This is a genomic window from Paenibacillus agricola (assembly GCF_011440305.1).
GTDB classification, from domain to species: domain Bacteria; phylum Bacillota; class Bacilli; order Paenibacillales; family NBRC-103111; genus Paenibacillus_S; species Paenibacillus_S agricola.
In genome coordinates, this window is record NZ_JAAOIW010000005.1 from 400,400 (window position 1) to 458,070 (window position 57,671).

51 protein-coding genes and 4 pseudogenes (2 of these 55 running past the window's edge) are annotated in these 57,671 nt (G+C 43.5%); 11 read left to right on the forward strand and 44 right to left on the reverse strand.

What is annotated here, in order from left to right:
* From G9U52_RS16815 to G9U52_RS16825, 4 genes and pseudogenes are all read right to left on the reverse strand, one after another.
* On the reverse strand, positions 1–351 hold the 5' end (the start) of the coding sequence (locus tag G9U52_RS16815; RefSeq protein ID WP_166151555.1) for an SDR family oxidoreductase. It extends 351 nt beyond the left edge of the window; only the first 351 of its 702 coding nucleotides appear in the window; its start codon is at positions 349–351; its stop codon lies beyond the left edge, outside the window.
* A 232-nt stretch (positions 352–583) separates the two neighbouring features.
* On the reverse strand, positions 584–1,645 hold the full coding sequence (locus tag G9U52_RS16820) for a LacI family DNA-binding transcriptional regulator (protein ID WP_166151557.1): 1,062 nt from the start codon (positions 1,643–1,645) through the stop codon (positions 584–586).
* Between the two features lie 287 nt (positions 1,646–1,932).
* Positions 1,933–2,173, reverse strand: a pseudogene (locus G9U52_RS42095) (transposase zinc-binding domain-containing protein); the annotation flags it as partial.
* A 179-nt stretch (positions 2,174–2,352) separates the two neighbouring features.
* Positions 2,353–3,333, reverse strand: coding sequence for a glycoside hydrolase family 43 protein (locus G9U52_RS16825; protein ID WP_166151559.1), 981 nt, complete (start codon positions 3,331–3,333; stop codon positions 2,353–2,355).
* A 244-nt stretch (positions 3,334–3,577) separates the two neighbouring features.
* Between G9U52_RS16825 and G9U52_RS16830 the strand changes: the two genes are divergently transcribed.
* Positions 3,578–4,459: an AraC family transcriptional regulator gene (locus G9U52_RS16830; protein ID WP_166151561.1), complete on the forward strand. Its 882-nt coding sequence runs from the start codon at positions 3,578–3,580 to the stop codon at positions 4,457–4,459.
* A gap of 94 nt (positions 4,460–4,553) precedes the next feature.
* Here G9U52_RS16830 and G9U52_RS16835 read toward each other — a convergent pair whose 3' ends face one another.
* From G9U52_RS16835 to G9U52_RS16860, 6 genes are all read right to left on the reverse strand, one after another.
* Positions 4,554–5,714: a Ger(x)C family spore germination protein gene (locus G9U52_RS16835; protein WP_166151563.1), complete on the reverse strand. Its 1,161-nt coding sequence runs from the start codon at positions 5,712–5,714 to the stop codon at positions 4,554–4,556.
* Entirely contained in the window at positions 5,698–7,191 is a 1,494-nt protein-coding gene (locus G9U52_RS16840) for a spore germination protein (protein ID WP_166151565.1), read from the reverse strand. Before G9U52_RS16840 ends, G9U52_RS16835 begins: the two co-directional genes overlap by 17 nt.
* Positions 7,188–8,282 carry an endospore germination permease gene (locus tag G9U52_RS16845; protein WP_166151567.1) on the reverse strand — a complete coding sequence of 365 codons (1,095 nt, stop codon included), beginning with the start codon at positions 8,280–8,282 and terminating at the stop codon, positions 7,188–7,190. Before G9U52_RS16845 ends, G9U52_RS16840 begins: the two co-directional genes overlap by 4 nt.
* A gap of 204 nt (positions 8,283–8,486) precedes the next feature.
* Positions 8,487–9,350 (reverse strand): sugar phosphate isomerase/epimerase family protein, encoded by an 864-nt coding sequence (locus G9U52_RS16850; RefSeq protein ID WP_166151569.1) that lies wholly within the window; start codon positions 9,348–9,350, stop codon positions 8,487–8,489.
* Between the two features lies 1 nt (position 9,351).
* The gene (locus G9U52_RS16855) at positions 9,352–10,506 is read right to left on the reverse strand and encodes a Gfo/Idh/MocA family protein (protein ID WP_207953022.1); all 1,155 of its coding nucleotides are present in this window, start codon (positions 10,504–10,506) and stop codon (positions 9,352–9,354) included.
* A gap of 27 nt (positions 10,507–10,533) precedes the next feature.
* Entirely contained in the window at positions 10,534–11,946 is a 1,413-nt protein-coding gene (locus tag G9U52_RS16860) for an MFS transporter (protein ID WP_166151571.1), read from the reverse strand.
* A 155-nt stretch (positions 11,947–12,101) separates the two neighbouring features.
* On the opposite strand from G9U52_RS16860, the gene G9U52_RS16865 reads away from it, so the two are divergent.
* A complete protein-coding gene (locus G9U52_RS16865) occupies positions 12,102–13,319 on the forward strand; it encodes a helix-turn-helix domain-containing protein (RefSeq protein ID WP_166151573.1) in 1,218 nt (405 codons plus the stop codon).
* A gap of 114 nt (positions 13,320–13,433) precedes the next feature.
* Here the strand turns inward: G9U52_RS16865 and G9U52_RS42100 are convergent.
* A pseudogene (locus G9U52_RS42100) lies at positions 13,434–13,663 on the reverse strand (IS21 family transposase); the annotation flags it as partial.
* 361 nt (positions 13,664–14,024) lie between these two features.
* Positions 14,025–14,987 (reverse strand): quinone oxidoreductase family protein, encoded by a 963-nt coding sequence (locus G9U52_RS16875; RefSeq protein WP_166151575.1) that lies wholly within the window; start codon positions 14,985–14,987, stop codon positions 14,025–14,027.
* Positions 14,988–15,282: 295 nt separating this feature from the next.
* On the opposite strand from G9U52_RS16875, the gene G9U52_RS16880 reads away from it, so the two are divergent.
* Positions 15,283–16,209 (forward strand): AraC family transcriptional regulator, encoded by a 927-nt coding sequence (locus G9U52_RS16880; protein ID WP_166151577.1) that lies wholly within the window; start codon positions 15,283–15,285, stop codon positions 16,207–16,209.
* A 26-nt stretch (positions 16,210–16,235) separates the two neighbouring features.
* On the opposite strand, the gene G9U52_RS16885 is transcribed toward G9U52_RS16880, so the two are convergent.
* Both G9U52_RS16885 and G9U52_RS16895 read right to left on the reverse strand, forming a co-directional pair.
* A complete protein-coding gene (locus tag G9U52_RS16885; RefSeq protein ID WP_207953023.1) occupies positions 16,236–16,589 on the reverse strand; it encodes an SDR family NAD(P)-dependent oxidoreductase in 354 nt (117 codons plus the stop codon).
* 414 nt (positions 16,590–17,003) lie between these two features.
* Positions 17,004–18,515, reverse strand: coding sequence for a methyl-accepting chemotaxis protein (locus tag G9U52_RS16895; protein ID WP_166151581.1), 1,512 nt, complete (start codon positions 18,513–18,515; stop codon positions 17,004–17,006).
* A gap of 232 nt (positions 18,516–18,747) precedes the next feature.
* Here G9U52_RS16895 and G9U52_RS40055 point away from each other — a divergent pair.
* Positions 18,748–18,918, forward strand: a pseudogene (locus G9U52_RS40055) (DUF6262 family protein); the annotation flags it as partial.
* A gap of 107 nt (positions 18,919–19,025) precedes the next feature.
* Here G9U52_RS40055 and G9U52_RS16900 read toward each other — a convergent pair.
* Positions 19,026–19,934, reverse strand: a complete 909-nt coding sequence (locus G9U52_RS16900) for a LysR family transcriptional regulator (protein WP_166151583.1) — start codon at positions 19,932–19,934, stop codon at positions 19,026–19,028.
* 107 nt (positions 19,935–20,041) lie between these two features.
* Between G9U52_RS16900 and G9U52_RS16905 the strand changes: the two genes are divergently transcribed.
* On the forward strand, positions 20,042–20,482 hold the full coding sequence (locus tag G9U52_RS16905; protein ID WP_166151585.1) for a tautomerase family protein: 441 nt from the start codon (positions 20,042–20,044) through the stop codon (positions 20,480–20,482).
* A gap of 352 nt (positions 20,483–20,834) precedes the next feature.
* On the opposite strand, the gene G9U52_RS16910 is transcribed toward G9U52_RS16905, so the two are convergent.
* From G9U52_RS16910 to G9U52_RS16925, 4 genes are all read right to left on the reverse strand, one after another.
* Positions 20,835–21,875, reverse strand: coding sequence for a dienelactone hydrolase family protein (locus G9U52_RS16910; RefSeq protein WP_166151587.1), 1,041 nt, complete (start codon positions 21,873–21,875; stop codon positions 20,835–20,837).
* 705 nt (positions 21,876–22,580) lie between these two features.
* The gene (locus tag G9U52_RS16915; protein ID WP_166151589.1) at positions 22,581–24,077 is read right to left on the reverse strand and encodes an oligosaccharide flippase family protein; all 1,497 of its coding nucleotides are present in this window, start codon (positions 24,075–24,077) and stop codon (positions 22,581–22,583) included.
* Between the two features lie 96 nt (positions 24,078–24,173).
* A complete protein-coding gene (locus tag G9U52_RS16920) occupies positions 24,174–25,328 on the reverse strand; it encodes an amidase domain-containing protein (RefSeq protein WP_311764879.1) in 1,155 nt (384 codons plus the stop codon).
* 349 nt (positions 25,329–25,677) lie between these two features.
* Positions 25,678–26,388: a DUF421 domain-containing protein gene (locus tag G9U52_RS16925; protein ID WP_166151595.1), complete on the reverse strand. Its 711-nt coding sequence runs from the start codon at positions 26,386–26,388 to the stop codon at positions 25,678–25,680.
* Positions 26,389–26,592: 204 nt separating this feature from the next.
* Between G9U52_RS16925 and G9U52_RS16930 the strand changes: the two genes are divergently transcribed.
* Positions 26,593–27,120: a DUF3189 family protein gene (locus G9U52_RS16930; RefSeq protein ID WP_166151600.1), complete on the forward strand. Its 528-nt coding sequence runs from the start codon at positions 26,593–26,595 to the stop codon at positions 27,118–27,120.
* A 2-nt stretch (positions 27,121–27,122) separates the two neighbouring features.
* On the opposite strand, the gene G9U52_RS16935 is transcribed toward G9U52_RS16930, so the two are convergent.
* Both G9U52_RS16935 and G9U52_RS16940 read right to left on the reverse strand, forming a co-directional pair.
* A complete protein-coding gene (locus tag G9U52_RS16935) occupies positions 27,123–27,326 on the reverse strand; it encodes a hypothetical protein (RefSeq protein WP_166151604.1) in 204 nt (67 codons plus the stop codon).
* A complete protein-coding gene (locus tag G9U52_RS16940) occupies positions 27,310–28,020 on the reverse strand; it encodes an SDR family NAD(P)-dependent oxidoreductase (RefSeq protein ID WP_166151616.1) in 711 nt (236 codons plus the stop codon). The genes G9U52_RS16935 and G9U52_RS16940 overlap by 17 nt, the downstream gene beginning before the upstream one ends.
* A gap of 104 nt (positions 28,021–28,124) precedes the next feature.
* Between G9U52_RS16940 and G9U52_RS16945 the strand changes: the two genes are divergently transcribed.
* Entirely contained in the window at positions 28,125–28,484 is a 360-nt protein-coding gene (locus G9U52_RS16945) for a MerR family transcriptional regulator (RefSeq protein WP_166151618.1), read from the forward strand.
* A 710-nt stretch (positions 28,485–29,194) separates the two neighbouring features.
* Here the strand turns inward: G9U52_RS16945 and G9U52_RS16950 are convergent.
* The 13 genes and pseudogenes from G9U52_RS16950 to G9U52_RS17015 all read right to left on the reverse strand — a co-directional run bounded on the left by G9U52_RS16950 (position 29,195) and on the right by G9U52_RS17015 (position 40,773).
* Positions 29,195–29,635, reverse strand: coding sequence for an EVE domain-containing protein (locus G9U52_RS16950; protein WP_375790256.1), 441 nt, complete (start codon positions 29,633–29,635; stop codon positions 29,195–29,197).
* A gap of 428 nt (positions 29,636–30,063) precedes the next feature.
* Positions 30,064–30,186 (reverse strand): annotated as a pseudogene (locus G9U52_RS41700) (hypothetical protein); the annotation flags it as partial.
* A gap of 24 nt (positions 30,187–30,210) precedes the next feature.
* The gene (locus tag G9U52_RS16965; RefSeq protein ID WP_166151624.1) at positions 30,211–30,747 is read right to left on the reverse strand and encodes a YceI family protein; all 537 of its coding nucleotides are present in this window, start codon (positions 30,745–30,747) and stop codon (positions 30,211–30,213) included.
* Between the two features lie 36 nt (positions 30,748–30,783).
* On the reverse strand, positions 30,784–30,999 hold the full coding sequence (locus G9U52_RS16970; RefSeq protein WP_166151861.1) for an SDR family oxidoreductase: 216 nt from the start codon (positions 30,997–30,999) through the stop codon (positions 30,784–30,786).
* 110 nt (positions 31,000–31,109) lie between these two features.
* Complete coding sequence (locus G9U52_RS16975) at positions 31,110–32,057, reverse strand: helix-turn-helix transcriptional regulator (RefSeq protein WP_166151626.1); 948 nt, start codon at positions 32,055–32,057, stop codon at positions 31,110–31,112.
* Between the two features lie 474 nt (positions 32,058–32,531).
* Positions 32,532–33,239 (reverse strand): glycerophosphodiester phosphodiesterase, encoded by a 708-nt coding sequence (locus G9U52_RS16980; RefSeq protein WP_166151628.1) that lies wholly within the window; start codon positions 33,237–33,239, stop codon positions 32,532–32,534.
* A 21-nt stretch (positions 33,240–33,260) separates the two neighbouring features.
* Positions 33,261–34,106 carry an ABC transporter permease gene (locus G9U52_RS16985; RefSeq protein ID WP_166151630.1) on the reverse strand — a complete coding sequence of 282 codons (846 nt, stop codon included), beginning with the start codon at positions 34,104–34,106 and terminating at the stop codon, positions 33,261–33,263.
* A 17-nt stretch (positions 34,107–34,123) separates the two neighbouring features.
* On the reverse strand, positions 34,124–35,044 hold the full coding sequence (locus tag G9U52_RS16990) for an ABC transporter permease (RefSeq protein ID WP_166151632.1): 921 nt from the start codon (positions 35,042–35,044) through the stop codon (positions 34,124–34,126).
* The gene (locus G9U52_RS16995; protein WP_311764880.1) at positions 35,041–36,030 is read right to left on the reverse strand and encodes an ABC transporter ATP-binding protein; all 990 of its coding nucleotides are present in this window, start codon (positions 36,028–36,030) and stop codon (positions 35,041–35,043) included. The genes G9U52_RS16990 and G9U52_RS16995 overlap by 4 nt, the downstream gene beginning before the upstream one ends.
* Positions 36,020–37,012, reverse strand: a complete 993-nt coding sequence (locus G9U52_RS17000) for an ABC transporter ATP-binding protein (protein ID WP_166151634.1) — start codon at positions 37,010–37,012, stop codon at positions 36,020–36,022. The genes G9U52_RS16995 and G9U52_RS17000 overlap by 11 nt, the downstream gene beginning before the upstream one ends.
* Positions 37,013–37,041: 29 nt before the next feature.
* On the reverse strand, positions 37,042–38,577 hold the full coding sequence (locus tag G9U52_RS17005) for an ABC transporter substrate-binding protein (RefSeq protein ID WP_166151636.1): 1,536 nt from the start codon (positions 38,575–38,577) through the stop codon (positions 37,042–37,044).
* A 17-nt stretch (positions 38,578–38,594) separates the two neighbouring features.
* Complete coding sequence (locus G9U52_RS17010) at positions 38,595–40,061, reverse strand: alkaline phosphatase family protein (protein WP_166151638.1); 1,467 nt, start codon at positions 40,059–40,061, stop codon at positions 38,595–38,597.
* Complete coding sequence (locus G9U52_RS17015) at positions 40,039–40,773, reverse strand: 2-phosphosulfolactate phosphatase (protein WP_166151640.1); 735 nt, start codon at positions 40,771–40,773, stop codon at positions 40,039–40,041. Before G9U52_RS17015 ends, G9U52_RS17010 begins: the two co-directional genes overlap by 23 nt.
* A 333-nt stretch (positions 40,774–41,106) precedes the next feature.
* Here G9U52_RS17015 and G9U52_RS17020 point away from each other — a divergent pair, with 333 nt between their 5' ends.
* Positions 41,107–41,997, forward strand: a complete 891-nt coding sequence (locus G9U52_RS17020; protein ID WP_166151642.1) for a LysR substrate-binding domain-containing protein — start codon at positions 41,107–41,109, stop codon at positions 41,995–41,997.
* Positions 41,998–42,246: 249 nt separating this feature from the next.
* Here G9U52_RS17020 and G9U52_RS17025 read toward each other — a convergent pair whose 3' ends face one another.
* The 5 genes from G9U52_RS17025 to G9U52_RS17045 all read right to left on the reverse strand — a co-directional run bounded on the left by G9U52_RS17025 (position 42,247) and on the right by G9U52_RS17045 (position 47,559).
* Complete coding sequence (locus tag G9U52_RS17025) at positions 42,247–42,846, reverse strand: DUF4256 domain-containing protein (protein WP_166151865.1); 600 nt, start codon at positions 42,844–42,846, stop codon at positions 42,247–42,249.
* A 244-nt stretch (positions 42,847–43,090) separates the two neighbouring features.
* Positions 43,091–44,953 carry an FtsX-like permease family protein gene (locus G9U52_RS17030; protein WP_166151644.1) on the reverse strand — a complete coding sequence of 621 codons (1,863 nt, stop codon included), beginning with the start codon at positions 44,951–44,953 and terminating at the stop codon, positions 43,091–43,093.
* A complete protein-coding gene (locus tag G9U52_RS17035; protein WP_166151646.1) occupies positions 44,943–45,698 on the reverse strand; it encodes an ABC transporter ATP-binding protein in 756 nt (251 codons plus the stop codon). Before G9U52_RS17035 ends, G9U52_RS17030 begins: the two co-directional genes overlap by 11 nt.
* A 156-nt stretch (positions 45,699–45,854) precedes the next feature.
* Entirely contained in the window at positions 45,855–46,799 is a 945-nt protein-coding gene (locus G9U52_RS17040) for a sensor histidine kinase (protein WP_207953025.1), read from the reverse strand.
* Between the two features lie 67 nt (positions 46,800–46,866).
* Positions 46,867–47,559 (reverse strand): response regulator transcription factor, encoded by a 693-nt coding sequence (locus G9U52_RS17045; protein WP_166151650.1) that lies wholly within the window; start codon positions 47,557–47,559, stop codon positions 46,867–46,869.
* A 284-nt stretch (positions 47,560–47,843) separates the two neighbouring features.
* Here G9U52_RS17045 and G9U52_RS17050 point away from each other — a divergent pair, with 284 nt between their 5' ends.
* Positions 47,844–49,196, forward strand: a complete 1,353-nt coding sequence (locus G9U52_RS17050; RefSeq protein ID WP_166151652.1) for a cytochrome ubiquinol oxidase subunit I — start codon at positions 47,844–47,846, stop codon at positions 49,194–49,196.
* Positions 49,193–50,212: a cytochrome d ubiquinol oxidase subunit II gene (locus G9U52_RS17055; protein WP_166151654.1), complete on the forward strand. Its 1,020-nt coding sequence runs from the start codon at positions 49,193–49,195 to the stop codon at positions 50,210–50,212. The genes G9U52_RS17050 and G9U52_RS17055 overlap by 4 nt, the downstream gene beginning before the upstream one ends.
* A gap of 151 nt (positions 50,213–50,363) precedes the next feature.
* Here the strand turns inward: G9U52_RS17055 and G9U52_RS17060 are convergent, their stop codons facing one another.
* The 4 genes from G9U52_RS17060 to G9U52_RS17075 form a co-directional block, all read right to left on the reverse strand.
* Positions 50,364–51,446 carry a Gfo/Idh/MocA family protein gene (locus G9U52_RS17060; protein WP_166151656.1) on the reverse strand — a complete coding sequence of 361 codons (1,083 nt, stop codon included), beginning with the start codon at positions 51,444–51,446 and terminating at the stop codon, positions 50,364–50,366.
* Between the two features lie 289 nt (positions 51,447–51,735).
* Positions 51,736–52,455, reverse strand: a complete 720-nt coding sequence (locus G9U52_RS17065) for a response regulator transcription factor (RefSeq protein WP_166151658.1) — start codon at positions 52,453–52,455, stop codon at positions 51,736–51,738.
* Positions 52,456–52,500: 45 nt separating this feature from the next.
* A complete protein-coding gene (gene pnpS, locus G9U52_RS17070; protein ID WP_166151660.1) occupies positions 52,501–54,303 on the reverse strand; it encodes a two-component system histidine kinase PnpS in 1,803 nt (600 codons plus the stop codon).
* Positions 54,304–54,541: 238 nt separating this feature from the next.
* Positions 54,542–56,089, reverse strand: a complete 1,548-nt coding sequence (locus G9U52_RS17075; RefSeq protein WP_166151661.1) for a fumarate hydratase — start codon at positions 56,087–56,089, stop codon at positions 54,542–54,544.
* A gap of 156 nt (positions 56,090–56,245) precedes the next feature.
* On the opposite strand from G9U52_RS17075, the gene yfbR reads away from it, so the two are divergent.
* Entirely contained in the window at positions 56,246–56,836 is a 591-nt protein-coding gene (gene yfbR, locus G9U52_RS17080; protein WP_166151663.1) for a 5'-deoxynucleotidase, read from the forward strand.
* An 8-nt stretch (positions 56,837–56,844) separates the two neighbouring features.
* On the opposite strand, the gene G9U52_RS17085 is transcribed toward yfbR, so the two are convergent.
* On the reverse strand, positions 56,845–57,671 hold the 3' portion of the coding sequence (locus tag G9U52_RS17085; RefSeq protein ID WP_166151665.1) for a DUF4253 domain-containing protein. 115 nt of this gene lie beyond the right edge of the window; the window shows 827 of its 942 coding nt (coding positions 116–942); the start codon falls outside the window, past its right edge — the gene reads right to left on this strand; the stop codon is at positions 56,845–56,847.

Below are 57,671 nucleotides of genomic sequence, written 5' to 3' on the forward strand. Positions count from 1 at the left end.
CCTCATCGGTCCGAATGTGTTGATTTCGAAACTTCGGCGAACGAGTTCGAACTCCAGTTCCTCAATGGTCTTTTCCCTCTCCAGCATAATCGCGGCATTGTTTATTATTCCATTCAGAGATTCAGTCGTTTTTTGGACTTCCCTGAATGCGCTCTTGACCGATTCTTCATCGGATACATCAATTTCAATAAGATGGACTCGATTAGGATATTGATTTTTTAGAGGGTCCAGCATTGGAAAAGAATCTGACGACTTTACGCCTGCGTAAATGTTAAAACCCCTGATCAATCCCTCATTTGCTAAACTATACCCTAATCCTCGATTTGCTCCTGTAATAAAGATGCTTTTCATTGTCCACTTCCCACCATTCTTATATACAATATATTCAATATTGGACACGCGTTTATTTTATCGTCCAATAAATTATCCGTTCAGCTTAATACATGATGCATTTTCCATATTAAAGCGCTATCAAAAAGCGTATATCTGTTTTCACTGGCAATTCACCTTGAAAATCCTTATTTTCCCCAATTTCATTATGAAAGCGCGTTTATTGTTTGTAAAAAAAAAGAATATGAACACGTCAACTTTCAACTCTTCTGCAAGATTCTCTTTCGACCAATTCCATATCTAAGGTTACTTTTATCGATTCGTTTTTTACCCCATCTTCTATAGCCTCAATCACACTTTTAGTGATCCCAGATATAAATTCCTTGAAATTGGAGCGGAATGTAGTTAACGCGGGTTTATAATAGGCACTTAACTTCTGATCGTTGATTCCGATGACGGAAATATCGTCAGGAACTTTTAAATGATAATCATTAATTGCGCGTATCGTACCAAAGGCGATACTGTCATTTGCCGCAAATATGGCCGTTGGTAATTCCGATGAACTTTTGAGCAAGGTGGTCATAGCCTCATACCCGCCAGATTCGTATTGACCGTGCATGATCCAATGGTTTTTAACCTCCAGACCGTGATGCTGCATACGGTTTATAAAGCCTTTGAACTTAAAGTTAGCCGAGGCCTTTTTCATCATGCTATTGATAATGCCAATTTTTTTGTGGTTTAAACTGACCAGATAGTCCACAGCTTGCATAGCGGCTGCTTCATTATCGAGGTTATAAACAATTCTATTAGGCTCATTGCGTCCTGGTAAAACCTGATCCAAGATCCCTACGATGAATCCTCCGGCGATCAATTCCTCAACGATAGGCTCATGATTTTCCGCCCCCATAAAAATCCCGCCTGCAATCCGCTCCTGATAAAATACTTCTTTAACATTTTTTATGCTTTCATTTGTACTTAAGTCCCTTATAATATAAGCTAATACGTTATAGCCTAGTATTGAAGCGTTCTCGATAATTCCCGTAATCAATAAATTTGCGGAAGGATCTTCGCTAAAATGAGATTGATCAATAAAGAATAAACCTATTGTTTTTGTTTTTTTCCCTGCCAGGATTTGCGCTGAAATATTGGGGAAATAATTATACTGTTCAATTACCCTCATGACCTTTTCCCTTGTCTTGGCTGGAACATTAGGATAGTTATTAATTACTCTGCTTACCGTACTTCTTGACACCCCTGCAATTTCAGCAATTTCTTTACTTTTAATATCCAAATTTCTCACAATTCCATCAGCCATTTCTTAACAATATTATTGGACGCGCGTTCATAATAATTAATTTATCATTTCATCTCCATTATGTCAATACGAGAACCCATAAAAAACCGCGACGCTGTTGAAGTTCGTGTTCCTTGAATTATTGGCTTCCAGCGGTTGGAACACGAGCTTCAAAGGCAAACGCTTCGCTCCTCCACCCCACACCCATGTCCTCTTTCATGCTTTGGCGGCCTCCTACTTCTTATTCCCAAGCTTATCTTCAATCTTGTATTCATAACCCGCTTCTTATACGGTTAGTTTTCCTTCTTCACTTGAAAGACATCCTCCACCAACATGCGGCTCCACTCTTCCATTTCGTCAACGAACACGTTGTGCAGAAGCGCCCCTTACAACGGTACGGTATTTCGGATATCACCCTTCACATACCACGATTTTAAAACCGTTTCTAGGGTCGCCACAGCCACGAAATTTCTGGACCTCTTTGATGACAGGGGGTCTAGGTTGAGCTTTGTGCTTCTCTACAAAGGCATCCCAATGTCCATGCTTATCGGTCTTATATGTGAAAAAAAGAGGACCCGCGGGCTCCCTCTTGGAAAATCAATGTATAGGACTCCTCGCCGCACGGTTGATGACGACGCAGCGGATAAAAAACGCTATGGCCAGACTTATAATAGGGTTACCAACGACTCATCAACTTCATTCCGCAGGGGAAGCCATTGCATTAGATATTATTTATAGGGATCTATCGTTTGAATGGTACCATCTTCATTAAATGTCAGTTCGGTATATTTTACACAGCGTTTGTGGTTAACGCCACCTGATAAAGAGCTGTCATGATAAAATAAATACCATTTATCCTCGAATTGAACAATGGAGTGATGGGTAGTCCAACCAACTACTGGAGTAAGGATTGTACCTTTAAAGACATAAGGGCCTTTCGGGTTTTGGCTCATGGCGTATACAAGGCAATGGGTTGTACCTGTAGAATAGGAAAGATAATAATAGCCATTGTATTTATGAATCCATGGTCCTTCAAAATATCTCCTTTGCTCATCTCCGGCAAGTATAGGCTTTCCATCTTCATCAACAATCGATATTTCTTGAGGCATTTCTTTAAAAGTAAGCATATCATCTGACAATTCAGCAATTCTTGGTCCAAGCGCAGGTTCGGTTGCAGCTGGGCCGGCAGCATCGGGATTAAACGTTCCCTTCTGCCACTTCTCCAACTGACCTCCCCAAAGACCGCCAAAAACCATATAAGCCTTATCATTCTCATCAACAAATACAGCTGGATCAATACTAAAGCTGCCTGGAATATATGTTTCTTGGGGAGTGAAGGGTCCTGATGGAGATGGACTGGTAGCTACCCCTATGCGGAAAATATGATCGTGATCCTTTGCCGGAAAGAAGAGGTAATAAGTGTTGTTTTTTAAAGCAGCGTCTGGTGCCCATAATTGTTGCTTAGCCCACGGGATATCCTTTAGGTGCAGTGCTTCCCCATGGTCTATGCAAGATGATTTAAAATTATCAATGGATAGAACATGATAATCCTCCATTGCGTATTGGTCACCATTATCGTTGGAGGGTCCATCCAGATCAAGATCATGTGAAGGATAAATATAAATTTTCCCCTCAAATACATGGGCCGAAGGGTCGGCGGTATAAATGTGAGTAACAATAGGATCGTTAGGCTTTATAGGTTTATTCATTCGAAACTTCCCCTTTTCATAAAGTTAGTTTATTAATTAAACTTACAATCTTAATTATATCTATATTCACATAACAATCAAATATTAGTGCGAATTTAAAGTCGCCTGCTTCACAATAACGTATAATTAATTCGCATCAATATTGTTAATCATAGCCTTTTTTAAAGCAAAAAGTTATATTCTTCTTTTAAAAATATCACTTAATTGTTATTATTGAATAAAGGATTGTTGGAGGAGAGAATCGTTGGATCACCCAAACAATATGGATAAAAGCGTTAAAATATTTCATGCTTTAAATAACAAGGCATTAGAGCTTCGTTATAGAATTGTATCCACAGAAACACCTCCTATTTTTTACCATTATCACAAAGGGATCGAGGTATTATTTGTCCATCGAGGTAGAGGAAATCTGACCCTCAACCGCAAGCTTTATAATCTGGAATCAGGATGTGTAGTAATTTTACAACCCTTCCAATTGCACCGTATTCAATTTGAAACCAATAGTCAATGTCCTTATGAGCGCACGACTTTGACCTTTGAACCCTCCAGCTTTGAACCTCTTCTTAAAAATTTTCCTGTGCTGTTTCGGTTTTTTGAGCAGGTATGGAAAGAACAACTATCCATTCAGGTGTTCCGTATGGATCGCAACATGACTTATATCTTAGGTGTTCTTGAACGTTTTAACGATTTGGTTTCGGGGTGGAACGGGGACGAAGATCTCGAAGCTGCTTCTTTGTTGATTCTCAACATTTTAGATTATCTTAAATCATTGCATAATGGTGGTTTTGGTGGAGTCGCACGTCCTGAGAGCCATACTGAGAAAATTATGAATTGGGTAGAGGAGCATTACACCGAACCATTTGATCTGAGCGCCTTAGCCAAGGAACTTCATCTTTCCAAGCATTATGTTTCTCATCTATTCCAATCCGAAACAGCGGGAAGCATCACCGAATATGTGATCGCTCGAAGAATAAGACAAGCTTGTTGGTTATTAAAAACAGAATCGAATTCTGTAGAGTATATCGGTTCGTTAGTCGGAATACCTAATTTTCCCTACTTTTGCCGTCTCTTTAAAAAGATAACGGGCTTAACTCCAATTCAGTACCGTAATAGCCATTTAAACTAAATGGATCTAATCCGTAAGCAGCGGTTTGGTTCACCGTTGTACCTTTTGCATTTGCTTTCAGGATTAAGGTAGCCGGGTCGAACGTGCGTACAACTTAATTTTCTGGAAGCACCCTTCCTTTATATTTGCCGGTGTGCATAATTGTTACTTTGACATCAATCTCATTTAGGGTATCCTCTTTTAGTACCAAATGGCCTTCGTCCTTTAAGCGTTGCCACACTTTGGGATCATTTCTATATACCTCTCCAAATAAATTTAACAGGTCTGTCTGCTTAGAAAGCCCCTTGTGGTATGTCGTTAGGATTTCATCCCGAACCACCTTTGCCGCTTGTTCTTCCATCGTTTTTACGGAGACGTTTTCGACCATTCCTTCGACATACGCACGAGCCTCTACGTATAGGTTAAAGCGTAATGTATCTTTTTCAATTAACGGTTGTATTCTGTGACCAGGCTTGGTTAATACTAACGTTCCTATCGGTTTTATATGATCGGGAATAGTAACGAAGACACGTTTCGTTTGCTTAAGAAACCATCTTACTCCCTTGAGATCCTCTTCGGAAAACCAACCTGCCAATTGCTTTTCCTCTATAATGTATGCTCCGTCTATGATAAACATAGGTTTCTTCTTCTGATCTTCCTTCCATACTTGTTTCGTGATGGAGATCGATGGAAGAAATACGGTTCTCCCTTTTTCGTTTGCTTGGGCGATTATTTTGTACCCAAACTGAGGTGGAAAAGAGGATTTCTGGCCATTGATATCCTCAGGTGAATCCATGAGGGTATCTAGAGGTGAAAGATTAAATATTGATTTTTGTGCTAGGATTTCTGAGAAGCTTTCTTTCGTACCGTATATTAAAATGTTATATCGAATTTCACGGTAACGATTTAACGCATCATAGACGTGAGCCAACTTTTTATTGTCTTTTAGTATGGCTTCATCGCAAATGATCGCTCTGACATGCCCCCAGTGTATTCTTAATTGTGAGGTCGCATAAATTGAGGATAAGGCTTCAGCAACCGTCACTCCCTCTCCTTTGCCAATCCATACAGGCACATTTTTGCCAATTTCCATTTGTTCGCTTTTTGCCACATTCACAAAATTAAGAACCTGCACATACGTAATGAAATGTTCATCCTTATATTCAAATCCAATCGCTGTAACATATGCCATATTTTGAATGGCTTTGGAATCCCAACAGCCCGACTCCACTACAATCAGGATCCATACAAGACACAGTTTAATTATTGCTTTCATGAGGATCTTCCCCTTGCCGGTCCGAATCTATGGTGTGCAATTCATCAGGTCTTTCTTTATACTGGCTCCAAGGAAGCCGAAAGACAGCTCTCGCCATCTCTTTAAACACCGGGGGAGACAAGGGTGACATATAAGGAACACCGAAGGAGCGCAGACTGCTCATATATCCAATAAGCAGTACGAGACCAATGATTAAGCCATACATCCCGAAAACTGCAGAAATGAAAAATAACGCGAACCGAAGGACGCTAACGGCTCCGCTTAAAGATTGACTGACTAACGTTGACCCTGTCACTGCTACAATGGCGCCAACAACAACAACACTTGGAGAACTCAACCCAGCTCGAATGGCCGCATCCCCAATAACTAATCCGCCTACAACGGTCAATGTCTGACCAATGGAGCTTGGAAGACGAAGACCGGCTTCTCTAAAGATCTCCAACAACACCAGCAATATAAACAATTCCACTTGTCCAGAAAACGGAAGTCCAATGCGTGCCGAGGCAACGGTCGCCATTAAGCGAAAGGGAATCTGATCGGGATGAAACGACGTGAGTGCTACCCAAGCACCTGGCATTATAATGGATAAGAAGAAACTGAGTCCACGAATCAAACGTGCAAACGAAATATACCCGAAACTAAAATATAAATCCTCAGGTGATTTTAGCAGGAGCAGTAAGGTGCCCGGACCCATTAACACCATCGGGTTCCCGTCTACGATAATGACGAACCTTCCGGCTAATAAACTGCTGACCGCCTTGTCCGGCCGACCGGTATAATCAAATAAAGGTAGCAAAGAGTACTTGTAATCGGTAATCTTCTCCTCGATCTGGTTGATACTTTGAAGTCCGTCGACATCAATCTTGCTCAGTCTTTTTTTGACTTCATTCAACAATTCGGGGGAAATGATATCTTGAATATATAACAAGCCGACCTTTGTTCTTGTTCTTCTTCCCAACGTAGACGTTTCATAACAGAGGGAATGGCTGCGAATGCGTTTGCGAATTAATGCCACATTGATGGCGATATTCTCCACAAATCCGTCTTTTGGTCCATGGATGGAAATCTCTGTGCTCGATTCTTCGGGAGTGCGATCTGGACGGCGGGCTATGTCCATTTTAAATATAACATTCGTTTGAGAGAACAGCAGAAGGAGATCGCCTTGAAAGATCCATTCGGATATTTGTTCCGACGAGGCATTGGCTTCTACTGGTATTAATGGCAAGGGAACGTAAATGGAGTCCAATTGCAAGTCGCAGAACTTGTCTTGCTGATACAAGCTTTCAAGCTCGGGAAGGATGACTTTTCCAATCTGTGAGGAGTCGCATAACCCTCCACTATAGATGAGAGTTACTTCAGTACTGCTGCCTTCTTCAAATCGAAAGCTCTGAATTTGCACATCCGCAGAGTGAGGAAATAATGCCTTGATTTTCTGCTTGTTCCAACCTTCTACTGGTTCAAGCTCAGCCACATTCATGTTGCTTCCTCCTTGGAATTCTTCGAAAACAACGAAATCGTGGTGCAAACTACCGATATGAACAAAGCCACCACAAAGGAGATTGGTAAATAAAATCGATACATCCATAAATAAGCCGTATATTTTTCAATGGGAAGCATCGATAGTGCCATAAAGCAGATTGTAACGAAAAGGATGAACCGTTTGCGTTGTCTTAAATTTGAAAAAGGCAATAATTCCCCCAGCAAAAATTGTGCGAAGCTGATCCGAATAATCGCGCCGCACAACCATTGGAATTCGGATAAAAAATCGACATGCTCGACGTTGGTGCCCAATTTCACCAACCGCCATTGTTCATAAGGAGATTCAGACTGTTTCGCCGCCTCTTCCGCACCGAACTCGGTAATCGCGCCAATAATGGGACCAAGCGTAATGTACACCAAAATTACTGCTAGAATTACGAATTTCCACACCCGAACGCCCGATTTCACATGATGTTGGACCGCCATAATCATCACCAGTTCGATAAAACCGCCTCCTGCATAAAGCATGCCATGTATAACGGGCTGCCATCCATGCTCCAGAATCGGCTGTAATAGCGTAAAATCTTTCTGCGGGGTATTGGAGAAGGACACAAAATACCCGAGGATAATGACAACGGGAAGCAGAATACCCGCACTGATGGCTATCATCCGTATGCCTGATATAGCGTAAAAGTGACAAACCAGGCATAAAACAATAACCAATGCCGATTTAGGTGTACCTGGCAAGTAATTGGTAATTGTCCAACTTGCGCTATGCAGGACAGTAGACCATCCGATCAGGAACAACTGCAAGCAGAGCGGAACTATAATCATCCAAGATACTAAGTTATTGGTCTTGCTAGCTAACCAAGGCTGCAGCTTCTGCTGTCCTGATCTCTTCATAAACAAAACAAGGAGAGCGCACCAGGGAAGGAATAACAGTCCCGCCAATAAAACAGAAATCCAGGCATCCCTACCGGATGAATCGAGGAGCATCGGATTAACGATTACATGACTCATGAGTCCGTTCATAAGCATGAAAATCATGCAGACTTGAAAAAAGCTGATTTTACCGATTGATTTATCCATTAGCCACGATCACCTGCATCAATTGTTATGAAACAGTAATATTATTCCTTACTATCCACTAATTATTCTGAGGTGGGGAATGAACCGCATCTATAACAATTAATGATCAATCTGAATGCTAGGCTTGGATATCCAGCGCCTAGCATACAAAAAACACCGTTAGCATGATAAATTATCACACTAACGGCGTATGAACCTGTACTCTTAAAACCAATCGGCATAACCCATTTTTCTCAGGTTGTCCCCAGACGTTTTCAAGCAATCAAAAGGATCACGTCCGTATACATCATCTTGCTCTACTAAGAAATACTGCGAACCACTTTCCAAAGCTGCTTCAATAATGCCTTTAATATCAAGATTACCTTCTCCAACCTCGGCAAATTGTACAACATTAGTGAAAGCCTGCATGAATTTACCCATATCAAAGCCTCCCGCTAATGCGCTCATATCGATCTGTCCAATCCGGTAGTCTTTCAAATGCAGTAAAGCGATACGCCCTGCATATTTTTTAATAAATGTGATCGGGTTTTCACCGCCTCTTTGAATCCAGTGAATATCAAACTCAAAGCCAAGATGAGAGGTATTGTTTTTGATGATATCCATGAGATACTCGCCCTCATATTTTTGAAACTCGATATGGTGGTTATGATAGTATAATTCAATTCCATGCTCTGCTAGCTTCTCTGCTAGTGCATCTGCTTTTTTTACAAATTCCATGATTTTATCCTTATTGCCTATGATTGTTAAAGGAAGCATGCCGATACGCAGGAAATTGCAATCTAAGGTTTTGCAGTCATTAACAATTTTATCGAAATCAGCAGACAATGTTTCGCCGGGCATACCTGGCATCATGGGCTCCACCGCTGCAGAAAGTGAAGCGATTTTAATATCGAAATCAGCAGAGGCTCTCTTGAGCTCTGACACATTGTCAGCCGTCATTGGAATTTGGGATACCTCTACACAGTGGTAGCCCAGCTCGTTGATCTTTCTCATCGTTTCATAAACGCCAATTTGTTCCACTTTTCCTTTAAGCATCATCATTTGAACGCCAATTTTGCCCTTTTTCATTTTAGATTCCTCCATTTTTTTCTTCTTCAATCTTTTTATTTAATTCGACTAAGTAAAGCTCTTCATCAAATGGAATCTCTACTTGTTTACCCAAAAAGCTCGATAGATGGATGGCGTTCGCCAGCCTGACTCCATGTATACCCTCGCTGCCAGCAGCAATTAAAGGTGTGCCATCTACAATATTGGCCGCGAAGTTTTCCAAGACTGCGATATGCTGAGCACCCCATACACTTTCAAATTCAAGCACTTCTTCCGTGTAGATTTCAGATGCGCTTTGGCCCATGAAAATTTTCATAACATCCTGCATGCTCATTGAAGCACTCATTTCAGGCTCGGGAGTAAGCAGTCGTTTGATCGTAATCTTCTTGCTGTCATCTACGACGATTTTACCCTTATCGCCTAAAATCTCAAAACGATCCGTACCCAGCACATCATGGGTGCAAGTAATAAATACACCTGTCGCCCCATTCTCGTAGTCAAACATGGCGGTTACTTCATCCTCAACGTTAATCTTTCTTTGGTAGCCGAATTTCATGTTGGCATACACCTTTTTCGGCATCCCGCAAATCCACTGAAGCAAATCTAATTGATGTGGTGCTTGGTTGACAAGCACACCTCCGCCTTCGCCGCTCCAGGTTGCCCTCCACTCACTTTGATCGTAGTAGCCCTGCGGTCTCCACCATGTTGTAATCAACCAGTTTGTCCGTCGAATCTCGCCAATTTCATCCTGATCGATCAACTCTTTGAGTTTTTGATAAAGTGGGTTCGTTCTCTGATTGAAAAAAATGGCAAAGGTCAACTCAGGCTTTGTTGCTGCAAAATCGTTTAACTCTTGTACCTGTTTCGTATAAACACCAGCCGGTTTTTCCACCAGAGCGTGTATGCCTCTCTTTAACGCTTCGATTCCCATCTCCGGGTGCAAGTAATGGGGTACACAAGTCACAATAGCGTCAACATCACCACCCTCAAGCATATCGATGTAGTTATCATAGAACGGGATATCCGGATACTTTTCTGCACACAACTCTTTTTTGGCTGGGTCTATGTCACAGATCGCCCCGATAACCATATTGTTAACTTTTCCATCTGCTAAAAACCCAGCATACAACCCGCCTTCAGCACCCAGGCCGATGATTCCCAATTTCACATTTTTCATTATTAAACTCCCTCACTCTCTATATGTTCAAGATTTTTGTTCCCTTTTATTAGCTAAATCCGTAGTAAGCTGCATAGAACGCTGCTTAGTTAATGGATAAAGGAATACTAATATCATAAAGATGGCTAAAAAAATGATTCCAGGTACTAGGGTAGCTATGGTATGAATCCCGTCTAACGCACCTTGCGTTTGTACCTTGAGAGTTGAATTATATCCAACTGCCGTCAAAGCAAAGCCACCTATACCACCGGCAAGAGCTTGACCTACTTTACGTGAAAATGAATATATAGAGTAAACGGTTCCATCTTCCCGTAATCCTGTTAAATATTCATGATAATCAATCACGTCTGTGACGAAAGCCCAGACTACTAAATTGAAAAATGCATAGCCAAACATACCAACAGCTGAAATGGCTATAAAGGGGATAGCAGCTAAATCGGGTAGGAAGTATAAAAGCGTATATACGATACCTGCAACTAACATACCTACTGATGCTATTTCTTTTTTTCCATATTTAGCTACCAAAGGTTTGGCTAGTGGAATGGCAATAAATACGGTCCCGGTTTGGATAAATCCAACTATGCTTAGTGCTGCTGCATTACCGAAATAATCTTTAAACAAATATACGTTTACTGCACCCAACAGCATTTGGCAAATCATAAAAATGAGAGATGCGGCTAAAATAGTAATGAGAGGTTTGTTTCTCAAAAGTCCTTTTAAGGTTTTACCAAGATTGGATTTTTGCTCTTTACCTTCAGGAATAACAATACGTTCCGTAGATAATCGATAACATGCCATATAACAAGATATCGAAAGAATACCGAAAAGAATGGCTCCTAATGTAAACCGACTTGCATCTGCCTTATTATTTACAAACAAAATTAAAGGTCCAGCTACATTAATGATCACAGCGGCTAACGAACCACCCATTGCTCTGTAGGTAGATAAAGCTGTACGTTCAACGGAATCGCCCGTAATGACAGAAGCCATGGAACCATAAGATATATTGACTGTACTATATAAAGTTCCCCATACGATGTAGGTTATAAAAGCATAGGCCAGATAAAACCCATCTGACATTCCTGGAATTTTCACAAACATTAAAATACCAGAGATGACGAGTGGAACTGACATTCTGAAAATCCATGGTTTAAATTTACCTTGTTTACCCGTCTTCCTCGTATCAAGGAATCGACCCCACGTTACATCTGCAACAGCATCCCATAATCTTGCAACTAAAAAGAGAATCCCTACAGTAACTGCACTGATACCAAAAATATCTGTATAATAAACCATTAAAAAGGAGCTTACTAAAACAAAAAAGAAATCATTCCCGAAATCACCAAACAAGTAGCCAAGTTTATCTCTGAATCCAAATTTTCTAACTTCCATATTTGCACTTACTGAATCTATAGCGTTTTGACTGACATGTTGTTTCATTGTCCCCCTCCATTTACTAAAAAGTAATTCAGCATAGCTGTCTTCTTTCGTTTTGAAATTGCTTATTAATTGAGTATAATCATATTCAGAACATATGAGAAGGATTTAAATTGCTCTTTCAGGACTATAATCACATATAAAGGATTGGATAAGTGATGATCAAGCATTTTCAAATGACGTCTACAAGTATAACTATTTTCCATATATTTGATATCAATACCGTCCTATTGGCTCAAGATGGCTCTGTAGAAATAGCGCATATCCACGACACCATACCAAATTTCTTACTTCAGATGCAGCAAGAAGACTTTTTAAGGATTAGCTGGCAAACCAAGGAGGATCCCACACAATGCTGCACCTACACGAATGTATTTGGACTGACCTATTTATCAAAATTAGTCGAGTTTGAAGAGGAGCCCTATGTTTGGGTTATTGGCCCTTTTCTCATGCAGATCCCCGATATGGATAAAATCGATGCGCTATTCCGTACGGAACAAAATAAACAAATGGCTATGGGCGAGTTTATACGTAGCTTAAAGCTGCTCAGCAATTCTAGAATTCAAAGTGCCGTTAATATCTTGGATCATGCAGGCTCCATTCGGCAGACTCCTTATCGAAAACTAAACTCACAGCAGCATATATGGGATCGATTAGATGCCAACGACATTCAATATATTTTGGCGCAGCCGGACGAAAATGATACTAAAGTGATTGAATTGAGATATGAACTAGAGAAAGAATTGATGAGCGCGGTCGAAAACGGGGATAAAAAAAAGTTGAAGCATCTCCTGGTTGAGTCAAAAAATTTATTTGATTTTTCTGAGCGTTTTCCCAATCAGCCGGTTAGGGCGATGAAAAATATGTTAATAGTGTTAAATACCTTATTACGCATGGCTGCAGCGAGAGGAAAGGTTCAGCCGTTTTTCCTTCATCACACCTCCGAAAAATTTTCCAAGCAAATTGAACGTTGCGATAGTATTAATTCGCTTAATACCCTCTTGGATGTGATGTATGATGAGTATTGTGGTTTAGTTAACCATCGTGCCATTTCCGGATATTCTCAATTGGTGCAAAAGGCAGCGCAACATATCCATGTTTACTTCAGCAAACCATTGAATCTAAAGAAGCTGGCCGGTCAATGTCTTGTGCATCCTGCGCATTTGTCGAGACAATTCAAGAAAGAAACAGGGATGACACTCACTGATTTTCAGAATAGGACACGAATAAACCAAGCCAAGCTGCTATTAAAAAAAGATAACGCCTCTATCGATTGGATTGCCGGTCAAGTCGGATTTGAGGATGCAGGCTACTTCACACGCATATTTAATAAGCAAGAAGGCATGAATCCATCCAAGTATAGAAAAGAAATTTGAGTAGAATTTCAAGACTTGAATTCAAATGACGCTGGACAGGCTCAACATCAACCCTGTTCCAAGTATGGCTGGCCGAATGTTACCAAAGGAAGCCGCGGCATTAGGGGAAAACCAAAGCCCGCGATTCACCGACGTGCTCGTCATGTCGAAGCTTTTGACGGCGACTTTCATGTTGTCATAGACAAGGGATTGGAGCACGCCACCTACATGCTCGTAGAACCGGGCGTGTGCTTCCTGGAAGTATTCTGTCTTTTGTTTGGTGAATAAGAAGGCGCATCGATAGTTGCCATAGGCGGTTGTGAAGCTGCCATTGGGAACGTGCGAAGGGTGCCGCCAGCCGAAATCGAAGTTATGTATATGATAAAGAGAGGACAGACGAATGCAATCATTCGTCTGTCCTCTCTGCAGTTGAATTAATCAATAACATGTTTGGTTTGACAGCATAGTATGGCGGCTATCTTTGATCTGTTTGATTAGTTGCGCCAAAACCGAATAGTCAAACCATACATGTTAAACAAATCCGTTTCACTATTTATTGCCGGATCGCGGTAGCCAGTACGCCTCCTTGGATTACCAGAAGCAACTTCTTCGCCTTTGTTAATTTATGTGTATATCACAAAACCAACTAGCGTTTTCAGCGGCCTTCTGAACTCAGGGAGCTTTCTCGACAATAAATGACTCATAGATTCAACGAAATTATTTTGTTCAAGGTCTAAGAACGATTCGGCCTATGACTTCTTTTGCATCCATGCGTCGATGCGCTTCTGCTACATCCGTAAGTGGGAGGATAGTGAGGGGCAAATCAAGCTTTCCTTCGGCAAGGATTCCAAGGACCGCTTGCGCTGCAGGGCGGCCAAAGGACGGATTCGCTTGTAAGTACGGTCCAATCGAAAATCCGAGAACCCCTAAGTTCTTGTTCCACAACATATTATTACTTATAGTAGCCACCTGCTCACTCGCGTTACCAACAAGGAGCGCACGACCAAACGGCGCCATTACCTCAAAACTGGAGGTAAGAATTTCTCCACCTACAGGATCGACGACCACGTTAAACCGTTCATCGCCGACCGCAGTCGGGAATTTATCGGCCACGAAAACATCGTCATACGCCAATTCACGCGCGGCTTCCAGTTTCGTCGAAGTTCTAACGGTTCCGACGATGCGGGAGGCTCCAAGTAAACGCGCAACCGCAGGAAACGCAGAAGCTAAGCCTCCAATCGCGCCATGGATCAATACGCTTTCGCCCTCTCGAATATAAGCTATGTGGGTCAATGCCAAGTAAGCTGTGACAGCGTTAGGAAGTGCAGCTACAGCTTGCGCTGGATCAACGTTCAACCCGTCCAGGGAAACAGTCAGCGCGGCATCGGCTAATGTGACTGTAGCGTATCCACCCAAACTCATAAGCGATAGGGTAACGACCGGTTCGCCAACCCGAAAATCAGTTACGCCTTCACCTAATTCTTGTACAGTACCCGCAACCTCCAAACCGGTAACAAATGGCGGCTGGAGCATAGGAATCATTCCACGCCGGAAGAATGCATCGACTAACCCGACGGAGGAATGGGAAACTTTGATGCTGATCTGCCCCGGACCCGGGTGCGGGTCGGGGAATTCCACCTCAGTAAAAACCTCAGGACCGCCATATTTTGTGATGACCATAGCCTTCATTGTAATTTCTCCTTTTTTATTACTTATTTTTTTCATTATCACCTTACTTAATTAGTATCCCTTTTTTTTAAATATGAGGATAGATTGATTGTGCATAAATATTGCCTAAAACTACGAAATAGAGCCATAAAGTAATAGTCTAGTTTTCATCTGTGAATGTGGCTAACAAATGCATTGGACAAAGATGTGCCATTAATAGTAAGATTTCAAGAGAAATCGAATACTGATTCATATATTTATTAACCAGCTAGTTATATCGCTTGAATATGAAGGCATAATAAGAGGGGGAAATGAGATGATCGACAATAAGCTCAACGACCTTATACTTGTCCTTGATAGGCTTTTAGCCTTAAGTTCACAAATTTCGCTGATAAATGGAACCTTTCAGACCGGAATTCCTTTTCTTACTGTGTTGAGAGAAGATGAGCCTACTCCCGTCTCGCAAGGAGTTCTCAGTCCTTCGTTTTGCGTAGTCATCCAAGGCAATAAAAAGCTGCAGATTGGTAAGAATACGATTGAATACAGAGCAGGAAACTATCTTGCATCAAGCATTGATATGCCGATCAAAGGACAGGTTTTAAACGCTACACAAGAAACACCTTATGTAGCCATACGGATTATGTTAACTACCGTGGAGATTGCCTCAGTTGCCTTAGAGGCAAATATCAAAATTGTTCCGGATAATCGCTTAAAACTCGGTGCATTCGTCGGGAAAGTAGATAGTGAGGTTCTGGAGGTATTAGAAAGGTTGCTTAAGCTTGCCTCAAACCCTCAAGCAGCTAACTTTCTTGCCCCAGCCGTGAAACGCGAGATCATCTATCGGCTTTTGACCGGCGAGGATGGTGAACTGTTTTACAAGAATATGCTCCTGCACGATGAAGCCGCTGGAATCAGCAAGGCTATCAACTGGATTAAAGCAAATTTTGACCACTCGCTTACGATAGATCAGGTTGCTCGCATAGGAAACATGAGTATTTCCAGCCTACACCACAAATTCAAGGCGGTAACTACAATGGGTCCCATGCAATATCAAAAGCAGCTTCGACTTCAAGAAGCAAGGAGACTTCTCTTGAGTGGTAAGCTTGATGTGACTAGAACGGCATTGTTGGTGGGCTATGAAAGCTCAACGCAATTTAATCGTGAATACAAACGCTTATTCGGGCTTCCGCCTTTAAAGGATATTCAAGCTATTCACAATAAAGAGAACTATTCCCGTATGTAAAGGTAAAAAACAAATGGGAAGGGAGATCATAACTCCGGCAAGTTGCGGGACCGAGCGTCGTGCAGGCGGAAGCAGAAGTATTGTACAAAATGCGTGTGCCGCAGCACATCAATCCGTCCAAATTCATCCATTACTTCCTTCACCATAAGCTCAACCCGTTCTTCATCGGAAACGTCAACCTGCAGGGCAAGTACTTTTACACCATATGTCCTTAGCTCATCCGCAGCTTGGTTGGACGCCTCCAAATTTCTGCTTGCAAGCACAATGGAAGAACCCGCTTGTGCTAGAGCTTGTGCCATTGCTTTTCCCAAACCTGTAGCTCCACCTGTCACTATCGATACTTGACCATCCAAACGAAATTTATCTATGATCATATTCATTACTCCCTTATGTCCTCCTCTAGTTATATATGTAGTCAACTTTAATAATTGTTGACTGTGCAATAATCATAGCACCTTTGACGTGTAATGCCTGCGGCATCCGTTGCTGATCGGTTCGGTCTGTACCCATAGGAGTCTTCGATGAAAATAGGTTCCACCAAGGGTTCGAAATTTAGGCAGACTACCATTTGTGCGACTCTATCCACTTTTTGTGGGTACGCCCAAGAGCCAGAGCAGACATAAAGCCTCCGAAGGAAAAATATGGCCAGAGACTATACATAAGAGGATCCACCAGCGTAGCGAGAGCAAATGAATCCGCCAAAATATTAATAAACGGTTCCTTGAATTCGTCTCTACAGGCGCACCAAAAAAACCGCTACCAGCAAGGACTGGCGGCGGTTTCCTACATGCTCATTATATCGTTTGTGCAAAATCGACTAAGGATTGTGACATGTTGCTTATTTCTTCCATCGAAGCACTTACCTGCTCCGTTAGTGCAGCTTGCGTCTGTGTTTGGGTAGTCATACTTCCAATATGCTCCATGATTTGATCAATCAATGTCTTCATATCACTCAAGCTGCTCTCAATGTTTCCAGTGGCTTCTGCACTATGAATCGCCAGCTTCCTTACCTCGTCGGCAACAACAGCAAAGCCACGACCAAGCTCGCCTGCGCGGGCAGCCTCGATGGCAGCATTTAACCCTAACAGATTAGTCTGATTAGCAATTTCTTTAATGAAATTTGAAATATTCTTAGTCTCATCAGCACTGATTTTGGCCTTATTGGCGGCTTCGATAGATTGCTCCTGTGCGATAGCAAGCTCCTGTGCTTGATCAGTTACCGAATTGATCCCTCTAACTACCTCACTAATAGACGCTGAGAGCTGCTGCATTTGGTTATTCATCGCATGCACAACGACTTTTTTATTAATCTCCGTGGTAACATCACGTATCGTTCCTGCGACTCGAAGTGGAACGCCCTTGCTGTCACGTACGGTTTCTCCACCTGCATGATACCACCGATATTCACCACTCTTCGAACGAAGGCGATACTCTAAGTCATAAAGTGTTTTACCACTATGGTCATTCATATGGTCCGCAAAAGCTTGGATAGTTCGATCCGCATCCTCGGGATGCAACCTGCTACTCCAGCTACTGAACACATTCGGAAAATCGTTCTCGTCCTGAAATCCAAGGGTTTTGCGAAATTGGGGTGACCACCAGAAAGCATTATTGGGATTGACAACATCACCGGCCACAACGGTCATGTCCCAAGGAGCTTCAACCAAAGCACGGTTTATTAAGTCATAGCGGGTGACCAAGGCCTCAAGCTCTTGAGCTCTTGTCTTGTTATCATGGATATCAAATAAAACACCGGCCACCCTTAGGGGGATACCCGACTTATCCCGAATCGTTGTTCCAGACGCTTGAAACCACCGATATTCACCACTTTTCAGCAGCAAACGGTATTCCAGATCAAAGGGAGTTTTACCTGAATAGTCTAGCATATGTTTGCCAAAAGCCTCAAGCACCCAATCACTGTCATCTGGATGTAGCTTGGACACCCAGCTATCAAGAATATTAGGGAAATCCTTCTCATCCTTGTAGCCAATCATACGGCGAAACTCATCCGTCCAAGTGATCGTGTTGTTGGGATTTACAGGATCGCCTGCCACAACATTCATATCCCATAAACCTACTTGAATAGCCTTTGTTACCAAGTCAAGTCGAACTTCCATATCCTTAGAGTAATTGCGAATGATTGCAAGTGCTGCATTCACATTCTCAACAATCTCTTTCTCTTCGGCTGAAGCTCCTGCTGAATGAAACGAAGCAGAAAAGTCATTCATTTCAAATCTATGTAATAATTCTCTACTTTTTCCCAATAAGGGAGTGTGGTTGTTAGTTCCAGCGTGCTTAAAAAACATAGTTAATTCCCCCTATTCTGACTGTAATCGCTAGTGACAATTAATGATATATTACTATACAAAAAGTGTCAATAATAGTATTCGACATTATTCGATATAGATTAGATTGATATGTGTTAATTCACTGCTCTCGCTATAAAAACAACCCGAACCTGCCGTCATACGGGGATTCGGGTTGTTATTCTTACGCTCACAGTAACACAGCCGACTATGCATTACTGTTAAAATAATGCAGCAAGCTCAAGTCCCGACACCAAAATAAATCAAGCGAGAGATGGATGAAAACAACAAGGACGCCATCATTGCTTCGTTAAAACGTAAGATAAAGAAGCTCGAGGAAGAAAATAAAAAGTTGCGAGAACAACTTAAGTTTTCCTATGCTGAGGTCTATCAAAAGATTTGAGGGAATGTCTGTTACCTTATTCAGCTAACTGGCAGTATATTGTGAAAAAAGCAATAAGGAACTATTACTTTTCGTTTTGGTTTTCTACTATCGCCTTTCGGCTGGAACTATTCGAAAGAAGTTCTCTCGGCGGAAGGATGACTTGACAATAAGAGCTCTTCTTTCACGAGCAGCATGAGAAGATTTCTTGCCGTCGATAAATACTGCTCTTTGCGAAGCTGAACCATCCCAATTTGGATGGATGAATCCTTAAGCTCTACGGGGATTTTTACGATACCCACAGGCAATGGAGTAGAGTCGAGAACAACTCCAACGCAGTCAAATTGACGAACGAACATGGGAATCGACGAGATTTGAGTCACAGTGTATAGAAACGGGTTTTGCTCATAGTGTGAAAATTGTTTGGCTAGGCGTAGGTAGTATAAGCAAGTGGGTCCTCCCACGATGAGTGGATAGTCGAGCAGCCCCTCGAAAGAGATTATACTCTTGTGCATCAAGGGATGATCACGCTTGACAATAAAAACGATTCTCTCTTCGTAAAGCGGTTCAAAGTAATAAAGAGACGGATCGGTAGGCTCTCCGCATACGGCAAAATCGAGTTGATGCTGTAGGACTGCACTCGATAAATAATCGGTGTTCCCCGTGATGAAATTACACGAGATCCTTGGTTTATACTCGCGGAATCGAGGTAAAACGTTAGGAAGCACATGCTCTGCCAATGCCTCCAGACTACCGATATTCAAAGTTCCTATTTCTTCCGCCTGCAAAGCTTTTGCTTGCTCAGTAACATAGTTCCAATGTTGTATTAGCTTCTCGACTTCTAGGGCAAATAATTTACCTGAACTCGTTAACTCCGCATCCCATCCCCGCTTAAAAAGCTGGATACCCAGTTCTTTTTCCAAACGTTGAATTTGATTCGTAATTGTAGATTGGGCGTAATTCAATTTCGCAGCAGCTTTCGAAAAAGTACCTTCTAGAAGTATCGTTTGAAACGCGTTGAGCTCCTTTAAGTCCATAGGAATCCACCTTTATCGAATATATTGAATAAGATAATTATTATTATCAATTATACAAATGATTATTTAAAAAATACAATGAAGGCATAACGAAAGGAGTGATCATTATGCCGTTTGTACGAGTAAGCTATTTGGAAAATCAATACGAGTCTGAGCAGCTGACACAAATTAGTCGTGTGGTAATGCAGGTTTTAATTCAACACTTCGATGTGCCTGAGGACGATTGTTTTCAAGTCTTTCATTCCCATAAGGCAAGCGAATTTGTTTATAGTCGTAACTACTTAAATATAGAACGGAGCGACGGACTGATCTATTTTCAAATCACACTTAAGTCAGGGAGAAGCACCGAGAAGAAAACTAGCTTCTACTCCAAGCTAGCCGAACTATTATCTAATGAACTGAAGATTAGGAAAGAAGACGTATTCGTCATGCTTATTGAGACGGAATTCGAAGATTGGACGTTTGGCAATGGTGAGGCTCAAATGTTGCAACGCATGACGAAGAAGGTATTCTTCAGTAAAATAGAAGAAACCGTCAAAGAGAAATAATGATTCGGTTATCATCTTATGATTAAACAAACGGGTACGATTCATAGGGGAGATGTTACTCATTTCGCAAAAAAACCATGGATCAGAACCATACTCTAAAGAGACAAACAAGGTGTTGATATCATAAAGCGGGTAAGTAATAGGGTAATTTCTGCTTAAGTATCTCTATTTACTTAACTAATGAAAATATAGAAAATGTCAGAAGAGCGGCTAAAGTTTTTACCCTTTTGATATTTTTCTGTGCCAATCGCCATATCGATCGTTTGCCATAAGCTCGAACCCAGTCAGATGTTTGTTTGTGAAAAGAAATAAGGAGCCGCTGCCGCAACTCCTCGTCATTCTTACGAATTGATCACTCTTCTTCTAAAAGTTTTTGCGCCAACCAATTAAATGATTGTCGGCCACTGACCTCATGCTTGCCTTCAAAAAGATCAAATTCAAAGCGATTGCTGGCTCCCAGACTTTCGTAAATTTGCTGCAGCCGATCAACTGCTTCTTTACTGGTTGTAATTGGGAAAATAGGGTCATGCATTCCCGCTTCGATGAAAAGTGCTCTTGGCGCTAGTAGCGCAATAAGTTCCGGCATTTCCGAAAAAGACATAATACCGGGAATATAGTTGCAAAGACAATGGCGCATCGCAAGGATGCTTCCACGGTAGGTATTGGCATATATACCGATGACAGATGCCTGAATACGCATATCCAGCGCGGCGGATAATGAAGCCACGATTCCGCCCCCGGAAAACCCCATATTGCCCAAGCGATCTGAATCCACATCCACTCTGCTTGATAAATAATCAGCTGCTCTCAGCGCCTCATAAGTTCTCAATCCAGCTGTTGTTTTACCGCTCATCATTAAGGAAACAGAAAGGTTGTAACAGGAATTGCTCAAATCAGGCTCCTGCTGCTCATCCCGATGTAGCATCCGGTCTCCGAAACCAACAATTTCCGGTGCAAGCACGACCAAACCCCGACGTGCCAGCTCTAACGCAATATGATCCGATGCTTTGCCAGAAGGAGGTTTGGGGCTTCCGTCTTTATTCAAACCGACGAGCGAGCGACTTCCATAACCATGACCATGCCACAACAGAACTGCCGGACGCTTCTCCCCCTCCTTGATTGACTTCGCATACATCACATATGCGGGCATCCTCAGTCCGCCTATTGTGGTAAATTCAACTCGCTCACGTATCACATCTTCAAGCTCAACCCTTTCCAGCACTATCGGATCAAGCTTCGCAGCCTCACCTTCTGGTATCTCAAAATGACCGAGAGATTCTTTAAGTTTGGAGAGAAGCCGGATTCTTTTCAGCTCCCATGGTTCGTTAGATTCCTCCCGTGTTTGTTGAAGCTGATCATAAATCTTGTTTAAATAAGCATCAGGCTGACGCATTGTTTCGCCTCCTCTTAAGGATTGAGCTATCTTTTTTCGAGTGAACTACAATTTATCGATTAGCCACTCCACCGACCCCATGCTTCCCATCCGCTATTGATGCAGTGAGCTTATTGGGAAGATTTGAAGCATGGTCATTCCCGATCTAAGCTCTTACTTCAGCCGTCCAATCATAGGTGCGGTTTGGGTCAAATCACCCCAACTACTTCAAACGTAAAACAAGTATTGTGACATGTCAATAAAATTGTCCTATTTCATCGTATCGATTCATCCACATACCCTCCACACGCTTATATAGGCCTGAAATGTCGAGTGAAATGATTACTAAATTAACATTGTCCCGTAGACGGATCACAAATCCCCTCTTGTCTAAAACGATCGAGTCGATCAAGTTTTCCATAGGCGCAATCCATCACCATCATGTAGTCGGGGTCAGTCAACTGTTCACTTAGTGGTCCGTCATTTCGGGAACCCACGGTTTCCACTACGTTCAAGGGTTGCGCGGTTTCTGCACGGACAAACCTCTTCTTATAATGCTCATTTGGGTGACATAATTTTATTTCATGATCGGATATCCGGAAGATCCCAAACCGTTCAGGCCTTATTGCGGATATTACCCGAATTACAAAAACAAGTTCATAATGATGAAAAGGAAGGCGAGTACTGGTACCAGAATTACCTGTTTACACGAAGAGTTATCCCTGATTAAGAAATTGAATCTCTGCTCCTATTAAACCGATACATCAAATAAAGAAATACAGTTGTAAAAAGAAGAGTCATTTCACCTGTCGATTGTAAAAAACTACGATGATCCCCATTCGAAAAGATTATTCGAAAAAGCCATATTTCTGCTAGCACGAAGATGGTAAGCGCCATACATTTCATTAAGATAGATCCGAGCCCAAGAGAAAAGCCTTTTTTGATCATATAAAGATTCCACGTGGCAGCAATAGCCTCCAAGACCAAAATACCCATGGCAGTTCCTGTATAGCTAAGTCCGGGAATGGCAATGAGAAAATAATTGCATAGAACAGAGCCTGAAATCCCCAAAACCAACCCGATTAAGGGAGCTTTTTTTTGTCCAGAAGCCCATAATATAATGGTGGACATCTCGCGGATGCCGCATAACAGAGGTGCTAAGCAGAGATACTGGATGGATTTTGAAGCTGCCGTTGTAGAATAAAATATCAAGGAAAGATCTGTTGCATGAAATATCATAATAAGAGTTGCCCCCACTCCCCATAGAGCAGCAATTTCCAAAGCTAAGATGGAGTGTTTTTGATAGGCTGTGATTTGGTTTGAGCGCCAATTGGAAGTTAGACGCGTAGATAAAGCAAATGCGATCGCTGAAGTAAGCAGTGAGGGCATATAAACCACCAAACTGCCCATACCACTTATTTCCCCGTACATGGAGGTGGCTTCTACTAGGCTAAGCCCCGAGGCTTGAATACGTTTTGGAACAATAATGGCATCTAAGAAATCAGAGAAAGGAATTAATAGACGTGTTGCTGAAATCGTTAAAGAGGCATAAAAAAAGATGGACATCTCATCCGGGATGCCTTTGTGTCCAACGAATCTTTTAGGGGAAGCTGTCCCTCTATTAAGAAGAACCAGTACGAAAAACAAGGCCAAAGTTGCCCCGGAAAAGGCGCCCAACATGGCTCCTCCAACGGCATAAGAAACCCCGTAGTGAACCCAAAGTAAGACCAGAATAAGAAGGACTGAAATGCGGACAGCTTGTTCGATCAATTCAGACACGGCAAGAATGCCATGTCGTTCGTTACCCTGCAAATATCCCCTCAGCAGGCTGAGAAGAGGCACAATAGCAATGGCTGGCGCTGTGCACCGTAAAGCGAATTCAAGATCACGGTTCCCCATAAAATGGGCAATTTTATCTGATAACAAATAGCATAACAGACTAAATACAAGCCCAAACAATATAAAATACCCCGAGAATCGTCTCATCATTCGGTTTCCATGCTGCTTGTCGCCCGCTGTTGATAAAGCTAGAGCGGTGGGTATCCCTCCGGTGATTAAAGTTAGCATTAAGCCGTAAAAAGCATAAACCATTTGATATAATCCAATACCCTCTGGACCCAAAGCTCGGAATAAGGGAATTCTCACAAAAAAACCCATTAATTTAACAAGAAAAATCGCTACCATGCGAAGGATAACATGGACGACAAAATTACGAGATCCCATTTTTCCACCCCATATAACTTAACAAACAATGGCTTTGCTTATATGGGTCAATATATGACAAGCTTTATTTGATTATGATTCAGATGAAATGGGAAGTTAATCCATAACATGGATCAAGAGGTAAGTTGTATTTTTATCCCATCCGAGATCGAAGGGAACGTGGTAACGGTCAGCTGTATGACAATTTACCAACGGATATCCTTTATCGTCGAACCCTACTAGTACCGCAAAGTGATCCACGTCTCCTGACAATTCGTAAGCGATTAAATCGCCTGGAACTAAAGTATGTATGGCTCCTTCCTTAAATTTCTCATTTGGTTTCATAACGGCGGTATAGGTTCCTTTAAAGATTAGCTTCCCATACCCGCTGTATAAAAGAAAATTTTTAAATCGATCTGTTTGTACCCATGTATGGCTCGCGCCCGCTTTAAACCAATACCGCCAATTTCCTACCATTTTTAAGCCACCCCCTTCTTTAGGATCGCCGATGACCTGAGAGGCAAAGTTTGTACAGTCCCCTCCCAAAGGGGTGTAATCTTTATAATTTTTATTGTATCGCAGATTATTTCCCGCTCCTAAAGCTGCACCAGCGTATTTATCTGCATAGGCAAGCGCTTGCGCCCGGTTGTATTTGTTCTTCAGGAAACCAGTCTTCAACGCGGGACTAAGGTTTATGTCCCCCATTTCGCGATCCTTGGTGGAAGCATAATCGGGATCTAGCTCTGACTCAGGTGCCAGAATAGGTATTAATTCGGGATTCTCATCAAACGGATCGGAGTACCATTCCCGTTTCACATACCACTTGTTATCCTTTTTTTGTAAAAATAAAGTATGGCGAGTACCCATACCAAATTCATGAGGTTCAAAAATGTCCTTTTGGTGTGTATAAGTTAATTTTAAGGAGTGGACCAGGGAAACCGCAATGCCGTCTTCCTTATTTTTCATTTGGGTAACCCGAATTTGGCTTTCTGTACGAACAAAATTAAAGCTTCTTTGTTTTGCCCAAGCATGGAGATATTTGCTGCGATGTAGCTCATGTTTTAATGCGGACCGGCTTGACTTCACATTATTCAAATAAAATTCTGATAACAAATTCTTGTTGTCACTGATCAATATGTCCGCTCTTGTACGAAATAGTTTTTCTAAAAAAATATGAACCTCCGGGTCTGCAGAATGGGCTTCCTGCGAGAAAGTAGTTGGGACACACCAGCATAACGACATTACGATAATCAGACTTATTGAAGTACGCACAGAATTCATAACCACCAATCTTGATGATATTGTATTGACAAACAAGGCTAATTTCCCCAATAGGAGTAAAAACTATTCTTTAGTAGCTCATACTAAACCTTATGTAAATTGATAGCTCAACTAGAGATGGAATAACGATTAGCTTACACATCAGTCTTTGGGTAAGCATCTATAAGGACACGGCTAGGGTTAAATGGACAAAAGCCCTTAATCCCCATTAAAGGGAAGAGGGCAATTTTTCGTTTATAATCGATCTAACTGTTTACTGGGTTTGTTCTACTTCTTACATCCATATCTACATACCGTTTTGATTCGTATATGCAGCTTTCTGCGAAATACCATTTTAATTTTATTCAATATCGATTGGGTGCTGTAACTGATCTTGATAATAGTCGAGTACAATCTTTCCACTTGTAGATCTAACTGCATAAAATATATCTGAGAGAACCTTACCTTTGTGCCTTATCAGTTCTATTAACCATTCCTCAGAAACCCCATTCTCATCCAAATTCTTCTTCATGATTTTACCATCCATAATCAATTCTACTGGAAAGGAGAAGGCGTTTGAAGCTTTTATATGCATATCTTTTTTTGTCACGTTAAGATATTCGTCTTTTTTTTTTACTGATAACTTCCCATTCGTCTCCAAGATAGCATACTCAACCTCCTCTTGATTGAAGATATCCTTTTCTCTTAATGATTGGTTAAGGGAATCCAAAGTATATTTTATTTTCCGCATGTTCCCTTCCAATATTTTTCCCTTATCGATCACCACAGTTGGTACCCCTGCAACCCACTTCCTTGTTAACGGGAACTTAAGAGCGGAGATAGACATTAGATAAGAGATGAAGGTAAAGACGGCGAGTGCCAAAATAAGATACCATGCTTGAATCTTTTCATTAAAAGCCAAATTAGCCGCTATTGACCCCATGGTAATTCCTGTAGCAAAATCGTGAAACGTCATATTAGAGATAGTTTGTTTTCCCAAAAGTCGAGCAATCAGTAATAAAGCAATAAATGAAAGAACTGTTCTTCCAATAATGTCTACATATTCATGCATGGTTCCTATTCCTCCCTTGCCACTTTAGGAGTTATTATGTCCCAATAGCATTCTCCGATTCTTGCATGTGGAACAATGAAAACACAAAGCCCTCGATCCCAAAGGAAAGAGAGCTTTGATAAATTCTTCTACAACATTTAAATATTTAGAATTTAAAGTTAATGAGAGGTGATAATAAGTCTTAAAAAATTAAAGGATGATTTGATGATTTACATATATAACGATTATGGTGGAACACATACGACTTCTTTGGCAGCAGCTTACCATCTAAACAAATTGCCTAAAGACCGAGAACTTTCAAAAGAAGAAATCCTAAGTGTAGATTATTTCAACAAACTGCAAACTTCTGATATGGGTAAACTCATATTGCATGGTCGAGATGAAAATGGCAATGCTGTATATACAATTGGATGCGGAGCGTCGACAGTAGTTATACCTGCCTTAAAAAATTTCTGGTTATTATTGCAAGGGGTCTCCCAAGATCATGAAACAATCGTTTTTTCCAATACATCACCGACCGTTCCATTTGTAATGACAATTGGTGGCTTCCTCTCAAGAAGATTAAAAGTTAATTTTATTGGCGTGCCGTTATTAGTATTAGGTGCACAGCAATGTTGTAATAACATCATTCGATTAGTCGAGCATACAAGAACAATTGGAATGTCACAAGCTGACACTGAATCCATCATTGTATTAGAAAACAAAAAATTTAAAGATGATAATGGAGCATGATACTAAATAATTTTCTTATTTGAAATATCAGTCTTTTTAACTTTTAACAACACAACATTAAACCATGGTCTGGTGGTTAGAATTTGTTCTTTATTATCGCCATTTAGTTCAAAAATCATCGATTGTTGCCAATTTACATCCCCTTTAACCAAAATACATCCCGATACCGTTGCTTTTGGCAGCTGTGGATTACCAGGCGTACACACCCTTCTCATCCAAGAATTCGCCGTTATGATGTTTGCCATCTGTCGCATAGCCTACTATAATCGCAGCGGCGGTTTCTTTCGATTTACCGCCTTCGGCATTGCCGTTAAGATCTGTTGATGTGAATCCGGGCGTTACCGCAAATACTTGAGCCCTTCTGCTTTTGAGTTCATAAGCCATCGAAAGTGTCATGGCATTGTTGGCCGTTTTGGATGAGTTATAGTCGAATGCGTTTAAAGTAAATCCAGCATTTTGCATATGATCCAGAGAAGCCATGTCGGTTGATACATTGACGATTGTGCCTTCGTTATCTTTGATTAACGGGAACAAACGCTGGTTCAAACGGAAGGTTCCGAAAAAGTTGACTTCGAAGGCGTTCCTTAGATCCTCCTCTTTGGTATCCGTAAAAGAACGGGAGAAAGCACCAGGCATACCAGCATTATTGATCAGAAGCTTTAAGTCCGGATAATTCTTGTTGATCGTATCCGCTGCCCGTTCGATGCTTTTCAAGTCACCCATGTCGATTTGTACAAATTCTATGTCTAACCCCTTGGAAGTTAACTCGGAAACGGCTGCTTCGCCCCGTTCGGCACTGCGTGCGCCAAGGACGACTTTCCAGCCTACTTCACCTAACTGCTTAACGATTTCAAATCCGATTCCTTTATTTGCTCCAGTTACAAAGGCGGTCTTTTTCATGCGAATCCTTCTTTCCCTAATTTGATTTTTACTTAACAATTTATAAGTTACTATGCTACACTTAGTGTAGGTCAACAATTAATTTTTTATAAAAGAGGGTTAGCATGTTAACGATTGGAGAAGTGGCGAAGAAAGTCGAGATCAATATTGGAGCGATCCGCTTTTACGAAAGAAAGGGACTCTTGAAACCTGCTGCCCGAAGCGAGCAGAATAACCGTCTTTATTCGGATGATGATCTGAACTGGCTGGTTTTTATCAAATGTCTTCGCGAAACCGGGATGAGTGTGGAGGACATCAAAAAGTATTATGATAAGGTACATGAAGGAACCTCAACCCTGCCGGAAAGAATCAAACTGATTCAAGATCAAAAGCAAAAGCTGCTGAAAGATATCGAGGAGAAAGAAGCGCAGCTCGTTCATTTGGAAAAAAAACTGGAGCGCTATTATCGCGGAGAAAATTATTAATATAAGCCGTGTTCTATAACGTCTCGAACGGACCCAAATACATTGGCAAGTTATTTTGTTTAAGCAAGAAAAATTTGTCAGTGGTTAGGAGCAAATCGCCACGGCGACAGCTCCCTTTCATCTTCATTACACTATCGTTCTTCGTCGTAGTTAATCTGGCTGCAAGCCTTCCTCAAATCTTTAATAAAAATGCACTTGCAAATTGTTACATCACAAAATAAATAGCTTTAGCTTCTGGCAAGTAACACTTAGCAGAATAATCGTAAAAACACCTTCAAAATGATATCCTCTCATTATCCTACAAATCGCTTCCTAGGCATGTCATATGGTGGATGGCTATGCTGTTGCTCTCAGGTGTTGGTGCCCATACCATATCTTCTTCTGATAGCCCCATTCCAAATACCATATCACTTCAGCTCTTATTTGCAACTAAATTGCTGCTCGATAGTTGAATAGACTGCCGAAGTCATTGGGCTATCATCCCCATAGCCATACATGCGGTATGCGCCGCACCACAGATGATGAAAATGGGTCGAAGAATCTGTCAATACTGCTACTATGGCTGGGTGAGGAAGCTACGTCTTCTTTACTATTGTCTTTTTACAGTTACTGCAGATTTAATTTTCATGGGAGTTCAACGACAGCAATGTTTCTTATGTACGGTTCGCCACGCTATCTATCTATAATGGCAAGTTTAAAAATCATTTTATCTAATCAGTACGCATCATCGCACTCGCAATCGTCAAAAAGTCCTCCCTGCCGATCTCAAAATGACCGTAGCGGAAGGAATACCCCCAATTTTTGTTCCCCCGAGTGAAGCTAAGTTGTTCTAATAGATCTCTAATCTGTACCTCCCGGCATGAAATATAGCGGATATTTCTGCGGAACGGCACAAACGATTCGGACATCTGATATTCGTAAACTTTATCATCATCCACTTCTCCGATAGCGATGAACGCTTGGAGTGGTGCCCCTTTCTCCATTTCTGTACGCGGGGAATAGTAGATCAACCAATCGCCTGTTTGCATCTTACGTAAAGATGCTGACTTTCCGTGACAGAGCTGAGCGAATCCCCCCAGCTCTCCACACTTTACATGGGATGCGGACACGACACCAATCCAGAAGCGGCTTTGTGGGCTTATTTCATCCATTTGCATACCTCGAAACCCCCTCCTTTTTAATAAATGTTTACATCGCTTCCTGTACCAATCCTTGTTTTAAGCGATCCAGCTGCAGAAGATGATGACGGTTCAATCTCCTTCATTCTCTGGATGACAGTGTGTAAGCCTTGAAATAGCTGCACCTTGCTTTCCGGTTGCTCCGGCGTATATTGTGGGGAAGGCGGAACATGAATACGAATGGGCGGGAAGCCTCTGTCCGATTGACTACTCGTTGTCACTTTATCTAAGTATATAAAAACGCTACTGACATCATTATATCAGTAGCGTTTTAACGTTTTTTCCAATTCGCTTCTAACCCGATGTAGGGAGGATTCCGGCTCCAGCACAACCACTCCGCCTCCCCAGACGAGCACCCAATGCGGAAAATCTACTGGCAAGTATAACCCCATCCGCGTGGCTCAATAATGCGCAACCATCGTCGACACGTTAACAATTGCTCCGTGTCCCCTGTTCGCCATCAATGGAGCAAATTCAGCAATGAGAAAATATGGCCTCTTCACATTTACCGAAAAGACCTTGTCAAAATCCTCCTCTTAGGAGGATAGTTAGGTTAGTTTTATTGCCTCGATGTAAAGCTCAATTCTCAGTTCATTTCCAACAATTACACGACCAACTTCCAAAGGTGAGTTTTTAAAAATCAAGCCGAATTCCTTGCGATCGATACAGGCTGTTGAATGAAACCCAGCACGTTCCCGGCCGCGAGGATCTTCGTTTAGTCCTCCAAAGGCGGTGTGAAATGTGATGATTTTTGTAATTCCATGTAGAGTTAGATTGCCTGTAAGTTCATATTGTCGTTCACCAACTGGGGCGCAGCTGATGCTTTGAAACGTAATGTCAGGATATTTGGCTACATCAAGGAACTCATCGCTCTTCAGGTGTTCATCTCGTTGTGGTTGGTGAGTTGTGATACTGTTTGAGTCAATGGAAGCTTGAATTAATAAGGTTGTCAAGTCATTGGGGTCAAAACTTATATTCGCTTGGAAATGTTCGAATAATCCTTTGATTCTACTAATCATTAAATGCGGAACCGAAAACTCGATGGAGCTGTGGTCCGGATCAACTTGCCAATTTACAATACCCACGATAAATTCTACCCCTTCAATAAAATTTGAGAAAGGTCACCCCGTCTTTAAAGCTACATCCCGGTCAATACTGAGTATTCCTTCCGTTTCGGCGGGTCCAGAACTTACTGCGTTCACTCGGACTCCGCTAGGTCCATATTTGGCTGCCCAAGACTTGGTGAGCAACTTTAACACAGCCTTGCTTGCACTACAGAGACCCAAACCTGGTTGACCATACTCCGTAACCTTTGCCCTATTCCTGCAGATACTGATTGGCCGTGTCCTCTACCCGTTACATTACATTCTTTGTACTCATCTCCGGCAAGCCACTCCTTTACATTTATTAATTCCTATTATACAAAAACGCTACTGACAACAGTATGTCAGTAGCGTTTTAACATTTTTTCGACTTCCTCACGAATCCGATTTCGGAATGATTCAGGCTCCAATACAATGACATCCGCTCCCCAGCTAAGAACCCATTGCAGCAATTCGTTCAGTTGACGAACGCGTAAGACCACATACAATCCATCTTGACGCTCTTCTATGTCTTCCATGTAAAAATTGTTCGATTCCTTCACCTTATCTGCCATGTCATGGTTAAATCGAAGGAGAACTCGCAAGTGCCGATCATCCGAAGGCTTGTACTCCCTTAAGTTAAAATGGGCCGGTAGTTCGAATCGGTCTTCCAGATCGATAAGCTCCGTCATTCGGGACAAGCGGAAATGGCGAATGTCTTGGCGCAGATCACACTGAGCCACGAGCATCCACGATCCTTGAACGAGCACCAGTCCATAGGGAGCTACGGTACGAACACTATGGCGATTCCCCTCCGAATCCGCAAGTCTTTTTGCATAATGAAAGCTGATCTTTCGCTCGTCTAATATCGCTCGACGGATCTTTTCGAGATATTCCCTTTCTTTGGACGGCGTGACCTGTTTGCCGGAAGTGAGCAAGCGCATAGCCTTGCGTACACGAGATGTTTCATTGCGAACGCTCTCCTGTAGAATGGCTTCGATTTTCCCGCGAGCGGCTTGAGCCCTGACACGATAATCATAATCAAATCGTTGTTCGATAAAGTCCGTTCCAATGAGCAAGGTCACGGCTTCTTCTACCGTGAAACTGACCGGCGGCAGGAAATAGCCTTCCATCAGGGAATATCCTGTCCCAGGGGCCCCTATGATCGGCACGCCCGCTTCACTGAGCGCCTGAATGTCACGGTAGATGGTCCGCACGCTGAATCCAAATAGGGTCGCCAAATCTTCGGCCCGTACCACTTCTTTGCGTTGCAGCTCCAGCACGATGGCTAAAAAACGGTCTGTTTTGTTCATTGGATGCCCCCTTGAAACCTATAATGCTGTGGAATACTCAGGAACTCATGCTCTAAAAAATACAATTAGAATACCACATATACATCAATATATAAACAAGAGCCACTCCTGTCGATGATATACTGATGAGATCTGTTAACCAGTCGCAATAAAATGAATTATAGTCCTCGGCTAAGCAGCTGCTCTACCACCGGGGCTTTACCCAATTTTCCGTTGGCTCCAGTAACAATAATCCTAATAATTCACAATCTAGCAAATGGCCCTACACTTAAGAGAAAATCAAATAAAATAAAGGGTTCTACATATTATGCACGACTAATACGTGGAACCCTTTATATGTAATTAACGTACCCTTTAGCTTAATATGCTACATCGCTAATTTTCTTTCAATCCGAAGAGGCAGACGCCCACTTCGGCACTCAATATTTTCCTTACAAGAGCATCGTCACCTCATCCATTAATTGCAAACCTATTTCATAAACCTCCGTTCAACAGCAAAGACTTGGTCTCCTCAACTTTGTCAACCAGTACCCCGTTGATCCCCATACTCTTCCATGCCAAAATATTTTCCGGAGACGTATAGCCGGTAGTGCCTTTATAGCCAGCCATAACCCAAACTTGTCGGCCTGCTTCGTGAATTATGCGTACCGCTTCCTCGTCAACCCATCTCTCCCAAAGACGGATAATATCTGCACCATTTTCGATAAATGCCGCAGCGTGATCCTTGGATGGCATCAACCCAAGGACTTGGATATCCTGGTTAAATTGTTTCACATCGCGAACATCCTCGCTGGTTATGACCCCCATAATCACCTTATTCTCGTACCCATGTTCACGAATGCATTCTAGAATCTGTGTTAGAGGCTCGCCGCCCTCTTTGATATGGAACAAAATCGGCGCGACGCCGCTGGAAAGCACTTCCGCCAGCGTGTGGGGATGGAATTGGTCATCGTCAACATAACAAAGGGATGAAAATTGCTCTGCCGTCAGCTCATTGATTTTAGCCCGATTGCCGAACAATTTTAAAGCATCCTCGTCATGGCTGATGACCGGGACGTTGTCTTTTGTAAAGCGAATATCCATTTCGACGTAATCCGCTCCGAGCTCTAATGAAAGTTTTGACGAAGCGATAGTCAGTTCTGGATAGCGATCAGTGCCGCCTCTATGTGCAATTAGTAACATATGAAGTATCACTCGCTCCTATTATGAGTTTTTATATTTGGGATCCAGTTGGTCCCGCAGCCAATCGCCAATCAGCGACACCTGAAGTACAATCACAATAATGATCAAGCTGGGTACGATGCTTAACCACCATGAGTTGATCAAGTAGTTGCGCCCGGCGCTGACCATCAAGCCCAACGATACGTCCGGAGGCTGGATGCCAATCCCCAAGAACGACAGCGAGCTTTCCAAAAGTATAAACGAACTGAAGCGCATCGTTGCATGGACAATCAAAGGTGAGGAAATATTAATAAACACATGCTCGAACAGTATTCGCATTTTGGAAGCACCGAGAGCCCGGCTGCACTCCATAAAGTTCGCTTCCTTGAGCTGGATGGTCTGTCCGCGCACCAGCCGTGTAAAGGTAGGATAACCGGTTAGTCCGATGATGAGCACCAGGATCCACTTGCCGGTTCCAAAAACGGAGGCGCATACGATAGCAATAATAATGGAAGGAACGGAAAGCTTTACGTCCGTCAAAAAAGACACGATGGTATCTAAAGGACCTTTATACAACCCGGCCAATACACCCATCACCGTACCGATCAAGGTGGCAATCAGCATGCTGCCAAAAGCGACAAGCAGTGAATTTTTCGTCCCGTAAAACAGCCGGATCATAAAATCCCGTCCAAGATGGTCGGTTCCCAGAAAGTTCTGCGGTGTGCCTCCTTCTATAAAGGAAGGAGGAATCATCCGTGCGCTCAAATTCGTGGTTCCCAAATCGATAGGAAACAGCAGCGGGCTCAGCATAGTTAATAAGGTAATCAACAGAAACGTAATGATCAACACCATGATGAAGGGCGGAATGCGCAAGTTCAAAGTTCTCATTTTGGTCTCCTCCCCTATTAAAAATTGTCCCGAATGCGCGGATCCAGTAAGCCGTAACTTAAATCAACCAGTAAATTGACTACAATGACCGTAGTTGCGACGATCATCACACCATATTGAATAACAGGAAAATCCCGATTTTGAGCAGCTTGAACAATTAACGAGCCAATACCCGGAAAGGCAAACACTGTCTCTACGACCACCGTGCCTCCAATCAACGTGCCCAAATGCAAACCGATGATGGTCACCACCGGAATCAGCGCATTGCGCAAGGCGTGCTTATAGATAACGATTCTCTCTCTGACGCCTTTGGCCCGGGCACTGTCCAAATAATCATGACGCAGGACATCCAGCATCGAACCTCTGGTTAGACGCGCAATGCCGGCCACAGCATCAATAGTCAATGTGAGCAATGGCATCACATAGTGCAAAGGCGAGCTCATACCTCCGCTTGGCAGTAGCCTTAACTGGAGGCTGAAAAGAAAAATCATCAAAATGGCGAACACAAAGTTTGGAATTGTATAGCCCGCTATTGAAATCCCCATCATTAATCGATCCAATAAGGAATTTCGGTTAACCGCAGCGATGACGCCGATAGGGACGCCAATCAAAATGGCCAATACAAAGGAAATGGAGCCAAGCGTTAATGTGGGACCTGCGCGTTCAGCGAACAATTCGCCCACCGGGCGCAAATAATGGTAGCTCTTTCCCATATCGCCTGTAAACAACGAAGTCAGATAGTCGACATATTGCACGCCTACCGGCTTGTCCAAACCGAGTGAGACGCGCAACTCGGCCTTTACCGTTGCCGAAGCATCGTCGGGCAACAGCCATTGGGTCGGATCGCCCGACAATCGGGTGATTACAAATACTAGAGTCAAAATGAACCAAATAGTGAAGACCGCCTTGGAAAGCCGTATGGATAAAAATCTGGTCATTGCGTCCCCTCCTTGTCGGCAAACAAATGACAGGCAACGAAATGGCCTGGTTCCACTTCTTTCAGCAATGGCATTTCAACGCCGCACACCGGCTGTACATGCGGACAGCGGCTTTGAAACGGGCACCCTGCGGGAGGATTGATCGGGCTGGGCAGATCTCCCTCCAAGAGCGTCCTGTTTCGGGCAGCCTCAGGATTAGGTATGGGAATCGCATTCATCAAGGCAATGGAATATGGATGTAACGTATTGCTGAAGAGCTCATGCTTGGAAGCGAGCTCCACGACCTTGCCCAAATACATGACCATAATGCGGTCGCTAATATGCTTGACCACACTCATGTCATGGGAAACAAACAAATAGGTCAGACGGAATTCTTTTTGCATTTTTTTAAACAGATTTAATATTTGTGCCTGTACCGACATATCCAGAGCGGAAACAGGCTCATCACAAATCACGAATTCCGGCCCCAGTACCAGCGCCCGGGCAATGCCGATACGCTGCCGTTGCCCGCCACTGAACTCATGCGGATACTTGCTGAGCGCATCCTCCGGGATGCTGACCTTCTCCAGCAACGGCAAAACCACTTCCAGCTTTTGCTTGGCGTTAAAATTGGTATGAATACGAAGCGGCTCCTCTATGATTCGCCGGATGGTCATACGGGGGTCTAATGACGAGTACGGATCTTGAAATATCATCTGGGCTTCCTTGCGGAAGTTTTTGAATCCCTTGGTTCCCACCTTTTGTCCTTTAAACAAAATATGTCCGTCGGTAGCGTCCATCAGACCCATCAGCATGCGGGACAGCGTCGATTTTCCGCAGCCCGATTCGCCGATCAGCCCAAGTGTTTCGCCCTTGTAGATGGTAAAGCTGACATCGTCAACCGCCTTGACCGTCCCGACGGTTTTATGAGAGAGCATCCCTTTGTTCACAGGAAAATATTTTTTTAAATTTCTCACTTCTACCATCACATCTGTATCATTCATCATGAGTTCTCCCCGTTTTCTCCTCGAGCAGCCAGCACTTTGCTTTATGTCCATTCCCCAGATCCAACAACGGAGGTTCGCTCTCTTCGCACTTGCCGAACGTATGAGGGCAGCGTCCTGCGAAACGGCAATGTGTGACAGGCGCGGTTAATCGGGGAACTGAGCCCGGTATGGAATACAGCTCCTCCTTGTCCTCCTCGATGCTCGGAATGGAGGCAAGCAGTCCTTGCGTGTACGGATGAGAAGGAGAAGCGAAAATATCCGCTGTCGCTCCTTCTTCCACTACCACACCGCCGTACATAACCATCACTCTATCGCACATCTCGGCGACAACGCCCATGTTGTGCGTAATTAAAATCATCCCCATCTGAAATTGCCGCTTGATACGGGTCATCAGGTTCAGAATCTGCGCTTGAATGGTGACATCAAGCGCCGTTGTCGGCTCGTCGGCAATCACAACTTCGGGGTTGCAGGCCAAAGCGATCGCAATCACGATCCTTTGCTGCATGCCGCCGGACATTTGGTGAGGATAATCCATCAGCCTGGTTTCCGGCGCGGGTATGCCCACCAACCGCAAAAGCTCAATGACTCTAGCTTTTACGTCCTTGTTGGACATTTTTTCATGAAGTTGCAGCACTTCTGCGATCTGATCTCCAACCGTGTAGACCGGATTCAAGGCAGCCTGGGGATTTTGGAAAATCATCGAGATTTTTTTCCCTCTTACTTGGTTCAGTTCTTTCGCATTCATCTTTAACAGGTCACTGCCGTGAAATAAAATTTCGCCGGCCTCAATTTTCGTATAGGACTTGTCCAACAGATTGAGGATGGAACGGGCGACGGTGCTTTTACCGCAGCCGGATTCGCCGACAATCCCCAGCACCTCGCCCTTGTACAGACAGAAGCTTACGCCATCCACCGCCGGGACCTTCTTGTTGTTGGAATAATAATAGGTTTTCAGGTTGTTTACGGTTAATACGTCTTCCACTGTCGTTCCTCCCCTCGATAACCGAATGGTTATTTCACCTTGAAATTATCCGCTCTAAAGTCCATCGCTTGCGATGAATAAGGCGTCCATTCCAGACCACTGCGTATTCCCCAGCTCTCGTAAGGATAATATAGTACAGCGCCGGGCACGACGTCGTCCCAAATCTGCATCTGCTTTCTGGCCAGTTCCTTCCGTTTGGCAGGGTCGAGGATGGAAGCCAGCTCTTTAGCATTTTGAATGAACTGTTTGTCCATGTCCTTCCAATAGGTTTTTTCTGCCTCCGTACCCGGACCCCATAGCAGCGACAAGCCGCCGGACGGGTCAGGGAAACGCATCGTATTCGACCAGCTCGCAACGGATTTCCGCTCAACTTTATCCGAAAATTTGACCTTGGCATTAATGCCGATTTTATTCCACATGTCAACGATCGCTTCAGCCGCCTCGTTGCCGAACGTGTAATAATTGGATTTCAGCTCGTATTCAATCAATTCGCCATGATAGGAAGACTCCGCGAGCAATTTTTTGGCCTTTTCCACGTTATATTCGGGGGCAGGATAATCGTTCAAGTAATAATCGCCGTACTCCGAATATTGATGTCCCTTCGGAATAATGGCCTTGCCTTGCCAAAGCTTATCGACCAGCATTTGACGGTCAATGGATAAGCTTAGCGCCTGGCGCACCTTTTTGTCTGCGAGCGGGCCGCCCGCCGTGTTGAACGTCAACACATGCATATTGCTGATATTAAGTCCTTTTACGCTGAGATCTTTGTTCTTCTCAATGACGGGAACTTGATCGAGAGGCAGCTGTGTGATGATATCTACCTCTCCGGTAATCAGCGCTGTCATACGGGTCGACGTTTCGTTATACACAATGTACTCGATTCTTTGGGCTGCCGGCTTCCCGCCCCAATAATCGTCAAATCGTTCCAAAACAACCTTTTCCGGCGAATAGGAAACGACTTTATAAGGACCGGTACCGACCGGCTTCGCAGCGAAGGCGTCATTGCCGACTTTAGTGATATAATCGGCGGGAACGATCCAGGAACCCCAGCTGGAAGCGATGCGCTGCTCCAAGAGTGGATCGACTACGTTTGTGACGATGCGAAACTTGTAGTTATCGACCACCTGCACCTCTTTCACAACAGATAGCATATTAGCGGCATCCTCCATCCCTGGCAATTTTTCTTGCACGCGATTGAAGCTGAAGACAACATCCTTGGCGGTCAACTCGTCTCCGTTGTGAAACTTGACGCCTTTCCGAAGGGTGACATCCAGTGTGTAGTCGTCAACTCGTTTCCATTCCGTCGCAAGCATCGGTTTCAAAGAAAATTCATCTTTGGGATCAGAGAGAAGGATCGTTTCGAAGATGTTGTATAGAATGCGAATGCTTGTATTGCCGCTAGTGCGTTGTGGGTCCAATAGTGCGGGAAGCTCGGTCACGCCGACTTTCAGAACATCGAGTTCCTTCGAACCTGACGCTTCTTTCGTGGAAGATGCGCTGTTACATGCCGTGAGCACGATGCCAAGAAGCAAGGTAAAGATAAGTAAGATTGCTGTTTTTTTCATTTATAAATCCCCTTCCATTATTTAGTATATCCTTCTATATAAATGGTTCCATTAACATCGATAAGCCGTATGCCTGCACGATTTTGTTGATTTCCTATTTCTGTGGTCGCTTCTTCAAGTTGGCTTAATTGCTTGTCTATCCGCTCAGGCTCAAGCCCTTCAGCCAAAACTCTTCCATCGAAGCCCGACTCTGCGCTTAGCCCAATTAAATGGCAAACCGTTGGTGTTATATCGACGATGCCGCAAGCGATACCGCTGACATGGCCCTTCTTAAAGCTGCTGCCAACCCCCAGACAAAAAGCATGCATATCATAAGGAGAAGCTGTACCATGTGAAGCTTGAAGCTTGGAGGAGGAGGTCAACGCTCCCGTTATTCCAGGCACACCATATTCGTTTGGTTCATTGTCCCATTTCGGTTGGATCGCAAGAAGCGGCGCCCGCTCATGCGTGATCGGTCCCAATAAAATCTCGAGGGAAAGCACATCGGGCAAATCTGAATACTTAACATCCCTTGCAAAAACGAGCTCGCACCAATCCTGGGATTGCAGCCAGCCGATTAAAGCCTTAACCTCTGCAAAGGTCGATTCCAGTTCTTCAGCCGCATAGATATAACGACCGGCTGAAATAAACCTAGTGTTAAGCTTTAGTTCTTCAGCAGCTCTTTGCATGTGCCCTTGAAGCGAGCCTTGAGCTTGTATCGTGGAATGTCCATGGTCGCTGATCCACAAAATGTCGATCGCTTCACTTAGACCTTCCCGTTCAATGGCTTGCAAAAGCTCAGCTACACAATCATCTACTACTTGAAGCGCTTCTTTATGCTCGGGAGATCCGATTCCATAATCATGCTGGCTTCCATCCGGTTCTGACAGCCATAATACCATTACTTGATTCTGCTCATTTTTTAAGTAGATATTGATCAACGAACGGGTTGCCCATAGAGCCCGTTCCTTTTTGATTTTGGTTTGTTCTTCAGGAACATTGCCCAATTGGCGATGCAGCTCTTCTAATTCGACTGTCCCGTATGCGGAGGAAGGATTAATGACCAGCTCGGGATGATTCAGATTCCAGAGCAGTGAAGCGCCCGGTGAACTGGAAGCGGCAACCGCCAGATGCTTTCCGTGCCGATGCAATCGGTCTCCCAACGTAGGATGCAGGATGAAAGGCTCCGACATGGCCTGGCTATAGGCCAATAGATGGTTGTCGTTTCCGGTTTGGATTAAGCCATCTTCACTGAATCCCTGTACATACATCAAATTGCTCACAACTCCATGGCGTCCCGGATAAACGCCGGTTGTCAAAGTTGTCATACTAACCCTTGTTTCCGAGGGATAGGCCGCATGAAAGGAAGTGAACAAGGTGCCTCGTTCCATCAGCTTGGCGCATGTCGGCATAAGTGCCGGGTCCACGCTATCCGGCCGTAATCCATCCGTACCGATAATCAGTACCCTCCGATTAGAAAGATCATGCTTGCTTGATTGCGTCATTGCGTTCTACCCCTCTCGTTATTTCGTTGATTCTTTGCAGCCGTACCAAGGATTCTCCGAAGGGCTCTGCTCTTAAAACGAAATCAAACCGATCCAAGCTCAAGCATAAATCAAAGTCCTCAGGAGGAGCGGAAGCATCACGCACATCCAAAAATTTCCCCGTTTTACTTTCGTTAAGCATATAATGTCGAATGGAATTAAAATCCACTGGCTTTCCTTCCAAAACGTTCTTCACATATTCGGCGAGGAGCGTGTCTTCATCCGCCTCTTCCGTTGCTTCCCAGCCCATGCAGACCAACGACACGACCGCCGGATTTTTCATGCGGATGTAATCTATAATGGCCTGTGCATTTACAAAGCTGCCCGTAATAATTTCATCCGCATCTACGGCATTCACGATCCCTTGTGTACCTGCGCTTGTCGTATGCACAACGGTTTTGCCCGAAAAGTCTAGAGATACAATAGAAGAAGGGGAATTCCCGTAATCGAATCCGGGTTGAATGATTCCTCCTCTTTCTCCCATCAAAATATATTCCGGGTTTTCCTTCTTCAGCCTGTACGCAATCTCCATATCTCCGACGGGAATCAAATCCTTGACTCCATTGTCCATAACATAGCAGGCTACTGAAAAGGCGCGGAAAACATCAATAATAATGGTTAGGCCCTTGGCCTTGCGAGCCCCTTCGATTAACTGGTAAATATTGATTTCCATAAGGGTAGACTTCCTTCCTGCGGCATGAAAGCCTTCATCATTTATTTTAAGTATCCTCTGATCTTATCCGCAGCTTCCTTGATTGCTTGCTTGCTCGGTAAGGATATTGGTCGTAACCGCTTTTTCCATAGCTTTATCGATTTCTGTCTCAATCCTTTTTGTTTGTCTCCTTTCTGAATAAATGGCAATTCGAATGTTGCCCTTTTCGTTATGTATTCATTCTATCTCCCAATTGTCATCGCAGAATTAACTGCAAATTAATATAAATTTAACGAAGTGATGACATATTCGCAGTATTCTATAGATAACGTCTATACTTGGGGAGCTGGAATTATGTTTAATTTGCAGCAATTGAAAATTTTAGTCTTACTCGCAGAATATCAAAAACTGACAGTCGTCGCGCACAAGCTGAAAATCAAACAGCCTTCCGTTACATTTCATATGAAGAAGCTGGAAAGATCAGCAGGTGTCCCGCTATTTATGCACAAGCATAAGTTGGTCCTTCTCACGGATGAAGGCAAAGCCCTTCTGCATTACGCCACTCGCATCGTTTCGTTGTCCGAGGAAGCGGAGCAAGTTTTAACCGATTACCTGCAATTTAAAAAAGGAAAAATCATAATAGGATCGAGCAATACGCCAGCAACCTACTTTCTTCCCAAGCTGCTTGGGGAAATGCGCCGGGCTTACCCTGATGTACATATTGTCATCCAAGTGAATAATTCTCCTCAGATTATAGACTTGGTCAAAAAGCTAGAAATCGATTTTGGCCTGGTAGCCGAGCATAAAGTGAGCGATCCTGAACTTGTCGTCATCCCGATGGTTAACGATGAGCTTGGCTTGGTCATGGATCCCGATCACCCGCTGGCACTTGCAGACACAATTGAAGCAGGGCTTTTGCAAAATGAGCTATGGATTTTGCGAGAACAAGACTCGGCTTCACGCAGAATGATGGAGCTTTGGGCCGATCAGAACCATATTGAATGTAAGGACGGGCTGGAGCTTGGAACAACGGAAGCAATCAAACGGGCGATTCAGTGTCGATTGGGGATTTCAATCTTGTCCCGATTGGCTGTTGAGGATGAGGTGCGAAGCGGACAATTGATTTTCAAAAGTTTAAACTCCGAGACAATGAGTCGAAGCCTGTTTTTCATCTATAACCGAAATCGTTTTGTCACGCCGATTCTTCAGGAATATATTCATTTTTTCAAAACCATGCGGTTTTAAAAATGTTTTTTTACTAGCGTACAAACAAGTTAAGTTCAATGAATAAAATAAAAAAAAGGCCTACTACTTTACTTTGCCTCGGACAAAGTAAAGTAGTAGGCCTTTTTGGGAAAAACGACATCTCTGCCGTTTGTGTAATAAATTGGTGGAGCGTAGCGGATTCGAACCGCTGACCTGCCAGCTAAGTGTTCTCCCGCCATTGACATTGAGTGCAACAAGGAGCATCCCACTTCGTTGTCTATTCATAATTTAGACCCTGAGTGAGCCACGGAACCCCCTGGCTGCATAGTAAGATTCCGCACCGTTATGATACACAAAGACATTGCCGTAGCGGAAATCAGCAAAGATGGCACCACCGAGTTTTCTAATCTCAGAAGGTGTTACCACCCAGCTCGATGTTTTCGTATCGAAACTCCCAAGTTTCTGCAGATCCCGATATTGTTCTTCCGTTAAAAGCTCAATGCCCATGGCAGTCGCCATATCAATAGCGCTATTTTCCGGTTTATGTTCTTTCCTTGACTCCAGCGCTTCACGGTCATAACATACACTTCTACGGCCTTTAGGACTTTCCGCTGAACAATCATAAAAAATGTACTCGCCCGTCTTATTATCATGACCAACAACATCCGGTTCTCCTCCGGTTCTTTCCATTTCATTGAGTGACCACAGTTTTTCAGTATTAGCTTCCAGCTTTCCTTGTAGTTTAGCCCATTCTAGACCTTTATGGCGATTGATGTTTTTCTCAAAACGGGCTTTCAATGCTCTGAGTAGTTCTTCACATTGTTCTGGTGACAACTCCTTTTCTTCCTGCCTCTTTTTGGCTTCACTTTCATCAACCTTAGGATTCATTCTATTATTTGTCATCAAGGAACACCCCTCTTGAATTTTTCGATCAGCTGACAGTCAATGATCTTCTTAATTTCTCCAATTATTTTTGTGTTTCTTGGGTTATATTTGAATATTACATCAATCTTGGGATTCATCCCACTCTTTGTCATAATGTTATTCTAACTTTATTCACCAGTCTTTTCAAACGCTTGACGAGAATTGTTAGATGATCAGCTTAGATCACCAGAATTATTATAATTTAAAGCTAGCTGAAGGTTAGATGCTTTTTTATCACATTCAAATAATTCCTTCTAATGAACAAGAAATATGCGATCTGAAGGAGCAAGAAGATGCCCATAACGGTAACCGCGGCTGCGCCGACCTCTAGTTTAAATAGCCTTTGCAGAGCTCCTAAAGCAACGGCGGAATGAATGGTTGCCACGATGTACGGAAACAAGAACAATACACCAATTTCGATCGAAACAACTTTATTAATTTCTTTAAAAGTTACACCGATTTTATGCAATTGCTTATATTTCTGTTTATCGGTTTCCTGATCCATATAAAATTTGTTGTAAATAAAGCTTCCTGAAGCCACTAAGAAGATGATGCCTAAGAATATCGATAAGAACATAATCATGCCGTATGCTCTTTTTTCAGTTTCATAAATATGGGATTTGGACAAAAATAGCGAAACCTGATTATCTCCATATTTTTTCTCATATTCGTCATAGACGACATAGGTGCCGGACCAATCCTTGACATGAAACACATACCGGGGCTGGGCTACTACTTCTGTGGCTTCAATGCGATCAAATAATGGATCGGCAACAACATATATTGCATAAAATTGATCCTCCAATAGCTTCGCACGTATTTCTTCTGTTATTCGGATGCTATTTCCTTCAATCGCTAGGTGATTTATGTCGTTGTTTTCCTCGGGGGGTACGATTCTAATCGCTTCCTGTTCACGGATAGACACGGTTTTCAAGTTTAATTGCTTGGCGAATTGATTATAAACGCTTGCTTTCATTACAGGTAAAGCAGCCCCCTCCTCTTGGTTAAGATATTTAATGTCTACAACTATTTTTTCATAAGGAAATTGGTTTTTCTTTAACTGGTCTTCAATAAATCGGATCTCCTCAGCGGCAGAAGGATTTATACCGAAAGTTTGATAAGTAAAAGCCAGCGGATGTTGATCTTCTATATCATTTAATGTATTCGTCCAAAAGGCAAAGGAGGCACCGCTCAATATTACAACAGCTGTAGATGTGATGGTAATGATGAAAAACATTCTGGCATTGTCCCGTATTCGATAGAACAAATTGGATACCCAGATCAGATTGGTGTTTCTTAAATAATAGAACCTGTTCTTTTTTAATAAAGCGATCGCAAATACGCTGAACTGCGAAAATAACAAATAAGTAGCAATGACAACCATACCTATAATAATTATAATATAATCCCCTAGATTTCCTTTTATTGGAACAAATGATAATGCATATCCGGCAAGTAATAGTAGGAAGCCAAAAACGGCAATAACTCGAGAAAATTTAGGAGCGGGCTTAGGGGCCTTCGTTGCTTTAAGCAGACGTAAGATATCCTTTTCCTTCACAATCCATGATGTGAATAATGAGACGAACATGCCGAGCAGCAAGAAGCATACAAGCGTAATAAGAATTGCTTTTATCGGAAAATAAAACGGCAAGGAAGGAAGCCTCAGCAGCTTCTCGATGATCGTCAAAAATAGTTTGGAAAACACCAGGCCCGTAACGATGCCGCCAGTGGTTGCCGCGACACTGATGATCATATTTTCAATGAAGATCATCTTGAGAAGCTGCCTCCTCGATGTGCCGAGCATATATAGGATGCCGAATTCCTTATACCTTTTTTTTAATAATACACTGATAGAATAAAAGACAAAGAAAAACAAAAATAAATAGGCAATAATTTCCGCACCCAAAAGGGATACGCTGATATAGGATTTGAATGTTCCTTTATCGGGGTGAAGAATAAACATAGTCAAAGAGAAAAATAAAGTAACGGATACGAATGTACTTAAGAAATAAGCGAAATAGGCCTTTCCGTTGCGCAGGACATTTCTCGTCGCAAACTGTTTAAACTCCATGATCAGCTCCTCCTAAAAGCGAAAGTACATCGATGATCTGTTGATAGAACTGCTGCCTTAAGCCTCCGCTATGAATTTCATTATAGATGGTGCCGTCTTTAATAAATATGATACGCCCACAATAACTGGCTGCCACAGGGTCATGAGTCACCATAATCGTGGTCAGCTGATGTTCTTTATTGATTTTCTCAAACAGTTCCATCACGGTTCTTGCTGATTTGGAGTCCAAATTTCCGGTTGGTTCATCTGCCAAGAGGAGAGAGGGATTATGGATGATGGCTCTGGCAATTGCCGTTCTTTGTGCTTCGCCTCCGGAGATTTCATAGGTTCTTTTGCCCAGCAGATGCTCTATGCGCAGAGTTTTGGCGATACTGTGCAGTCTCCTATCCTGCTCTGTAACCGAGATCATATCCAGGGTAAGAGGCAAAACCACATTCTCCCCAACCGTTAAAGTATCGAGCAAATTAAAATCTTGAAATACAAAACCAAGCTCCCTGCGTCTAAAGAGAGCTAGTGCATCTCCCTTCAAATGTAACGGATTGAGGCCATTTATCAGAATGTCTCCTGTTGTGGGTTGATCGACCGTAGAGATCATATTTAACAACGTAGTCTTGCCGCTGCCCGATGGCCCCATCACTCCGACAAATTCTCCATGTTCAATGGAAAAGCTTATTTGATTTAAAGCATGATACATCACTTCTTTACCGTAGGTTTTACCTAAATGACTGACTTTTAGCATTTCCATTACCACGACTCCTTTTTATTTGGTTTTCGTTTACCATAGTACTTCGTCGCATCCCTTTAAGCGATTCATCTTTCTTACTCGATTCTTACATTGTTGTAAGGTTGGGAAGTAAGCAAAAAGAACATGCTTTAGGAATAAGGCACGTTCTTGATGGTATTACTTATGGTCGGTTTGGATATGTTCAAACAGAATGCTGACTTTTGTACCTCGGTTCACTTCGGAATGAATATAAATCTTATGATTTAAGTTTTCGCATATCTTTTTTGCAAGATAAAGACCCATTCCCGTTGATTCGCCCAAGATTCTTCCGTTTTCACCAGTAAAGAAAGGATGAAAGACTCTCCTAATATCCTTAGGATGTATGCCAATGCCCTCATCTAGGACTTCTAGCACAACATGATCTTCTGTTTTGTAGGCGGAAACAGTCAAATATTTTCCTTTTCCCTTGGAATATTTGATGCCGTTTGTTATCAATTGCTCGATTACAAATTTTATCCATTTTACATCGGTATAAACCTCAATGGTGTCGTCGACGTCTGCTTTAGGCAACATATTATTTTTAATGAACAGCTTTTTTTCTTGGCTGATGCTGTCCAAAATTAACGGCTTCAAGCGTGTCCTTTCGATAACAAAGTCTCTTTCAAATGCATCGATCCGCGCATAATATAAAGCCATATTCAGGCCCTTTTCCATTTTATAAACCTCTTCGCTCATACCGTGTGCATAAGGTTCGCCTGCGTGTGCTTCAAGCTGAAGCCGGATGACCGAAAGCGGCGTTTTCATTTGATGCACCCATTGATTGATAAAGGTTAAATGCTCATGATGGTTTTTGTTGATTTGCTGCATGTTCCTTTCGTATAATTGGTATTGCTGCTTTAATAGAGAAGATATATGGCGGCCCCAAAAGGAATCACCTTGATCCAAGGAGGATTTCTCGATGGCATCGAAGTTACTATTTAGTAATACATAGACGTCTTTAGTCTTAACATATTTCCAGCCTAAAAAAACAAGAAGAATAAAAGAATTAAATAAGAAAGTATATAAAACATCTAAAAATGGGAAATTGCTCGCAAGGACACAATAAAAGGTGGTTAAAATCAAGGAAAAATAATAAACAACGATATAACCCTTATGCTCCCTTAAAAATAAACTCATATGACATCACCTCCTACCAGCTCTTGTTTAATTTGTAGCCTATGCCTCTTATCGTTTCGATTCCATTCTCAATATCAAGGTCTTGCAGTTTTTTTCTTAACCTTGTGACATTTACGTTGAGCGTGTTTTCTTCCACAAAATCGGAGTGATCCCACATTTGTTCCAAGAGATAGTTTCGGTTAACCACCTTAGGGTAGGTCTGGATCAGACTTTCGAGCAATAAGGCTTCTTTTTTAGTCAGAATGGCAGTTTTTCCTTGAAACTCCAGCTCTAATCTTTCCGGGTATAATATTAATCCTTCCAATTCGATTACCCGCTCGCCTATAGAATGGGCATAATCCCCAAAGACCCGTCTGATATGGCTGTTAATTTTGGCCATCATTACCTCGTAAGAGAAGGGTTTCGTAATATAGTCATCTGCACCGTTTTCAAGAGCTCTTACTTGATCCATCCCGCTCTCTCTTGCGGATATAAAAAGTATAGGAACCTTGGATGTTTCCCTTATCCTCCTGCACCAATAAAACCCATCAAACTTAGGTAAATTAACATCTAGCAGGACGAGATGAGGTTTGAGGAGGTGGAATTCTTCCATTATGCTTTCAAAGTTCTCTGCAACTCTTGCTGAAAGTCCATATTTCTCAATATGTTCTTTAAGTAGACGACTTATAGATATATCATCTTCAATAATATAAATAGTATATGTCATAACAAACACCCTCCAAACTTAGGTACACTGATATTTGATTGCTTGTAAAATGATGATACTCCCATATTATCATTTTAACCAATCGAATTAACAATCATAAGATTCTGCCTTTTTCCCCAACGCCAAATCTGTGGATGACATTTGAAGACACAACACCACACATCGTTCTGCACTCCTTGCACCACAACCTTAAAACGCATAGTTTGCGAGATAAATCACATACATTTAGCTATAATATGGGTAATTAAGTGCATAATAATAATGGAGAAGGAGTTGCTACAAGGATGGCTTACGATCCGGTTGTATATAGCCGCATTTTGACGGGGCTTACGCTTGGTTTCCATATTATTTTTGCGACGATTGGTGTGGGGGTTCCTCTCATGATTGCCATTGCCGAGTATTTGGGTATCAAGCGTAAAGACCCCCACTACACCCTGTTAGCTCGCCGTTGGGCACGGGGCTTTGTAATTACCGTAGCCGTTGGCGTTGTTACGGGTACCTCGATCGGTCTGCAGCTTAACCTGCTGTGGCCAAGCTTTATGCAAATTGCCGGGCAAGCGATTGCGCTACCGCTGTTTATGGAAACCTTTGCTTTTTTCTTTGAAGCGATCTTTCTTGGCATCTACTTGTATACCTGGGATCGATGGAAAAATCCATGGATTCACTTCACGATCTCGATTCCGATCATTATCGGCTCGACTCTTTCCGCCTTCTTTATCACTATAGTGAATGCGTTTATGAACACACCACAGGGCTTTAAGCTGGACGGTAGGACCATTGTGGAAATCGATCCGCTGATCGCGATGTTCAATCCCGCGACACCCACGAAAACAGCACATGTTATTTCATCTGCTTATATGACAAGTGCCTTTGTCTTGGCGACAATAGCCGCCTTGGCTATCCTGGCAGGTAAAAATCACATTTACTACAAAAAAGCATTAAAGCTGACAATGGTTTGCGGCCTTATCTTTTCATTATCTACAGCATTCATCGGTGACCTTTCCGGCAAATTTTTAGCCGAATACCAGCCGGAGAAGCTTGCTGCTGCCGAGTGGCATTTTGAAACGACGACCCAGGCCTCACTTGTAGTTGGCGGTTATTTGGACAAGGACCACAACCTCCATTATGGCTTGAAGCTGCCCTTTGCACTTAGCATTCTGGCTCATGGCGATCCTAACGCAGAGGTTATCGGCTTGAACGACATTCCTGCGGATGAACGACCACCGCTCTATATCCATTATTTCTTTGATATTATGGTAGCTATCGGTAGCTCCATGATTGCGCTCTGTATCGGGTACTTATACCTCAATAGGAAAAAAAGGCTTTCCAAAGGAAAAGAAGTACCGCGCTTTGTGCTGCGCCTGATTAGCTTTTCGGGACCGCTCGCTATGCTGGCTATCGAATGCGGCTGGATTTTTGCAGAGGCGGGGCGGCAGCCGTGGATATTGCGGGGTTATATGAAAACCGTCCATGGTGCCACCACAGCAACGAATGTCGACTGGATGCTGCTCATGTTCTCGCTGCTTTATATTGTTCTCGGTTTTGGTGTATGGAATGTGCTTCGCCGTATGTTCCGCATGAATACGCCTGAAGAAGAATTAGCCATGCGGGGTGCAAATGGAGGCGAAGCTAAATGAGTATCGAGGTCATCGGGATTACGGTTCTATGGATCTTTTTATACGGGTATTTAATTGTAGCCTCTATCGATTTTGGAGCCGGATTTTTTAGCTATTATGCGCTTATCACCGGAAGGAGCAATATGATCCACACGATCATCGAACGTTATTTATCCCCAGTATGGGAAGTGACCAATGTATTCCTTGTCTTTTTTATGATTGGGATGGTTGGTTTTTTCCCAGATACCGCTTACTATTTGGGCACGACGCTGCTGATTCCCGGTAGTATTGCCATTGTGCTGATCGCGATCCGCGGGTCTTATTATGCATTTAGTACGTATGGGTCCAAAGAAAATCGGTTCTATAAGCTGCTGTACGGGGGGAGTGGCTTACTAATTCCGGCTTCCCTCTCCATTGTGCTCACTATCTCGGAAGGCGGCTTTATCGAGGAGCGCGGCAATGATGTCGTGCTGCTCTACGGCAAGCTTTTTACCAGCACGTATGCTTGGTCTGTCGTCATTCTGGCATTGGTTAGCGTGCTATATATCTCTGCGGCGTTTTTAACCTATTATGCCCATAAAGCCAAAGATATGCGGGCTATGGAGGTGCTGCGCGGGTTTGCCATCGGCTGGAGCGGACCTACGATTATTGCTAGCCTGCTCGTATTTTTCGCGATTCAGCGGCATAATCCCATGCATTTCGAAAACATGCTGCAACTGGCTTGGATGTTCATCCTATCCTTGACCTGCTTCCTGATCGCCACCTACTTAATCTGGAACAGGAAACGCCTTGGGCTCGCCTTTGTAATGGTCATGCTGCAGTTTGCCTTAGCCTTCTTCGGCTATGGAGCCGCCCATTTGCCTTATATCATCTACCCCATGGTATCCATCCATGAAAGCATTACAAGCCCGGCAATGGGGATTGCCTTAATCGGCGCGTTTATAGCGGGCCTGTGCCTGCTGATCCCGTCCCTTATTCTACTGATGCGATTATTTCTATTCGATGCCAATTATGTCCAAGGGCTGCAAAAGAAATAATCTACGAGTAGCAAGAAATCAACAACCTTAGCAAAAAGCCTTCAATTCCCACAACGCAACCAACGAAAAACAGCTTCTGGCCATTAATCATTGTTGCTTTTTTATGGAGAATGAAGGCTATTTTGTATTCAAAAACAGGTTATTCAACAGGCTATTCAAAATAAATCGCTTTTCCCGTTTTTGAGGACTCGTAAATGGCTTCAAGAATTTCCGAGACGACGCAGGCTTGCTCAGGTGTTACAACCGGATCTGTATCCTCCTCGATCGCTTGGAGCCATAAACGCGCTTCGAGATCGGCTGGCTTTTCTTTTTTGCCATCATAAAAATCGACGCCTTTATCATCCAATTGGATCAGGTTGCTATACAAACGGCTATGATTTTCACCATTAATCCGCAACCCATCCTGCATATCGGCTCCGCCTTCCGTACCACATAGGGTCGTTTTGGCTTCACCAGTTTGCAGCATATTCAGCGCCCAGCTTGATTCCAATACAATGGTAGCTCCATTCTGCATCGTGATCATGCCAAATGCCGAATCCTCGACCGTAAACTTGTCCGGATCCCAAGAGCCCCATGCGTTGGCAGCATTCTTTTTGGAGGACAGCTTATGGAAGGCAGTTCCTAATACAGCCTTAGGCTTATAATTGTCCATCATCCATAGGGTCAGGTCTAGCGCATGCGTACCGATATCGATCAGCGGTCCTCCGCCTTGCTTCTCTTCGTCGAGAAAGACACCCCAAGTTGGTACAGCACGGCGACGGATCGCGTGGGCTTTGGCGTAATACACTTCGCCCAAGTCACCATCCGAACAAACCTGCTTCAAATATTGGCTATCGGAACGGAACCTGTTTTGGTAACCGATGGTAAGCTTTTTACCAGAGCGTTTGGCTACTTCTACCATGCGGCGTGCATCCGCGGCAGTTTTGGCCATTGGCTTTTCGCACATGACATGCTTACTTGCCTCCAAAGCGGCAATCGTAATTTCTGCATGAGAGTCATTGGGGGTACATACATGGATGACATCAATGGATGCGTCCTGGAGCAATTCTCTAAAATCGCTGTACACCTTAGCGCCTGTTGCCCCATATTTATGCGCCGCTTCATAAGCCTTTTCAACCTCGATATCGCAAAAAGCTACCATTTCTGCGTTAGGCTGGTTTTGCAGCGCAGGCATATGCTTGCCGTTAGCGATTCCTCCGCAGCCAATAATTCCAATTCTGAATATTTTTGACATGATTCGAGCTCCTTTTCTTTTTGAAGCTTAATTCTATTAGAAATACGGACTACGTGCTGCTGCGCTAGTTACTTACCCTTATAGAACGGTTACTTCTTATAAACAGTATAGACAAGCACTCAGTAAAAAGATATTTCTATATGTGCCCATTTATTATTCGATTTGGCTATCGATTATGAACATGATTTCCCGCATGTACTGGAATTTTTTTTGTTCGCATACTCTCACCAACACTAATTTACACACAAAAAAAAGGCTCCTGTATTCAGGAACCAAGGCTGATTTGATTTTATTTTTTCTTATTAGATGCCGTGACCAGCTTGTAGCCAACGCCACGGATCGATTCGATTTGTACACTTTGCTGGTTCATCTCCAGCTTTTTGCGCAAGGAGCTTACATGGACATCAACAGTACGCTGGCCACCGATGTAATCAAAGCCCCAGACGATATTCATCAAGTCGTCCCTGGTGACAACAACGCTCGGGCGCTGGACCAGGTAGAGCAGCACTTCAAATTCTTTGGGCCTAAGCGGGATGGATTCGCCGTTGAGCATCACTTCATATTTCTCCGGATAGATGAACAAATCACCAGCAGCGATTACTTTCTCATCTGCGGCATGCTTATCCTGTAGCTGCTCCTCTGACAGTGTCCTGCGCAGCACCGCAGAAACCCGCGCTAGCAGCTCGGCTACTCCAAAGGGCTTGGTAATATAATCATCCGCGCCGTATTTCAGCCCTTGCACAACCTCTTCCTCAGCGTTGCGAGCTGTCAAAATAATAACAGGCGTTTTATTGCCTTTTTGGCGCAGTTTGGATAATATTTCGAATCCATTTAGCCCCGGCAGCATAATATCGAGGATAATTAAATCATAGGCATGCTGTAAGGCGGCTTGCAGCCCCTCACTCCCATGATCAACAACCTTCGTTTCATATCCATCCTGCGATAAATTGTAGGAAAGCAATCTGGCCAAGGTAGGCTCATCTTCAATAACTAATATTTGTTGCGCCATGAGAATCCCCCGTATCGATATCTATAGGTTAAACCTAATCATAATCTAATATTGAATAACAGGCAATTCAATTATAAACTTCGTTCCCAGTCCAACTTCACTTTCGACACGAACGGTACCTTTATGAAGTTCAACAAGATGCTTCACGATCGACAGTCCCAATCCGGTCCCACCTGAGCTGCGGGAGCGAGCCTTGTCTACCCGATAAAAACGTTCAAAAATGCGCGGCAAATCTTTTTTGGGAATACCGATGCCTGTGTCCGTAATAATCATCCGGATCCGCTCGTTTTCCGATCCTTCGGAGCCAGGGAAAGCAGCTTCCACCTTCACCCTTACTCTTCCGCCCTCGGGCGTGTAATTAATACCGTTGGAGAGCAAATTAATTAAAATTTGCCTCAGCCTATCCTCGTCGGCTTCAATGTAGAGGTCTTCCTCTACCTGCATATCCAGCTCGATCGACTTTTTCTTGGCCTCTGAGGCCAGGACGTGCAGGCAATTGGTTATAAAAGCATGCACATGGACTGGTGAAAATTGCAGCGGGATACGTTTGGACTCAATCTTGGAAAGCTCCAATATATCACCAATCAACCTGTTCAAGCGTTCGCTCTCATCAAATATAATTTGCAAAAAGGATTTGGCCGTTTCTTTATCATCCATCGCACCTGCCAATAGTGTTTCGGCAAAGCCTTTTACGGCAGCGATCGGTGTTTTCAGCTCATGGGACACGTTGGCGACAAATTCGCTGCGCATCCGCTCCAGCCTACGAACGGCAGTAATATCATGCAGAACGATTAAGACACCTGCCCATTCATCCTCTTGCAGCGAAATCGGACTTAAATTGATTTCCAAAATCCGTTCGGACGGATAATAAAAAATCATTTCATCACGTATATGCTCCCGCATATCAATACATTCCTGAATGAGCTGAGTGAATTCAAATTGCTGCTTGGCCTCGTCGAATTTTTTACCGAGCAGCTCCTGTACCGAGAAGCCCAATATGTCCTCTGCGGAGCGATTCAAGAGTACGATTTTACTTTCACGGTCTATCATCATAACACCGCTAATCATATTGTCCAAGACGCTTTTAAGCCGACTCTCATCCTCCAGAATCCGGTTCATCTGCACCTGCAGGCTATCCGCCATCCTGTTCAGAGCTTGCCCTAACTGCCCAATCTCATCCTTTTTCCGAACCGTAACCCGTGCTTTATAATCCATATTCGTAATCTGCCGCGCAACCTTGGTAATCATTTCGATCGGCCTTGTAATTCCCCATGCTATTCGGTAGCTAATTAAAGCGGCAATCAGAAATACAGCAATCAGCCCAAACAAAAGCACATACCAAACCCGCTTAATGGACGCTTCTACCTCTTCAAGGCTCATCGCTAGGCGGAGATACCCCCTCGTCTGCGAGCCGTCCTTCACAGGAACCACCACATATAGCATATTGCGTTGAACCGTCGAGCTAAAGCGGATATCCGTACCGAACACACCCGTCTGCTGTGCCTCTATGATTTCTTTTCGCTGTAAATGATTTTCCATATCCTCAGGATCATGGTCGGAATCCCCTAACACCTTGCCGTCTGAGCGTATATAAGTGACACGTGCGTCAGCGGAATCACGTAAACGGTTGGTTTGGTTGGTAAAATAGGCGACTTGCTCGGCTTCAGTCCCCGCCCTATTCCAGTCCATCGTAACCAGAATAATCCGCAATTCGCGCAGCATATTCGTTTTTAAAGCATCAATATGCGAATCCCTCAGCACCTGTGCCATAAAAAGGCCGGCAATCAGCACGGAGGACCCTATTAACAAAATAAAAATCAACGTCAAACGGGAACGGAATTTATGCATACGATTAGGCTCCTCCATATGGATAGCATTTCTGGTAAAAGCTGATTAAAAAGCATTACACCATATCGTATACTTTTGGAAGAAGGAAAGCCAGTTAATTATTTGTAAACAAACAAGCCTCCAAAACCTTAAAAGGTTATGAAAGCTTGTTAGGCTTGTACCTGATTAGCATAGACTTGGCATAGATTTGGCTTAGACTTGGTTTAGACTTTACTTAGTCTCAGCAGATGCTTATAGCTTAGATGAATACAGGCTCTTTAAACTGCGAAAGCTTGGCGAAGGAATCCTTTTCCACCTCTGCATGCAGACTATTGCCGTGGGAATCCATCGTTACAATTGCTGCGAAGCCTTCCGTTTGCAAATGCCACATCGCCTCGGGAACGCCAAATTCCATATAATCCACGCCCTCGACCTTTGTGAAGCATTTGGCATAATATTGCGCCGCGCCACCGATCGCGTTCAAGTAAACCGCACCATGCTCCTGCAGAGCAGCAAGTGTTTTGGCGCCCATTCCGCCTTTGCCGATGACAGCACGAATCCCAAACTTTTTAATAATATGGCCCTGGTAAGGCTCCTCACGGATACTGGTAGTGGGACCAGCGGCCCGCACATGCCATTCCCCGTTATCATCCTTGGACATCACCGGTCCGCAGTGATAGATCGCCGCACCATTCAAGTCCAGTGGTGCATCGTGGTCCATCAAATAATGGTGCAACGCATCGCGCCCCGTATGCATCATTCCATTGATGATGACCACATCACCTACACGCAAAGAGCGGATCTGCTCCTCCGAGAAAGGTGTTTGCAGCACAACCTCGCGACGCTCGGGCTCCCCAGAGACAGCCGAAGCCGCAACAGGCTCTTGAACCTCTGGCTTAGGCACAGAATCGCCTGTCCGGTACACCCACTGCTTAATTTCGCCGGATTGTGCGTCCAACAGCACGCCTTGACGGCGGAAAGCCCAGCAGTTATAGGCAACCGAGACGAAAAAGCTCGCCGGCAGCCGGTTCATCACGCCTACCTTACAGCCCAGCAGGGAAACCTGGCCGCCAAAGCCCATCGTTCCGATTCCTAGCTGGTTTGCATGCTCCATCACATATTCTTCAAGCTTACGTAGTTCCGCGTTGGGGTTAGTATCATCGGCATGGCGAAATAATTGATGCTTCGCCAATTCATAGCCTGTTGTCCGGTCTCCACCGATTCCCACACCGATGAAACCCGCGCTACAGCCTTGTCCTTGTGCTTGATAGACCGAATGCATGACGCATTTGCGGATACCATCCAAGTCACGCCCGGCCTTACCCAAGCCTTCTAATTCCATCGGTAGGCTATATTGGATATTTTTATTCTCGCAGCCGCCGCCTTTTAGGATCAGCTTAACCTCAACCTCTTCCTGCTCCCACTGCTCAAAATGGATCACTGGCGTTCCAGGTCCGAGATTATCGCCGCTATTGGCTCCGGTTAAGGAATCTACCGAATTGGGACGCAGCTTGCTATCCTTGGTCGCCCGTGCGACCGCTGCCAAAATTTGCTTCTTCATGACGATCTGGTTAGCGCCAACCGGGCAATGGACGATAAATGTTGGCATCCCCGTATCCTGACAGATGGGAGATACGTTCGTCTCAGCCATCAAAATATTATCCGCTATCGTTGATAAGGAAAGCGCGGAGCGTGTGCCTTCATCCTCTTGCTCCCTCGCCCCCTGGATCGCCTCGCGCACATCTGCGGGAAGGTTCGTCGACGTTTCCAGGATCAATTTATACATACTTTGTTCAAACTGCTGCATGATTCAAATCTCCTCTCATTTGAGTGCTTGCTTATGATTGCTTTCTTATAATATCATAATCTGCCAGCTGTCCATACTGTTATCGGCTCGCAAATCATGTATAATCCTTCTATAGCAAAGCCTTGCAAAAACCTTACAACAGATAGGATGAGACTAATGGAAAGCCATTTTTTCGCTTATATGTACCGCTTGCGTTATATCGAACGCTGGAGCCTGATGCGTAATGTGGTCAAAGAAAATGTTGCCGAGCATTCCTTTCATGTCGCCCTGCTAACCCATATTTTATGCACAATTGGCAATGAGGTATATGGGCGTAATATTCCAACCGGGCAAATCGTCAGCATGGCGCTTTTCCATGATGCGACTGAAGTGTTCACAGGCGATATCCCAACCCCGGTCAAACATCATAATCCCAAAATTTTGTCCAATTTCCGCGAAATCGAGCAGCTCGCATCCGAACGCTTATTGGATATGATCCCCGAGGCACTAAGAAGTGTATATGAACCTTTAATTGATGCCAAGAGCCCTACTTATACCGACTTGAAAAAATATGTAAAAGCCGCCGATTTGTTGGATGCTTATTTGAAATGCGTAACCGAGCTTTCGGCTGGAAACAAAGAATTTGGCAGCGCCAAGAAACAAATTGACGCTTCAATCCAAGCCTTAAATATGCCGGAATTGGATTATTTTCTGCAGCACCTCGCACCTAGCCTGGAAAAAACTTTGGATGAATTATCCGAAGAGTAAAGCTAGACTTAGTCCCACCAAAGCTCCACATATTGCAGCATCTCCAACTGCTCCTCTAATGCCGCCAAGGATCCACTACCCTGATCGACAATGTCCGGGCAAAAGCCATAAAGCTCTTGGCAAAAGCCTTGGAGATCCTTAGGCAGCACATCCATGGCGAAGCCTACCGTATCCGATGATGCTGCTTTAATAGAAATGCCATAGCGCATGTGGATTTGCTCCAGCTTAGCCACAATCGCTTTGTTATCCATGTCATAGTTGCATGCATCAGTCCTGGCAAGGCGCACGATATCGAATTGGGTTTTCCCCGCGCCAACCACTACCTCTGCACCTGTTTGCTTATCCTCGCCATACCATTCCCTAGTGCCTGCATAACAGACAAGCCCTTGGGCAAGCACGCTCTGCATATGGTGAACCCATTGTATGGCAATCGTTACATCGGGAGCAATAACAGAGACGCAATGAGGATTCCGTTCTCGTCCAAAATCGTATGTCGAATAATTGAGAGCGGCTTGCCCGCTTACACGCTGAAGCTCTGCCCTCGCCTCTTCGATGGTTTGAAGCTTGTATATTTCCGCTTCCGCCGATAAATCCGTAAGCACCCGAATCTCCAGTGGCTCTGTTGAATCTCGCACCTGCCCAGCCTCTGGCTTAGTGCCCGTAAGCTCCAGAGCCTCCTTCGCTTGTGGCGCTTTACCTGCCAGCTCCAGTGGTTCCCTCGCTTCTAGCGTTGTATCTCCTAGCTCCATAGCCTCCTTCGCTTCCATCGTGGCATCTCCTAGCTCCAAAGGCAAAGGCTCTTGCGGCTGCGCCACAGGAGGTGTCCAGCGATAAG

Bases quoted from the DNA above. Each gene is read 5' to 3' on its own strand.
- G9U52_RS16945 (WP_166151618.1), top strand. From the start codon at position 28,125: ATGTTAACGATTGGAGAAGTGGCGAAGAAAGTCGAGATCAATATTGGA.
- G9U52_RS17025 (WP_166151865.1), bottom strand. From the start codon at position 42,846: ATGAATCCTAAGGTTGATGAAAGTGAAGCCAAAAAGAGGCAGGAAGAA.
- G9U52_RS17045 (WP_166151650.1), bottom strand. From the start codon at position 47,559: ATGACATATACTATTTATATTATTGAAGATGATATATCTATAAGTCGT.
- G9U52_RS16850 (WP_166151569.1), bottom strand. From the start codon at position 9,350: ATGAAAAAGGGCAAAATTGGCGTTCAAATGATGATGCTTAAAGGAAAA.
- G9U52_RS16855 (WP_207953022.1), bottom strand. From the start codon at position 10,506: ATGAAAAATGTGAAATTGGGAATCATCGGCCTGGGTGCTGAAGGCGGG.
- G9U52_RS16915 (WP_166151589.1), bottom strand. From the start codon at position 24,077: ATGGGATCTCGTAATTTTGTCGTCCATGTTATCCTTCGCATGGTAGCG.
- G9U52_RS16995 (WP_311764880.1), bottom strand. From the start codon at position 36,030: ATGATGAATGATACAGATGTGATGGTAGAAGTGAGAAATTTAAAAAAA.
- G9U52_RS16905 (WP_166151585.1), top strand. From the start codon at position 20,042: ATGCCGTTTGTACGAGTAAGCTATTTGGAAAATCAATACGAGTCTGAG.
- G9U52_RS16975 (WP_166151626.1), bottom strand. From the start codon at position 32,057: ATGAACAAAACAGACCGTTTTTTAGCCATCGTGCTGGAGCTGCAACGC.
- G9U52_RS17075 (WP_166151661.1), bottom strand. From the start codon at position 56,089: ATGCAGCAGTTTGAACAAAGTATGTATAAATTGATCCTGGAAACGTCG.
- G9U52_RS17010 (WP_166151638.1), bottom strand. From the start codon at position 40,061: ATGACGCAATCAAGCAAGCATGATCTTTCTAATCGGAGGGTACTGATT.
- G9U52_RS16820 (WP_166151557.1), bottom strand. From the start codon at position 1,645: ATGGCTGATGGAATTGTGAGAAATTTGGATATTAAAAGTAAAGAAATT.
- G9U52_RS17015 (WP_166151640.1), bottom strand. From the start codon at position 40,773: ATGGAAATCAATATTTACCAGTTAATCGAAGGGGCTCGCAAGGCCAAG.
- G9U52_RS17060 (WP_166151656.1), bottom strand. From the start codon at position 51,446: ATGTCAAAAATATTCAGAATTGGAATTATTGGCTGCGGAGGAATCGCT.
- G9U52_RS16840 (WP_166151565.1), bottom strand. From the start codon at position 7,191: ATGAATGTGGCTGAGCTTGAACCAGTAGAAGGTTGGAACAAGCAGAAA.
- G9U52_RS16880 (WP_166151577.1), top strand. From the start codon at position 15,283: ATGATCGACAATAAGCTCAACGACCTTATACTTGTCCTTGATAGGCTT.
- G9U52_RS17055 (WP_166151654.1), top strand. From the start codon at position 49,193: ATGAGTATCGAGGTCATCGGGATTACGGTTCTATGGATCTTTTTATAC.
- G9U52_RS16980 (WP_166151628.1), bottom strand. From the start codon at position 33,239: ATGTTACTAATTGCACATAGAGGCGGCACTGATCGCTATCCAGAACTG.
- G9U52_RS16910 (WP_166151587.1), bottom strand. From the start codon at position 21,875: ATGCGTCAGCCTGATGCTTATTTAAACAAGATTTATGATCAGCTTCAA.
- G9U52_RS17030 (WP_166151644.1), bottom strand. From the start codon at position 44,953: ATGGAGTTTAAACAGTTTGCGACGAGAAATGTCCTGCGCAACGGAAAG.
- G9U52_RS16895 (WP_166151581.1), bottom strand. From the start codon at position 18,515: ATGTTTTTTAAGCACGCTGGAACTAACAACCACACTCCCTTATTGGGA.
- G9U52_RS16825 (WP_166151559.1), bottom strand. From the start codon at position 3,333: ATGAATAAACCTATAAAGCCTAACGATCCTATTGTTACTCACATTTAT.
- G9U52_RS16990 (WP_166151632.1), bottom strand. From the start codon at position 35,044: ATGACCAGATTTTTATCCATACGGCTTTCCAAGGCGGTCTTCACTATT.
- G9U52_RS16900 (WP_166151583.1), bottom strand. From the start codon at position 19,934: ATGGACTTAAAGGAGCTCAACGCGTTTCAAACGATACTTCTAGAAGGT.
- G9U52_RS17065 (WP_166151658.1), bottom strand. From the start codon at position 52,455: ATGGCGCAACAAATATTAGTTATTGAAGATGAGCCTACCTTGGCCAGA.
- G9U52_RS16985 (WP_166151630.1), bottom strand. From the start codon at position 34,106: ATGAGAACTTTGAACTTGCGCATTCCGCCCTTCATCATGGTGTTGATC.
- G9U52_RS17005 (WP_166151636.1), bottom strand. From the start codon at position 38,577: ATGAAAAAAACAGCAATCTTACTTATCTTTACCTTGCTTCTTGGCATC.
- G9U52_RS16925 (WP_166151595.1), bottom strand. From the start codon at position 26,388: ATGCATGAATATGTAGACATTATTGGAAGAACAGTTCTTTCATTTATT.
- G9U52_RS16860 (WP_166151571.1), bottom strand. From the start codon at position 11,946: ATGAAACAACATGTCAGTCAAAACGCTATAGATTCAGTAAGTGCAAAT.
- G9U52_RS16875 (WP_166151575.1), bottom strand. From the start codon at position 14,987: ATGAAGGCTATGGTCATCACAAAATATGGCGGTCCTGAGGTTTTTACT.
- G9U52_RS16885 (WP_207953023.1), bottom strand. From the start codon at position 16,589: ATGAATATGATCATAGATAAATTTCGTTTGGATGGTCAAGTATCGATA.
- G9U52_RS17035 (WP_166151646.1), bottom strand. From the start codon at position 45,698: ATGGAAATGCTAAAAGTCAGTCATTTAGGTAAAACCTACGGTAAAGAA.
- G9U52_RS17050 (WP_166151652.1), top strand. From the start codon at position 47,844: ATGGCTTACGATCCGGTTGTATATAGCCGCATTTTGACGGGGCTTACG.
- G9U52_RS16845 (WP_166151567.1), bottom strand. From the start codon at position 8,282: ATGGATAAATCAATCGGTAAAATCAGCTTTTTTCAAGTCTGCATGATT.
- pnpS (WP_166151660.1), bottom strand. From the start codon at position 54,303: ATGCATAAATTCCGTTCCCGTTTGACGTTGATTTTTATTTTGTTAATA.
- G9U52_RS16950 (WP_375790256.1), bottom strand. From the start codon at position 29,635: ATGGATGAAATAAGCCCACAAAGCCGCTTCTGGATTGGTGTCGTGTCC.
- G9U52_RS16865 (WP_166151573.1), top strand. From the start codon at position 12,102: ATGATCAAGCATTTTCAAATGACGTCTACAAGTATAACTATTTTCCAT.
- G9U52_RS16835 (WP_166151563.1), bottom strand. From the start codon at position 5,714: ATGAAAGCAATAATTAAACTGTGTCTTGTATGGATCCTGATTGTAGTG.
- yfbR (WP_166151663.1), top strand. From the start codon at position 56,246: ATGGAAAGCCATTTTTTCGCTTATATGTACCGCTTGCGTTATATCGAA.
- G9U52_RS16940 (WP_166151616.1), bottom strand. From the start codon at position 28,020: ATGAAAAAGACCGCCTTTGTAACTGGAGCAAATAAAGGAATCGGATTT.
- G9U52_RS17020 (WP_166151642.1), top strand. From the start codon at position 41,107: ATGTTTAATTTGCAGCAATTGAAAATTTTAGTCTTACTCGCAGAATAT.
- G9U52_RS16930 (WP_166151600.1), top strand. From the start codon at position 26,593: ATGATTTACATATATAACGATTATGGTGGAACACATACGACTTCTTTG.